Source organism: Nonomuraea mesophila (assembly GCF_004352805.1).
Classification (GTDB): Bacteria; Actinomycetota; Actinomycetes; order Streptosporangiales; family Streptosporangiaceae; genus Nonomuraea; species Nonomuraea longispora.
Genome location: NZ_SMLD01000001.1, coordinates 1 through 54,861 on the forward strand (window position 1 = coordinate 1; position 54,861 = coordinate 54,861).

Annotated in this window: 60 protein-coding genes and 2 pseudogenes (1 of these 62 only partly in view); 31 read left to right on the top strand and 31 right to left on the bottom strand. The window is 70.2% G+C overall.

Features of this window, described 5'->3' with window-relative positions; genetic code table 11:
- Positions 1 to 942: 942 nt before the first annotated feature.
- A complete protein-coding gene (locus E1295_RS00005) occupies positions 943 to 1,299 on the top strand; it encodes a hypothetical protein (RefSeq protein ID WP_132627538.1) in 357 nt (118 codons plus the stop codon).
- Positions 1,300 to 1,931: 632 nt separating this feature from the next.
- Here the strand turns inward: E1295_RS00005 and E1295_RS00010 are convergent.
- Complete coding sequence (locus E1295_RS00010) at positions 1,932 to 2,264, bottom strand: hypothetical protein (protein ID WP_132627539.1); 333 nt, start codon at positions 2,262 to 2,264, stop codon at positions 1,932 to 1,934.
- Between the two features lie 101 nt (positions 2,265 to 2,365).
- Here E1295_RS00010 and E1295_RS00015 point away from each other — a divergent pair, with 101 nt between their 5' ends.
- Positions 2,366 to 3,667 (top strand): hypothetical protein, encoded by a 1,302-nt coding sequence (locus tag E1295_RS00015; protein ID WP_132627540.1) that lies wholly within the window; start codon positions 2,366 to 2,368, stop codon positions 3,665 to 3,667.
- A 5-nt stretch (positions 3,668 to 3,672) separates the two neighbouring features.
- Here the strand turns inward: E1295_RS00015 and E1295_RS52320 are convergent.
- Positions 3,673 to 3,966: pseudogene (locus tag E1295_RS52320) on the bottom strand (IS1634 family transposase); the annotation flags it as partial.
- 99 nt (positions 3,967 to 4,065) lie between these two features.
- On the opposite strand from E1295_RS52320, the gene E1295_RS00025 reads away from it, so the two are divergent.
- Genes E1295_RS00025 through E1295_RS00035 form a run of 3 tightly spaced genes read left to right on the top strand, consistent with a single transcriptional unit; the run spans position 4,066 to position 7,377 of the window.
- Complete coding sequence (locus tag E1295_RS00025; protein ID WP_132627541.1) at positions 4,066 to 5,160, top strand: tyrosine-type recombinase/integrase; 1,095 nt, start codon at positions 4,066 to 4,068, stop codon at positions 5,158 to 5,160.
- Entirely contained in the window at positions 5,129 to 7,069 is a 1,941-nt protein-coding gene (locus E1295_RS00030; RefSeq protein ID WP_132627542.1) for a tyrosine-type recombinase/integrase, read from the top strand. The genes E1295_RS00025 and E1295_RS00030 overlap by 32 nt, the downstream gene beginning before the upstream one ends.
- Entirely contained in the window at positions 7,066 to 7,377 is a 312-nt protein-coding gene (locus E1295_RS00035; RefSeq protein WP_132627543.1) for a DUF6262 family protein, read from the top strand. The genes E1295_RS00030 and E1295_RS00035 overlap by 4 nt, the downstream gene beginning before the upstream one ends.
- A gap of 51 nt (positions 7,378 to 7,428) precedes the next feature.
- Here E1295_RS00035 and E1295_RS52325 read toward each other — a convergent pair.
- Positions 7,429 to 8,075 (bottom strand): annotated as a pseudogene (locus tag E1295_RS52325) (IS1634 family transposase); the annotation flags it as partial.
- A gap of 454 nt (positions 8,076 to 8,529) precedes the next feature.
- Between E1295_RS52325 and E1295_RS00045 the strand changes: the two are divergent.
- The 5 genes from E1295_RS00045 to E1295_RS00065 all read left to right on the top strand — a co-directional run bounded on the left by E1295_RS00045 (position 8,530) and on the right by E1295_RS00065 (position 12,233).
- Positions 8,530 to 8,865, top strand: a complete 336-nt coding sequence (locus tag E1295_RS00045) for an ArsR/SmtB family transcription factor (protein WP_132627544.1) — start codon at positions 8,530 to 8,532, stop codon at positions 8,863 to 8,865.
- A gap of 9 nt (positions 8,866 to 8,874) precedes the next feature.
- Positions 8,875 to 10,104, top strand: a complete 1,230-nt coding sequence (locus E1295_RS00050) for a GNAT family N-acetyltransferase (RefSeq protein ID WP_132627545.1) — start codon at positions 8,875 to 8,877, stop codon at positions 10,102 to 10,104.
- A 290-nt stretch (positions 10,105 to 10,394) separates the two neighbouring features.
- Positions 10,395 to 10,754, top strand: a complete 360-nt coding sequence (locus tag E1295_RS00055) for an ArsR/SmtB family transcription factor (RefSeq protein WP_132627546.1) — start codon at positions 10,395 to 10,397, stop codon at positions 10,752 to 10,754.
- Positions 10,754 to 11,845, top strand: coding sequence for an ACR3 family arsenite efflux transporter (gene arsB, locus E1295_RS00060; RefSeq protein WP_132627547.1), 1,092 nt, complete (start codon positions 10,754 to 10,756; stop codon positions 11,843 to 11,845). Before E1295_RS00055 ends, arsB begins: the two co-directional genes overlap by 1 nt.
- Positions 11,838 to 12,233 (top strand): arsenate reductase ArsC, encoded by a 396-nt coding sequence (locus E1295_RS00065; protein ID WP_132627548.1) that lies wholly within the window; start codon positions 11,838 to 11,840, stop codon positions 12,231 to 12,233. Before arsB ends, E1295_RS00065 begins: the two co-directional genes overlap by 8 nt.
- Before the next feature lie 128 nt (positions 12,234 to 12,361).
- Here the strand turns inward: E1295_RS00065 and E1295_RS00070 are convergent, their stop codons facing one another.
- The 4 genes from E1295_RS00070 to E1295_RS00085 all read right to left on the bottom strand — a co-directional run bounded on the left by E1295_RS00070 (position 12,362) and on the right by E1295_RS00085 (position 16,611).
- On the bottom strand, positions 12,362 to 13,420 hold the full coding sequence (locus tag E1295_RS00070; RefSeq protein WP_132627549.1) for an ArsO family NAD(P)H-dependent flavin-containing monooxygenase: 1,059 nt from the start codon (positions 13,418 to 13,420) through the stop codon (positions 12,362 to 12,364).
- Complete coding sequence (locus tag E1295_RS00075) at positions 13,417 to 13,800, bottom strand: ArsR/SmtB family transcription factor (RefSeq protein WP_090773864.1); 384 nt, start codon at positions 13,798 to 13,800, stop codon at positions 13,417 to 13,419. Before E1295_RS00075 ends, E1295_RS00070 begins: the two co-directional genes overlap by 4 nt.
- Positions 13,797 to 15,065 carry an MFS transporter gene (locus E1295_RS00080; protein ID WP_246079741.1) on the bottom strand — a complete coding sequence of 423 codons (1,269 nt, stop codon included), beginning with the start codon at positions 15,063 to 15,065 and terminating at the stop codon, positions 13,797 to 13,799. The genes E1295_RS00075 and E1295_RS00080 overlap by 4 nt, the downstream gene beginning before the upstream one ends.
- 154 nt (positions 15,066 to 15,219) lie before the next feature.
- Entirely contained in the window at positions 15,220 to 16,611 is a 1,392-nt protein-coding gene (locus tag E1295_RS00085) for an NAD(P)-binding domain-containing protein (RefSeq protein ID WP_132627551.1), read from the bottom strand.
- 524 nt (positions 16,612 to 17,135) lie between these two features.
- Here E1295_RS00085 and E1295_RS00090 point away from each other — a divergent pair.
- Positions 17,136 to 17,444, top strand: a complete 309-nt coding sequence (locus tag E1295_RS00090) for a sigma factor-like helix-turn-helix DNA-binding protein (RefSeq protein ID WP_220448470.1) — start codon at positions 17,136 to 17,138, stop codon at positions 17,442 to 17,444.
- A 7-nt stretch (positions 17,445 to 17,451) separates the two neighbouring features.
- Here E1295_RS00090 and E1295_RS00095 read toward each other — a convergent pair whose 3' ends face one another.
- Positions 17,452 to 17,787, bottom strand: coding sequence for an ArsR/SmtB family transcription factor (locus E1295_RS00095; RefSeq protein ID WP_246079742.1), 336 nt, complete (start codon positions 17,785 to 17,787; stop codon positions 17,452 to 17,454).
- Positions 17,788 to 17,852: 65 nt separating this feature from the next.
- Between E1295_RS00095 and E1295_RS00100 the strand changes: the two genes are divergently transcribed.
- Positions 17,853 to 18,920, top strand: a complete 1,068-nt coding sequence (locus tag E1295_RS00100) for a flavin-containing monooxygenase (RefSeq protein ID WP_132627554.1) — start codon at positions 17,853 to 17,855, stop codon at positions 18,918 to 18,920.
- Between the two features lie 844 nt (positions 18,921 to 19,764).
- Here the strand turns inward: E1295_RS00100 and E1295_RS00105 are convergent.
- From E1295_RS00105 to E1295_RS00120, 5 genes are all read right to left on the bottom strand, one after another.
- Complete coding sequence (locus E1295_RS00105) at positions 19,765 to 20,307, bottom strand: DinB family protein (RefSeq protein ID WP_132627555.1); 543 nt, start codon at positions 20,305 to 20,307, stop codon at positions 19,765 to 19,767.
- Positions 20,304 to 20,570: a hypothetical protein gene (locus E1295_RS49885; protein ID WP_220448471.1), complete on the bottom strand. Its 267-nt coding sequence runs from the start codon at positions 20,568 to 20,570 to the stop codon at positions 20,304 to 20,306. The genes E1295_RS00105 and E1295_RS49885 overlap by 4 nt, the downstream gene beginning before the upstream one ends.
- On the bottom strand, positions 20,571 to 20,807 hold the full coding sequence (locus E1295_RS49890) for a nitroreductase/quinone reductase family protein (protein ID WP_220448472.1): 237 nt from the start codon (positions 20,805 to 20,807) through the stop codon (positions 20,571 to 20,573).
- 79 nt (positions 20,808 to 20,886) lie between these two features.
- A complete protein-coding gene (locus E1295_RS00115) occupies positions 20,887 to 21,714 on the bottom strand; it encodes an NmrA family NAD(P)-binding protein (RefSeq protein WP_132627556.1) in 828 nt (275 codons plus the stop codon).
- Between the two features lie 15 nt (positions 21,715 to 21,729).
- A complete protein-coding gene (locus E1295_RS00120; RefSeq protein ID WP_132627557.1) occupies positions 21,730 to 22,383 on the bottom strand; it encodes a hypothetical protein in 654 nt (217 codons plus the stop codon).
- A gap of 66 nt (positions 22,384 to 22,449) precedes the next feature.
- Here E1295_RS00120 and E1295_RS00125 point away from each other — a divergent pair, with 66 nt between their 5' ends.
- Positions 22,450 to 23,091 (top strand): TetR/AcrR family transcriptional regulator, encoded by a 642-nt coding sequence (locus E1295_RS00125; RefSeq protein ID WP_132627558.1) that lies wholly within the window; start codon positions 22,450 to 22,452, stop codon positions 23,089 to 23,091.
- 47 nt (positions 23,092 to 23,138) lie between these two features.
- Here the strand turns inward: E1295_RS00125 and E1295_RS00130 are convergent, their stop codons facing one another.
- Both E1295_RS00130 and E1295_RS00135 read right to left on the bottom strand, forming a co-directional pair.
- Positions 23,139 to 23,393, bottom strand: a complete 255-nt coding sequence (locus E1295_RS00130; RefSeq protein WP_132627559.1) for a hypothetical protein — start codon at positions 23,391 to 23,393, stop codon at positions 23,139 to 23,141.
- A gap of 446 nt (positions 23,394 to 23,839) precedes the next feature.
- Positions 23,840 to 25,042, bottom strand: coding sequence for a M20/M25/M40 family metallo-hydrolase (locus tag E1295_RS00135; RefSeq protein WP_220448473.1), 1,203 nt, complete (start codon positions 25,040 to 25,042; stop codon positions 23,840 to 23,842).
- Between the two features lie 248 nt (positions 25,043 to 25,290).
- Here E1295_RS00135 and E1295_RS00140 point away from each other — a divergent pair, with 248 nt between their 5' ends.
- From E1295_RS00140 to E1295_RS00180, 9 genes are all read left to right on the top strand, one after another.
- Positions 25,291 to 26,037, top strand: coding sequence for a GNAT family N-acetyltransferase (locus E1295_RS00140; protein ID WP_132627560.1), 747 nt, complete (start codon positions 25,291 to 25,293; stop codon positions 26,035 to 26,037).
- On the top strand, positions 26,034 to 26,702 hold the full coding sequence (locus E1295_RS00145) for a MurR/RpiR family transcriptional regulator (RefSeq protein ID WP_132332880.1): 669 nt from the start codon (positions 26,034 to 26,036) through the stop codon (positions 26,700 to 26,702). The genes E1295_RS00140 and E1295_RS00145 overlap by 4 nt, the downstream gene beginning before the upstream one ends.
- 3 nt (positions 26,703 to 26,705) lie before the next feature.
- Entirely contained in the window at positions 26,706 to 27,887 is a 1,182-nt protein-coding gene (menC, locus tag E1295_RS00150) for an o-succinylbenzoate synthase (protein ID WP_132627561.1), read from the top strand.
- Positions 27,888 to 27,909: 22 nt separating this feature from the next.
- Positions 27,910 to 29,352, top strand: a complete 1,443-nt coding sequence (locus E1295_RS00155) for a Na+/H+ antiporter NhaC family protein (RefSeq protein ID WP_132627562.1) — start codon at positions 27,910 to 27,912, stop codon at positions 29,350 to 29,352.
- 40 nt (positions 29,353 to 29,392) lie between these two features.
- Entirely contained in the window at positions 29,393 to 31,012 is a 1,620-nt protein-coding gene (locus E1295_RS00160; protein ID WP_132627563.1) for an N-acyl-D-amino-acid deacylase family protein, read from the top strand.
- Positions 31,013 to 31,202: 190 nt separating this feature from the next.
- Positions 31,203 to 31,523 carry a GYD domain-containing protein gene (locus E1295_RS00165; protein ID WP_132627564.1) on the top strand — a complete coding sequence of 107 codons (321 nt, stop codon included), beginning with the start codon at positions 31,203 to 31,205 and terminating at the stop codon, positions 31,521 to 31,523.
- A gap of 89 nt (positions 31,524 to 31,612) precedes the next feature.
- Positions 31,613 to 31,900, top strand: a complete 288-nt coding sequence (locus tag E1295_RS00170; RefSeq protein WP_132627565.1) for a hypothetical protein — start codon at positions 31,613 to 31,615, stop codon at positions 31,898 to 31,900.
- 199 nt (positions 31,901 to 32,099) lie between these two features.
- A complete protein-coding gene (locus E1295_RS00175; protein WP_132627566.1) occupies positions 32,100 to 32,474 on the top strand; it encodes a hypothetical protein in 375 nt (124 codons plus the stop codon).
- A complete protein-coding gene (locus E1295_RS00180; protein WP_132627567.1) occupies positions 32,468 to 32,932 on the top strand; it encodes a hypothetical protein in 465 nt (154 codons plus the stop codon). The genes E1295_RS00175 and E1295_RS00180 overlap by 7 nt, the downstream gene beginning before the upstream one ends.
- Before the next feature lie 75 nt (positions 32,933 to 33,007).
- On the opposite strand, the gene E1295_RS00185 is transcribed toward E1295_RS00180, so the two are convergent.
- A complete protein-coding gene (locus tag E1295_RS00185) occupies positions 33,008 to 33,607 on the bottom strand; it encodes a TetR/AcrR family transcriptional regulator (protein WP_132627568.1) in 600 nt (199 codons plus the stop codon).
- A 150-nt stretch (positions 33,608 to 33,757) separates the two neighbouring features.
- Here E1295_RS00185 and E1295_RS00190 point away from each other — a divergent pair, with 150 nt between their 5' ends.
- Complete coding sequence (locus E1295_RS00190; RefSeq protein ID WP_132627569.1) at positions 33,758 to 35,305, top strand: carboxylesterase/lipase family protein; 1,548 nt, start codon at positions 33,758 to 33,760, stop codon at positions 35,303 to 35,305.
- Between the two features lie 111 nt (positions 35,306 to 35,416).
- Here the strand turns inward: E1295_RS00190 and E1295_RS00195 are convergent, their stop codons facing one another.
- Entirely contained in the window at positions 35,417 to 36,205 is a 789-nt protein-coding gene (locus E1295_RS00195; protein ID WP_132627570.1) for an oxidoreductase, read from the bottom strand.
- Positions 36,206 to 36,314: 109 nt separating this feature from the next.
- Between E1295_RS00195 and E1295_RS00200 the strand changes: the two genes are divergently transcribed.
- On the top strand, positions 36,315 to 36,911 hold the full coding sequence (locus tag E1295_RS00200; RefSeq protein WP_220448474.1) for a TetR/AcrR family transcriptional regulator: 597 nt from the start codon (positions 36,315 to 36,317) through the stop codon (positions 36,909 to 36,911).
- 24 nt (positions 36,912 to 36,935) lie between these two features.
- On the opposite strand, the gene E1295_RS52330 is transcribed toward E1295_RS00200, so the two are convergent.
- From E1295_RS52330 to E1295_RS00210, 3 genes are read right to left on the bottom strand one after another with little or no spacing between them, the layout of a single operon-like run.
- Positions 36,936 to 37,049 (bottom strand): hypothetical protein, encoded by a 114-nt coding sequence (locus E1295_RS52330; protein ID WP_220448486.1) that lies wholly within the window; start codon positions 37,047 to 37,049, stop codon positions 36,936 to 36,938.
- Positions 37,010 to 37,384, bottom strand: coding sequence for a TetR/AcrR family transcriptional regulator (locus tag E1295_RS00205; protein ID WP_220448475.1), 375 nt, complete (start codon positions 37,382 to 37,384; stop codon positions 37,010 to 37,012). The genes E1295_RS52330 and E1295_RS00205 overlap by 40 nt, the downstream gene beginning before the upstream one ends.
- Before the next feature lie 41 nt (positions 37,385 to 37,425).
- Positions 37,426 to 37,749 carry a protein phosphatase 2C domain-containing protein gene (locus E1295_RS00210; protein ID WP_132627571.1) on the bottom strand — a complete coding sequence of 108 codons (324 nt, stop codon included), beginning with the start codon at positions 37,747 to 37,749 and terminating at the stop codon, positions 37,426 to 37,428.
- Between the two features lie 395 nt (positions 37,750 to 38,144).
- Here E1295_RS00210 and E1295_RS00215 point away from each other — a divergent pair, with 395 nt between their 5' ends.
- On the top strand, positions 38,145 to 39,104 hold the full coding sequence (locus E1295_RS00215; protein WP_220448476.1) for a sulfotransferase family protein: 960 nt from the start codon (positions 38,145 to 38,147) through the stop codon (positions 39,102 to 39,104).
- A gap of 29 nt (positions 39,105 to 39,133) precedes the next feature.
- Here the strand turns inward: E1295_RS00215 and E1295_RS00220 are convergent, their stop codons facing one another.
- The 5 genes from E1295_RS00220 to E1295_RS00240 form a co-directional block, all read right to left on the bottom strand.
- Positions 39,134 to 39,622, bottom strand: a complete 489-nt coding sequence (locus E1295_RS00220; protein ID WP_132627572.1) for a tetratricopeptide repeat protein — start codon at positions 39,620 to 39,622, stop codon at positions 39,134 to 39,136.
- Positions 39,623 to 39,790: 168 nt separating this feature from the next.
- A complete protein-coding gene (locus E1295_RS00225) occupies positions 39,791 to 41,029 on the bottom strand; it encodes a hypothetical protein (protein WP_132627573.1) in 1,239 nt (412 codons plus the stop codon).
- The gene (locus E1295_RS00230; RefSeq protein ID WP_132627574.1) at positions 41,026 to 42,114 is read right to left on the bottom strand and encodes a ThiF family adenylyltransferase; all 1,089 of its coding nucleotides are present in this window, start codon (positions 42,112 to 42,114) and stop codon (positions 41,026 to 41,028) included. The genes E1295_RS00225 and E1295_RS00230 overlap by 4 nt, the downstream gene beginning before the upstream one ends.
- 249 nt (positions 42,115 to 42,363) lie before the next feature.
- Positions 42,364 to 43,482 carry a HesA/MoeB/ThiF family protein gene (locus E1295_RS00235; RefSeq protein WP_132627575.1) on the bottom strand — a complete coding sequence of 373 codons (1,119 nt, stop codon included), beginning with the start codon at positions 43,480 to 43,482 and terminating at the stop codon, positions 42,364 to 42,366.
- 72 nt (positions 43,483 to 43,554) lie between these two features.
- Entirely contained in the window at positions 43,555 to 44,133 is a 579-nt protein-coding gene (locus tag E1295_RS00240) for a hypothetical protein (protein ID WP_132627576.1), read from the bottom strand.
- 17 nt (positions 44,134 to 44,150) lie between these two features.
- On the opposite strand from E1295_RS00240, the gene E1295_RS00245 reads away from it, so the two are divergent.
- The 3 genes from E1295_RS00245 to E1295_RS00255 all read left to right on the top strand — a co-directional run bounded on the left by E1295_RS00245 (position 44,151) and on the right by E1295_RS00255 (position 45,402).
- A complete protein-coding gene (locus tag E1295_RS00245; protein WP_132627577.1) occupies positions 44,151 to 44,357 on the top strand; it encodes a hypothetical protein in 207 nt (68 codons plus the stop codon).
- Between the two features lie 93 nt (positions 44,358 to 44,450).
- Positions 44,451 to 44,918 (top strand): hypothetical protein, encoded by a 468-nt coding sequence (locus E1295_RS00250; protein WP_132627578.1) that lies wholly within the window; start codon positions 44,451 to 44,453, stop codon positions 44,916 to 44,918.
- Between the two features lie 97 nt (positions 44,919 to 45,015).
- The gene (locus tag E1295_RS00255) at positions 45,016 to 45,402 is read left to right on the top strand and encodes a hypothetical protein (protein ID WP_132627579.1); all 387 of its coding nucleotides are present in this window, start codon (positions 45,016 to 45,018) and stop codon (positions 45,400 to 45,402) included.
- Here E1295_RS00255 and E1295_RS00260 read toward each other — a convergent pair.
- A complete protein-coding gene (locus E1295_RS00260; protein ID WP_132627580.1) occupies positions 45,386 to 46,576 on the bottom strand; it encodes a cytochrome P450 in 1,191 nt (396 codons plus the stop codon). The genes E1295_RS00255 and E1295_RS00260 overlap by 17 nt on opposite strands.
- Positions 46,577 to 46,698: 122 nt before the next feature.
- On the opposite strand from E1295_RS00260, the gene E1295_RS00265 reads away from it, so the two are divergent.
- A complete protein-coding gene (locus tag E1295_RS00265; protein ID WP_132627581.1) occupies positions 46,699 to 49,845 on the top strand; it encodes an AfsR/SARP family transcriptional regulator in 3,147 nt (1,048 codons plus the stop codon).
- Between the two features lie 120 nt (positions 49,846 to 49,965).
- Here E1295_RS00265 and E1295_RS00270 read toward each other — a convergent pair whose 3' ends face one another.
- Together E1295_RS00270 and E1295_RS00275 are read right to left on the bottom strand one after the other, a co-directional pair.
- The gene (locus E1295_RS00270; protein ID WP_132627582.1) at positions 49,966 to 50,535 is read right to left on the bottom strand and encodes a hypothetical protein; all 570 of its coding nucleotides are present in this window, start codon (positions 50,533 to 50,535) and stop codon (positions 49,966 to 49,968) included.
- A 133-nt stretch (positions 50,536 to 50,668) separates the two neighbouring features.
- Complete coding sequence (locus tag E1295_RS00275; protein ID WP_132627583.1) at positions 50,669 to 51,124, bottom strand: hypothetical protein; 456 nt, start codon at positions 51,122 to 51,124, stop codon at positions 50,669 to 50,671.
- Between the two features lie 145 nt (positions 51,125 to 51,269).
- Here E1295_RS00275 and E1295_RS00280 point away from each other — a divergent pair, with 145 nt between their 5' ends.
- A complete protein-coding gene (locus E1295_RS00280; protein WP_132627584.1) occupies positions 51,270 to 52,073 on the top strand; it encodes a class I SAM-dependent methyltransferase in 804 nt (267 codons plus the stop codon).
- A gap of 4 nt (positions 52,074 to 52,077) precedes the next feature.
- Here E1295_RS00280 and E1295_RS00285 read toward each other — a convergent pair whose 3' ends face one another.
- Positions 52,078 to 53,016, bottom strand: coding sequence for an aldo/keto reductase (locus tag E1295_RS00285; protein WP_132627585.1), 939 nt, complete (start codon positions 53,014 to 53,016; stop codon positions 52,078 to 52,080).
- Positions 53,017 to 53,102: 86 nt separating this feature from the next.
- Between E1295_RS00285 and E1295_RS00290 the strand changes: the two genes are divergently transcribed.
- Entirely contained in the window at positions 53,103 to 53,726 is a 624-nt protein-coding gene (locus tag E1295_RS00290) for a TetR/AcrR family transcriptional regulator (protein WP_132627586.1), read from the top strand.
- Positions 53,727 to 53,787: 61 nt separating this feature from the next.
- Here E1295_RS00290 and E1295_RS00295 read toward each other — a convergent pair whose 3' ends face one another.
- Entirely contained in the window at positions 53,788 to 54,315 is a 528-nt protein-coding gene (locus tag E1295_RS00295; protein WP_220448478.1) for a nuclear transport factor 2 family protein, read from the bottom strand.
- Positions 54,316 to 54,469: 154 nt separating this feature from the next.
- Positions 54,470 to 54,861 carry the 3' portion of a TetR/AcrR family transcriptional regulator gene (locus tag E1295_RS00300; RefSeq protein WP_246079743.1) on the bottom strand. 373 nt of this gene lie beyond the right edge of the window, so only the last 392 of its 765 coding nucleotides appear in the window; its start codon lies off the right edge, out of view; its stop codon occupies positions 54,470 to 54,472.

Here is a 54,861-nt window from a genome sequence, read left to right on the forward strand (position 1 = left end):
CTGGGCTACCGTGGACCACACGGCCATCGTCCGATCACCTTGGAGCGTCACAACCCCATGGTCTCGGCGATGGCCGTCTCACGTTCGGGACTTCGACCAGCCCGAACCTCGAAGTGCGGCTGGAGTACTAAGTGCCGCGCACCGATCGAGGCCGGCGAGGAGATCGAGACCTACAGCGTCGGTCGGATCAATCGATACGAGCACGTCCTATGCCCGAAGACCGCCGATGTGACGTGCAGCATCTGCGGTGATAGGTGGATCGAGTGCGACTGCCCCTGAGATGGTGGGATAAGTTGTCCGATCCGATCTGCTGTCGGATCGCTTTTCTCGTTGGCTATCTCTTCCTTACGGGAGATCACCGCCGAACTGATCGAAGAAGACACAAACGATGCCTCCGGCGGGGCGCTCCGACTCCGGGATGATTGCCGTCCTGCCGCTGGAGGCATTTGATGGCTGAGGTGGAAGCCTGATCATCCCGCCCGCCATCGACCCGGGACAAGCCGAGCAGACCAGGGCCACGGGGCCAAGGTCGTTCGTCCGGTTGGGCGCTCCACCTTGTCCCCGTGGCCCTGGCCCGCTTCCCCTTCGGGCGGGTCGGGGCAGACGGGACGATCAGGTGGGAGGCGTGTCCGTCCACACACGGATGTGGCCGGGTATATTGCCGCAGCAGATGGAGAAAACCGCTGTGGCGAGGGCACTCGACCTCGTCGGATGTTGGGCAGAAGTAGATGTCCGGGCGGCCGCAGTCGTAGAAGTGTGGCAGCGGGTCGGGGAGTTGCGGCGTGGACACGCGTTCCAGGATGCATGATCGGGAACGCCGTCGTACGGACACGGACTTGGCTCTGACTGGTCATCGAGGTTCAGCAGAGCGGTTACCAGATATCGACCCGTCCGCCCCGGATCCGCGACAATCAGGCTGTGCGTCTCCTATTGAGGTCGGCCTTGGCCGGGTCCGCAGTGGCGGTCTTATTGCTGCTCCTCCTCGCCTGGCCGACCACCGACTCGGATTCCGAGCTCAAGCTGGCAATGGCGTTTGCCCTGGCGCCCTTCCCGCTCAGCATGATGGCTGCGTGGGTGGCCCGCCTGCCCCACTGGCCGGCCGTCGGTCTGGTGGCTCCCTTCGTCATGCTGGCGGTCGTCGTCATCCAGCCGGACTATGACTCCTGGGTGTCCAACGAGACCCTTGCATTCGGCATGCTGATAGGGGTCCCCGTGGTGGTCGGCTTCGTGCTCACGGCCCTGCTCTGTACCCTGCTCACCGAAAAGACCGCACGCCCGGCAGGAGGAGGTACAGCGTAGGGCGCAGGTGAAGCCCGATCACCGTGTTCAGTCCTCCGGCTGTTCCGGTCCCAGCGGTAACTGTGCAATATGCGTGCAATGATCATGAGCCTCATGGCCGCGCTACAAGGCCCTGTTGCAGGTAGAAGGCTATTTCTCCACCGCAACGGTCACGAGCTGTAAAACCGTCGGCTCAGCCTACGCAAGTTCGAACCTTGCACCTGCCACACCAGCGGGAAGAGGCCCGTCACCAGCGGAAACGCGGTGACGGGCCTCTCGCTTCATGTCCGGCAATCTACGGTGATCGCCGGTGTTCTACGGCGTCTAACGGCAAATACGCGGCCAAGTTCGAGAGTCCGTCGCGTCGAGCGGACGCCGTACGTGGATGATCTTGACTGCTGATTGTCCTACGCATCGGACCAAGTCGCAGGCCGGTTAGCGTCCACGGGAGTGGGTTCTGGCCCGGATCCTTACTGTGGTTCCCGATCGGAAGACTTGCTCAACGCACACGCCAACCAGATGAGGGAACAGGACAGCGACCAACTCCTTGATCAACACGCTGCACCGGGTGCGGCGCCCGGCGAGGGCGGCGAACATACGGCCGATGTCCCGGGCGGTCAGCTGGGCCAGCTCGATCCGGCCCAGATACGGGATCAGATGCAGGCGTACATGATCGGCGTAGCCTTCGCGGGTGCCGGCCGCGGTCCCTGCTGCGTCTGCGACCAGCAGCGCAGCCACCGCGCCACCGTTTGCCCTGTACCCGGCCCGCTGTCCTGATCGGCGACGAGCGCGTCGCCGCCCGCGTGGTGGGCCTGCTCGGCGGCGGCGAACCCGCCCCGCCGGGACCGCTCGCGGCGTCCGGCCGGGCCGCGCACCTGCACCGCGAAGTACCAGCTGCCGTGCTCGTCCTCCTCCAGCGACACGCAGCGCCAGCCGAGTTGCCTGCCGACCTCCACCCGCGCGACCAGCCGCCCCGAACTCGACAAGGCCGTCGCCCTGGCCCACAGTGTATGAACGCGTCACGACCAGCCCTCACCCAACGACGTCGGAATTGCCCCGGTCGTTCCCCGGATGGGAGGCTGACGGCGTGACCGATCAGCGTCCGCGCCTCCCGATCTCGCGGCCAGACTTCTGGGCGGCCTGTTTTCTCGACGAATATGCTTACGACGTTCCCGGCGGGGACGTCGATGTGAGCGATGACGAGTACGCGCCCGACCTGGTGGTCGAGTACGGGGGCGGCGGCGGGTACGCCCTGCTGGTGTCCTGCACGTCCTACGGAGTCACGCTGAAGCTGTGCCACCCAGGCGCGGCGAAGCCGGTGGAGCTTGGCTGGGACGACCTCGCGCATTGGCATCCTCACGCGTTGCGCTGGTCAGAGGTCGACCTCGTGTGCCGTGCGACCGCCCTCGCCGATCCCGATGCCGGCTACCCCGGGCCGCACCTTGCGCTGCTCGGCCGTTTCGGCCCGGCGTGCACCGAGGCCGACGCCGCGGTCGCCGTGCCGCTACTGCGCGAGGCATTCACCACGCTGCCCGGTCTTGACCGCTACCAGCGCCACACCTACGCCTCACGCGGCGACATCCGCGCCTTCGGCGTGCGCTGGAAGAAGGATCCCACCGGGTGGTGGTACCCATGCCAGGGCGGGGACACCAGCGAAGAGTCGCACGACCCCTACCGCGACGATCCGGACGCCGAAGACTACCTCGACGGCGGACTGTACTCGACGCGCGAACCGGGCGACTCCGACTTCCCGTTCGCAGCGCTGGCCGCAACGGTGGACCGGGCGCGCGCCCGCTGCGCGGCCCTGCGCGAACAGCCCTGGGCGGTCGCGGCGCCTGTCCAGGCAGCGGCCGATACGTTCGGCGGCCATCCCTCGGCCGCACACCGGGCGGGCCTGATCGAGGCCCTGCAGGCCGTAGGCTGCGTGGACCGGGCCGTGCTGGGCGCACTGGCGCCTGACGCGGGCGAGCTACGGGCACTAGTGATGGCCGAACTACTCCTGGGAGTGGAGCCCGGCAGTCTGGTTCGGGCCCGGTCGGGCCTTGAGGCGCCGCGCCCCCTGCGCCATTACTACGCCAACGCCTACCTGCCCGTAGCCCAGGACGCCCCGCGCAAGGGCCTGGCGTCGCAACTCAAGCCGCGGCTCAACACGGCCCTGCGGGCGGCCGGGCTGGGAACCACAGACTCGGGTCCCGTCCGGCTGGGCCGGCATGACGGCAGCTCAGTCGACGACCTCCCCCTGAGGTTGATCGACGACTGGCGCGCAGGGTTGGAGCTGGTACGCGAGGTGCTGCGGACGGCGGGGGCGCCGGAGGGCAGCACTGTCGAGGTCCGCCGACGTGGCGAGACCGTCACCGCGAACCTGGAGCAACCGCTGCCCCGCGACTGACCGGATACCTTGGACAGGGTCCAGTCCCGCATGTCGTCCTTGACTTGGCGGATCAAGCGCTGGTCGGAGGCGTTACCGGGCCAGCACCAGCAGCGGACCGGGATCCCGTCCCTGGTGACGGCCATCCCGATCACGATCTGCGGGAGGTCGTCGCGTGAATCCTTCGATTTGCCGTAGGCGCGGAAACCAGTCGTTTGGGCCTGTTGTTCGGCTTGCTCGCCGGTCAGGCGGTCGCCCCGCTCGTCGCGGGCGAGCGCCTCATCGGGCTCCTGGAGTTCGAAGTAGGTGCTGGTGGTGTCTCCCTTAACCGGCTGATCAGTGATGGCTGATGGCGAGAGACACGCCGTTGACCTGGGGATACTTGCCGGAGGTGGCGGTCGGCTGTGTTACATGTCTTCATGACCGACAGTGATCTCCGGGTCGAGGAGCGTGGCGGTGGGTGGGTGCTGTCAGGGCCTGCTGCCGTCGGGTTTGAGCTGGTGAACGACTATCTCGGCTATCTGGCCGATCGGCGGTACTCGCCACGGACGGTGCGCGCGTACGCGTTCGACCTGCTGGCGTTCTGCCGTTGGCTGCTGGCCGAGGACGTCGCGCTCGGCGCAGTGAGGACCGAGATGCTACTGCGCTATCTGGCGCACTGCAGGACGGCGACGTTCCGCGGGCGGCCGGGCGGGAATGTGTACTCGATCCGGGACGGCCGCAACACCGGCTATGCGGCCGCGACGGTCAACCGGCGCATGGTGGCGATCTCGGGCCTGTTCGAGTTCCGGTCGATGCGGGATCCGGACGCGGTCAACCCGGTGCCCAGGGGAGCCGAGCGCCGTCGGACGGTCCGCGGCGAACGCGGCGGGCTGCTGGGGCATCTGGCCACCGCCAAGCCGACGTCCCGACTGCGGGTGCGCCAACCACGTCGCCTGCCGCGGGCACTGGACGCGGCCGAGGCGAGCGCGCTGCTGGGCAGCTTCCACTCCTGGCGAGACCAGGCCATGGGCGGGCTGATGTTGTTGTCCGGGCTGCGTTCGGCCGAGGTCCTCGCCCTGAAGGTCGCCGATGTCGACATCCCCCGCGGCTGGGTCCGCGTGGTCGGCAAGGGCGACAAGGAACGCCGCGTCCCGGTCGACGCCGAGGTCGCCGGGCTGATCCAGACCTATCTGCTGGCCGAGCGGCCCGAGGGTGCACGTGATGGCGCCACCACGGACCGGCTGTTCGTGGTGGCCAAGGGCCCGAACCGGGGCCGACCGCTGACACCCGAAGGACTGCGGGCGATCTTCCGCTATCACCGCGCCCGCTCAGGCGTCAGCAGCGGTCATCCGCACGCGCTGCGGCACTCGTTCGGGACCGCGCTGGCCGAGGCCGGCGTCGACCTAGCCGTGATCCAGACACTGATGGGCCACGACCACATCGACTCATCAGCCCGGTATGTGCATCTGGCCCCAGCCCACGTCCGCGCCGCATACGACGATGCCCGCACTCGCCAGCGCCGCTCCGGCTGAGCCCGGCCGCCCGCCCGCCGCCGATCTGCTGAGCGAATACGCGGCCTGGTCGGCACGGCGGGGCCGCGGGAACCGATGCTTTGCCGACGGCGCCGCCAACTTCCTGCAGCGCTGGCCGACCCCGCAGGCGTTCGCCGCCGAACCGCTGGAGGTGATGCTGGGCGCCGACCAGCACACCCGGCCGTTCATCACCTTCCTGTTGCTGCACGATCTGCTGCGGCCCGGCTATGACTACCTGGTGGACCGCAAGTTCGCCGCGCTGCTGGAGTTGGCCCGCGGCACCCGCATCGAGCGCGATCTGGATGGGTTCGTCCAGGCCGCCACCGAGCTCGGCTTCTCCCAGCACGTGCGGTCCCGGGCAGCCGAACGAGTGATGGCCCGGCTGCTGCTCCAGACCGGCCACCGCCTGCACGAGGTAACCGTGAGTGATTTGGGCGAGTTGGAGACGGCGTTCCGGGCCCGGGCCGAGCGCCGCGGCACGAACTGGGGTAATGACCGGGGTTTCTTGCACGCCGCCTGGACCGTGCTGTTCCACCTGGGCGTGGTGTCGGTGACGCCGCCCAACCGGCGCCGCCACGACCACACCGGCCATACCCACCACCTCGGCGGCGTCCCGGCCTGGCTGGCCACCCGGCTGCAGGACTACCTCACCGCGTTGACCGGCACGCACGCCCCCTCGACGATGGACGGGATCGCGATCCGGCTGGCTCACTTCGGGCGGCACCTGGCCGCTATCGACCCTGGCTTGGGCTCGCTCGCCGGCCTGGACCGTCAGCGCCATATCGAGACCTACCTCGCTGCGGTGGCCACCGCTCGGGCCATGTGGGGCGGGCAGCCGATCTCGGCCGGTGAACAACGCAACCGGATCATCACCCTCGGCCGATTCTTGACCGACATCACCGAGTGGGGCTGGCCCGACGCCCCGCCACGGCGGCTGGTATTCTCCCGCGACATCCCCAAGCTGCCGAGGGCACTGCCCCGCTACCTGCCCGTCGACGCCGACCGGCGCATCGCCCAAACCCTGCACCAATCGCCCAACCGGTTGTTCGCAGATGCGCTGCTACTGGCCCGCGCCACCGGGCTGCGTGTCGGCGAACTCTGCGCTCTGGAACTGGACTGCGTCCACGAGATCCCCGGCACCGGAGCATGGCTGAAGGTCCCCCTCGGCAAGCTCGACACCGAACGCATGGTGCCCCTCGACGAGGACACCGTCGCCCTGATCGACCGCATCGCCCAGACCCGCTCCCCCGTGCGACCGCTGCCACACCCCAAGATCGGACGGCCGACCGAATTCCTGCTCACCCGCCTCGGCAAGCGCATCTCGACCGCCGCGCTGCGCGACGAACTGGCCCGCGCCGCCGAAACAGCAGGGCTGCCCAAAGCCACCCCGCACCAGCTCAGACACACCTGGGCCACCGCTTTGATCAACTCAGGCTGCTCCCTGCAGGCGCTCATGGTCATGCTCGGTCACACCTCGGCGGCGATGAGCCTGCGTTATGCCCGGCTGTTCGACCACACCGTCCGAGCCGACTACGAGCGCGCCCTGGCCCAAGCCAAGACCCAACTCGGCACCAGTCCCGGCGCCGACGGGCCGACGATGCTGCCCATCACCGACATCACCAGCAGCGCCGACGGCTGGAAAGACACGCCACTGATCAAGTCCCGGCTTGCCGGCGGCTACTGCCTGCGCACCGCCGCCCAAGGCAGCTGCGCCTATGCCAACATCTGCGAGCACTGCCCCAACTTTCGCACCGACGCCGCGTTCCTGCCCGTACTGGCCGCGCAACACGCCGACACCGCCGCGCTCCTGGCCGATGCCGAAGCTCGCGGCTGGGGCGAGGAAGCCGCCCGCCATCGGCGGTTGCTGGAGCGGCTCGATCAGCGCATGGGCCAAACTGAAGCGTCATGACCGACCAGCCCGATGACCTGCCCTCCACCGTCCGCGACGCCTGCGCCGACCTCATCCGCGCGGGCGAACACGTGACCTTCACCGCGATCGCCGCGCGTATCGGCCTCAGCCGCACCACGCTCTACCGGCGACGCGACCTGCGCCAGATCATCGAGCAACACCGGGACTCCGACGGGGAGACGCTCACTCTCACCGGAGTGGCCACCCAGATCGACCAGCTTCGGCAAGCATTGGAAGCCATCGCGGCCAACGTCCGCCGACACGAAGAACATCTACGCACGCTCAGAAGAACCGAACGCGCTCGCTGACGCCTCGTGCTACGCCACCAGCACGAAGTCTGAAGATCGATTAGCCGGATAATCGAAGAACAGCAGGTCGACCTCAAGGTTCAGCAGGTTGGCAACCTCGTCGAACACCTGCTTCTCCAGGTCGTCTTTGACCTCGTGCAGCCAGTCCATCGCCCGGTAGCACGTCTGCTCGCCGACCTCGGCCAGCCCGTCGAGGTGAACGTCGTTGGTGATCCAGTCCGCGGCGGCCAGCTTGGACGACGGCGCCAGGGCGGCCGGCCGTCGCGCGCCGGGCCTCGGTGCCAGCCAAGTGGCGGCCGGCCGGTAGGTTGGCGGCCAGGCCGAACAGCACCCGCTCGGTGACGGTCATGTCCCGTCGGCGGCCTCGCTTGGGCTGCCCGACCCTGCCGACGATCTGGTCGATCTTCAACCGCCGCCACAGATGATCGAGTACGTAGGTGCCGCCGAACGGGACCGAGGACACGAACTCCAGGTCCGAGGTCGCCGTCGCTGCCAGAGCATCGCCCGGCGCCAGTAGGCGGGATAGAGATGTGACCAGCCGCTTGACCGCTTCGCGGTCCAGTTCGTCCTCGCGGCCGAAGGTGAACAAGACCTTTGGCACTGCCCTGCCCTTCACTGGATCCCACTCGTTGTGGGCCAGATGCAGGTACCGGACCGTCCCGGACTTGTTTCTCCCGCTTTGTCGTCTTCACGTACACGACTCCAGACCACAGAGCTAAAGCCAGGCCAGCACAGGCGAATCGCCAAAATCGCGTCTCTAGGCAGTTTCGGCCCGGAAGGTCCGCCCACAGCCGCTGACCTGCATGTTCAGGCCACAGTCCCCTCTAGAAGCTCCGAATTACGTCGAACCCGGGGCTGACGGCGAGTGCACGTGCAACCCAGGCCGGGCCGTACCCGTACCTCGGGTCGGACGGTGACCGGCGCAGGAACGCGGACGGCGGAAGGTTGTTCATGGTCGCCCCCAGAGTCGTCGAAGTGCTTGCCCGACGCCTGGGTCCGACTCCGCCGGTGCGGCGCCCGTTGTCGCCTTGACCGACGCATGGCCGACAGATTCTCGGTGGTTGTCTTTGGACCAGAGCTGGTCACTCATCGACAGCGTGGACCGGGGACGGCCTTCCCTCAGCTCCTTTCATCGTCTATCGTCGATTGTCGATGAATGAAGAGGCGGGGCCGCTGCCGCGGGCGGAGGCCGAGGAGTATGCGAGCTGGTTCAAGGCGCTGGCCGACGCGACACGGATTCAGATCGTGTCGTTGCTGGCGCGGCGGCGTGAGCCGATGAGCGTGGGCGAGATCGTGGCCGCCTCCGGGGTGGGGCAGTCCACGGTGTCGCATCACCTGAAGATCCTGTCCGAGGTGCGGTTCGTGCTGGTGGAGCGGCAGGGGACGTCCAGCCTTTACCGGATCAACGAGAACTGCGTGAGCTGTTTCCCCACCGCCGCCGACGTGGTGATGGGCAAGCCGGTGCCGGCTGCGCCGGCCTGTGAATGAGGAGATCTCATGGCGTCCGACGAGATCATCGACCACTACTCCGCCCTGGCCCGCAGCGCGCTTCATGGGCAGCGCATCGCCGACTGCGATCCTGTCGCCTTCACCGGTGGCGGTTTTGGGCCGGCCGGCTACGACGACATCGCCGCGCTCCCCGACGGGGCGCTTCGCGCCAGCCTGGGGTGTGGCAACCCGGTCGCCGTCGCGGAGATACGTGCCGGTGAGACGGTGCTCGACCTCGGCTCCGGCGGTGGCATCGACGTGCTGCTGTCGTCGCGCCGTGTCGGCCCGTACGGCACCGTCTTCGGCCTGGACGCCAGCCCCGCCATGGTGGAGCTGGCGCGGCGCAACGCCGAACAGGCGGGCGTCACCAACGTGCAGTTCCTGCAGGGCACGATCGAGGCGATCCCGCTGCCCGGCCACGCGGTGGACGTGGTCATCTCCAACTGTGTCATCAACCTGTCCGGCGACAAGGCGGCGGTGCTGGCCGAGGCTTTCCGGGTGCTGCGGCCGGGCGGCCGGTTCGGCGTCAGCGACGTCGTCACCACGCAGGTGCTCGACGAGCAGGCGCGGCAGCGGGCCGAGGAGCGCATCGGGTGTGTCGCCGGATCGCTCACGGTGCAGGAGTATCGGGAACTGCTCGTCACGGCCGGCTTCGTCGCCGTCACGGTCACGTTGGCCGCCGATCACGGGGACGGGGTGCACTCGGCGATCGTCCAGGCCGAAAAGCCCGCGATCGGGCCCGGCCTGGAGATCCGGCCGATGCGCGAGAGTGACGCTGCGGAGGTGCTGGCGATCTACCAGGCCGGGCTGGACACCGGCCAGGCCGGCTTCGAGACCGTCGCGCCCAGTTGGGAAGGGTTCACCGCGAGCAGGTTGCCGCGTCTTCGGTACGTGGCCGTGGACACCGACTCCGGCGAGGTGCTCGGCTGGGCGGCGGCCTCGGCGGTCTCGGCTCGGAGTGTCTATGCCGGGGTGGTCGAGCACAGCGTTTACGTCCACCCCGGCTGCCAGGCTCACGGCATCGGCCGCGCCCTGCTGAGGGCGTTCATCGCCGCGTGCGAGGACGCCGGCGTGTGGACGATCCAGTCCGGCATCTTCCCCGAGAACGTCGCCAGCCTGGCTCTCCATCAGGCGGTCGGTTTCCGCGTCGTCGGGACCCGCGAGCGCGTCGGCTGTCACCACGGGGTGTGGCGGGACGTGGTGATGGTGGAGCGGCGCAGCCCGGTGGTCGGAACCTGACCCACGCGGGAACATCGCGCGGCCTGCGGTGGTTACATTCATCGTGGCCGGTGTGCCCAGTGTCCCCGGGCCTCACCTATTGCCTTCGCGGACTACCGTTCGGCTGGAGCCGCGTTGAGCCTTTCGCCGAGAGGCGACACGCACACCGGTACGCAGACATCAGCAGGCCCCGCCGTCCGGCGGGGCCTTCGCCGTTTCCGGTTCCCTTCTTTCTGCCTCGGCTGCTCACTTGGATTCGATATATGTCAATATAGATAGTAGTCGATTTCATTGTTCTATATGGAGGGCGTGTGGAAGTACTGCAGATCTTGGAGTGCAGCCCGCCGCTGACCCGCGAGCCGCTCGACGTCGAGCAGGCCGCGGCGGTAGCCCGGGTGTTCAGGGCGCTGGGTGATCCAGTGCGGCTGCGCATCCTGTCGATCGTGGCCAGCCGGGCCGGTGGCGAGGTCTGCGTGTGCGACATCACCGACGCCTTCGACCTGTCCCAGCCGACCATCAGTCACCACCTGAAGGTGCTCAAGGAGGTGGGGCTGCTGACCTCCGAGCGGCGCGCCTCCTGGGTGTACTACCGGCTGGTGCCCGAGACGCTGGGCGAGCTGTCGGCCCTGCTGACCCTGCCGGCTGCCGCGGCGGCGGCGGCGCCGCGGTGATGTCGGCACAACCCGCACAGGCCACCGCGCCCCCGGCCGGCGTGATCGGTGCTCTGTCGGTACTGGATCGGTTCCTGCCGGTGTGGATCATCGCCGCCATGGGCGCAGGGCTGCTGCTCGGGCGATTGGTGCCCGGCCTGGACGCCGCGCTGGACGCGGTCAAGGTCGGTGAGATCTCACTGCCGATCGCGCTCGGCCTGCTGCTGATGATGTACCCGGTGCTGGCCAAGGTCCGCTACGACCGGCTCGGCAGCGTCACCGGCGACCGACGCCTGCTGATCTCCTCGCTGCTGCTCAACTGGGTGCTCGGCCCGGCGCTGATGTTCGCCCTGGCCTGGATCTTCCTGCCCGACCTGCCCGAGTATCGCACTGGCCTGATCATCGTCGGGCTAGCCCGCTGCATCGCCATGGTGCTCATCTGGAACGACCTGGCCTGCGGGAACCGGGAGGCCGCCGCCGTCCTGGTCGCGCTCAATTCCATCTTCCAGGTGATCGCCTTCGGCGCGCTGGGCTGGTTCTACCTCCAGGTGCTGCCCGGCCGGCTCGGCCTGTCCCAGGCCACACTCGACGTCTCGGCCTGGGACATCGCCTTCTACGTGCTCGTCTTCCTCGGCATCCCGCTCGCCGCCGGCTACACCTCCCGCAAGCTCGGCGAGCGCGCCCGCGGCCGCGACTGGTACGAGCAGCGCTTTCTGCCGCGTATCGGCCCGATCGCCTTGTACGGGCTGCTGTTCACCATCGTGATCCTGTTCGCCCTGCAAGGCCACACCATCACCTCCCAGCCTGCGGACGTGGCCCGCATCGCCCTGCCGCTGCTGGCCTACTTCGCCCTCATGTGGGGCGGCGGCTTCCTGACCGGCAAGGCGATCGGCCTGGCATACGACAAGACGACCACGCTCGCCTTCACCGCCGCCGGCAACAACTTCGAGCTGGCCATCGCGGTCGCGGTCGGCGTCTTCGGCGTCACCTCCGGCCAAGCCCTGGCCGGCGTGGTCGGCCCGCTCATCGAAGTTCCCGTCCTGGTCGCCCTGGTGTACGTGAGCCTGTGGGGCCGCCGCCTGTTCACCGCCGAGGAGCCCGCCCGTGCCTGACAAGCCGTCCGTCCTGTTCGTCTGCATCCACAACGCGGGCCGCTCGCAGATGGCCACCGGCTGGCTGACCCACCTGGCCGGCGACCGGATCGAGGTCCGCTCGGCCGGGTCGGAACCGGCCGAGCGGGTCAACCCGGTCGCGGTGGAAGCCATGCGCGAGGTCGGTATCGACATCACCGCCGCCCACCCCAAGGTCCTCACAGCCGACGCGGTTGAGGTCTCCGACGTGGTCATCACCATGGGCTGCGGCGACGCCTGCCCGATCTTCCCCGGCAAACGCTACGAGGACTGGAAGCTCGACGACCCGGCCGGGCAGGACATCGAAGCCGTCCGAGCCATTCGTGACGACATCCGAGCCAGAGTCGAGAAACTCATCACGCGGCTGTAGACAGGCGACTTCACGCGTCCGGCGTCCGGATTCTCGCCTGGTCTCACACGTGCCGGTCCGTTGCGGTGGCCAGGAGCCATACGCAAGCGACCAGCAGGCGGGCCGCTGTCAGCAGCGGGTCCGCGCGTCTACACCTGGGCGGCGATCTCGGTGGCGAGCCGGCGGGCGGTGCGGCCGGCGCCGATGAGGGTGGCCGAGGCGGGGCCGGTCCAGTCGCCGTAACCGAGCAGGTGCAGGCGGGGTTCGGCCAGAGCTCGGGTGCCGTCAGTGGGGATGCGGCCGTCTGAGTCGCGAAGACGCAGCGGAGCCAGATGGCTGAGGGCGGGACGGAAGCCGGTGCACCACAGAATCACGTCGCAGGGTGCCGTGCTGCCGTCGGCCCACGCCACACCGTCAGGAGTGATGCGCGAGAACATCGGCTCGGCTTTGAGCACGCCACGGTCGCGGGCCTCTCGTACGGGAGCGACGGCGACGATGTCGCCCAGATCGCCGATGCCCGGGGCATCCTGCCCGGCCAGGGCGGCCCGGTGGCGGCGGGTGGCGAGATCGAACAGGGCACGGCCGTCCAGTTCGTCGGGCAGCAGCCGGGGCGGGCGCAGCGTCACCCAGGTGGTCTGGGCGACCTGCGAGAGCTCGGCGAGGATCTGTGCCGCGGAGTTGCCGCCGCCGACGATCACCACCCGGCGGTCGTGGAAGGGCTCGGGTCCGTGGTAGCCGGCGGTGTGCAGCTGCTCGCCGCGGAAGTCGCGCATGCCGGGATAGTGCGGCACGTACGGACGCCGCCAGGTGCCGGTGGCGCTGACGACGAAGCGGGCATGCCAGGAGCCCGCGTCGCTGTCCACGGCGAGGCGGTCACCGTGGCGCCGCACGGCCCGTACTGCGGCCGGGCGGATGACGGGCAGGCGATAGCGCTGCTCGTAGTCGGTGAGGTAGGCGACGACATGGGCGGCGTCCGGATAGCCGCCATCGGCGGGGATCGGCATCATGCGGCCGGGCAGGGAGCTGTACTGCGCGGGCGAGAACATGCGCAACGACGGCCAGGCGTGCTGCCACGCTCCGCCGGGGGCCTCTTGTGCGTCCAGGATGACGAAGTCGACGCCTGCGCGGCGCAGGTAGTAGCCGGCCGCCAGTCCGGCCTGTCCTCCGCCGATGACGACGACATCGGCGGGGCGGGCGGGTGAGGTCATGCCGTGACGAGTTCCGCCGACGCTGAGCCTCCGGCAGCGGGGACGGCTTCGGCCAGCGGCGTGAACAGGGCGCCGAGCTTGGCCACGGTCTCGGGGATGATGCGGTAGTAGACCCAGGTGCCCCGGCGTTCGCCGTCGATCAGCCCGGCGGTGCGCAGCACTTTGAGGTGGTGGGAGATGGTGGGTGCGGTCAGGTCGAAGGCGTCGGTCAGGTCGCACACGCATGCCTCGCCGCCGGCGTGGGAGCCGATCATCGACAGCAGGCGCAGACGGACCGGGTCGGCGACCGCCTTGAGCAGCGCGGCCAGCTCGGTGGCGTCGTTCTCGCTGAGCGGCTCCCTGGCGATCGGAGCGCAGCACACGGTGGGAGCGGCGGTCACGACGACACCTCCTGATTCGACGGCTGTCTAAATGATAGGCGATGGTAGGCGACCAGCGCGAAAGCCGCCGCAGCGCAGGCCGCGGTGACGGCTCCCATCACCCAGCCGTATCCCACGCTGTGGGCCAGGGTCACCGCGCCCAGCGGGGCCAGCGCCTTGTCAGCCACGGAGAACATGGCGATACGGCCCGACAGGCTGGCATAGGCCACCGTGCCGTATCGCTCGGCCAGCAGGTGCGGCAGCGTTATGGTGCCCACGCCGAACCCGATCCCGAACAGCAGCACGCAGCAGACGGCGCCGGCGGTGGTGGCGCCGACGAAGGGCAGCAGGAGCGTTCCCACGCCTTGGAGAGCGAAGATCGTGGCCGCGACCGGAGCCGCGGACCAGCGACGGCGCAGCCCGGTCGTGACCAGGCGGCCGGTGACCGACAGGACGCCGAGGAGCCCGGCGATGGTGGCGGCGAAGACGGGTTGGTGCCCGAGGTGGATGAGGTAGGTGATGAGCAGTACGGAAATGGTGGCGGCTGCCCCGCCGTGCGCTGTGAAGGCCGCGGCCAGCAGCCAGAACGGCCGGGCCCGTACCGCCCCCTTGACCAAGTCGGCGCGGGCGCCGGCTGGGGTGCGGGCCTTGACGGTGGCGTGGTGTGCGGGGCGGCGCACCACCAGGGCGTGCAGCGGGATCGCGAGCGAGCCGTAGCCGATGGCCAGGATGAGCAGGGCCTGGCGCCAGCCGTACGCCTGGACCAGCAGGCCGGTGAGAGGCAGGAAGATGGAGGAGGCGAACCCGGCCACGATCGTGAGTGCGAGCAGCGCGCCGGCCCGTCCGCGCTCGTCGAACCAGGTGACGATGACGGCGAAGGCGGGCTCGTACAGCACCATGGCCGAGGCGATGCCGATGGCCAGGAAGACGCCGTAGAGCTGCGGCAGGGTGGTGACGTGGGACCAGGCCAGCACGGCGAGCGTTCCGAGCACCGAGCCGGTGGCCATCAGAGCCCGCCCGCCGTGGGCGTCCAGCCAGCGGCCGGCGAGAGGCGCGCACAGAGCAGTGGTCAGCACGGCGAGGGTGAGCGCGGCGGCCACCTGGGTACCGCTCGCGTCCAGATCGCGCTGCATGGGGATGAGGAACACGGAGAAGGCGTAGTAGAGCACGCCGTAGCCGATGGTCTGGGTGACGGCCAGGGCGGCGACGATGCGCCGGCCGCGGGCGGTGAGGTAACGACCGCCGCCCCCGGTTCCAGGAGCGGCGGTCTCGATGGCGGAGCTCACGAACTCCCACCTGGGCAGCCGACAGCGAGCAGGCATTCGCCGAGCCGGTCGGTCGGTAGCGGCTGGTGGCCACAGATCGCCTGCAGGGCTTCCTTCTGCGCCGCGGCGGGATATCCATCGGGCATGATCGGAGCCTTTCGTGTTCGGCTGGCGGTCAGCCGCAGCATCCTCCGCTGGCGGACACGTCGGCCAGGGGGAGCGGGGTGGACAGCAGGCCGCCGCTGATGCCGGTGGCCAGGCCGACCCGCTGCTCCTGCGCCTCGGCCAGGTTGGAGGAGCACACGCCGGTCTCGGGCAGTTCGAGCTGGACGTCGCGGGCGGCCTCCCAGTCACCGGCCAGGGCGGCGACGACAGAGCGGGCCTGCTCGTAGCCGGTGGCCAGCAGGAAGGTGGGGGCACGGCCGTAGCTCTTGACGCCGATGGCGTAGTAGCCGGGCTCGGGGTGCGCCAGCTCGTCCACGCCGTGCGCCGGGACGGTGCCGCAGGAGTGCTGGTTGGGGTCGATGAGCGGCGCCAGGGCGCGGGTGGAGCCGAGGATCGGGTCCAGGTCGAGCCGCAGTTCTGAGGCGATGGCGTGATCAGGGCGGTAACCCGTGGCGCTGACGATCCGGTCCACGATGACCGCCTGTTCGCGTCCGGACGGGTCGCGGCTGATCACCTCGACGCCATCGCCGGTGGCGCGGACGCGATGCGTGAAGAAGCCGGTCAGGAGCTGGATGCGGCCGGAGGTCACCAGGGCGTGCAGGCGGGTGCCGAGCGCGCCGCGGGCCGGGAGCGCGTCGGCGTCGCCGCCCCCGTACGTGCGGCCGGCGTCGGCGGCGCGGATGGCCCAGGTGATCGGGGTGTCGTCGAGTTCGGCCAGGGCGAGCAGGGTGGTGGCGGCCGAGTGGCCGGCGCCGACGACCAGAACGCGCGTGCCCTCGTAACGGTGGCGGTCGGCGCCGAGGACGTCGGGCAGGGCGTGGTCGATCAGGTCGGCCGCCGTCTGCTCGCCGTGGGCGGGCAGGCCGCTGGCGCCCAGGACGTTCGGGCTGAGGTAGGTGCCGGAGGCGTCGACGACGGCGCGGGCCTGCAGTTCGGTGCCGTCGTTCAGGCGAAGGAGGAAGGGGGCGTGCTCGCGGCCGCCCGTGCGGACGCGGTCGTAGCCGAGACGGCTGATCGCCGTCACTTTCACCTCGGTACGGACCCGGTCGCCGAACAGCTTGGCCAGTGGGGCCAGGTAGTCGTCGATCAATTCGGCGCCGGTGGGCAGCCAGTCGGGGTCCGGCGAGGTCCAGCCGTCGGCCCCAAGCAAGCGGCGGGCGGCGGCGTCGATGTTGTACTTCCACGGGCTGAACACCCGCACGTGACCCCATAGAGCCACCGACGCGGCGACGCGGTCGCCGGATTCCAGGATCACGAAGTCGATACCGCGCTCGGCCAGGTGCGCGCCGGCCGCCAGCCCGACCGGGCCTGCGCCGATCACGACGACGGGCAGGGACACATTGCGATCGGACTCGGCAGGCTCCACGGTGGTCGCGGTGGTGCCGCAGCAACTGTCACTCATGACTGCTCCAGGTGGGTGTGATCTAGCGGAACGACAAGGCGTAACTACGGGCGCGATCGATGGCTGCGTCAGCGCGGCAGCCTCGGTCGCACACCTCCGACGTGGCTTCGTCGAAGGGGAAGCCCGAGACGTCGGGGGAGCGGCGAAGGCGAGCGAGCAGGGTGCGCATCGCACACCTCCTGGATAGATGCTTATCGAAGCAGTGTCGAGTCTGCCTCGCAGATTCGATGTTTGTCAAATTAGAGCTATGTCTAAACAATCGGCGCAGGGTGCGTCCTCAGCCGGCGGTCAGCGTCTCTCTCATGACACATTCACCACCTGAAAGGAACGATCATGACAACCTGCTGCACCCAGGAGCAGCTTGCTTCCTGCTGCCCTCCTGAGGCCAAGCCCGCCTGCTGCGACACGGCAGGCGACCGGTGCGGCGGCCGAGGTCGCCACGACGGTCGCGCCGGATGCCTGCGGCTGCTGACCGGACCGGAGGGGCTTCGGCCCCTCCGGTACATACGAAGGAGTTCGGGCTGGTGACGGCACAGACTGATGACCTGACAGAGGTGTGGCTGGCCATGCGCGAGCGGCTGCACGGCCGCGCCCTGGCTCGCGCCGGGAATCTGCGTGCTCGGCTCGCGGTCGAGCGGGAGTACGAGGGGCTGACGCAGAGCGAGGCCGCGCGCCGCCTGGGCATCTCGGTGTCGGGGATGAAGTCGCGCGTGCAGCGAGCGCGCGGGCGGCTGCGTGAGCTGCTCACCGGCTGCTGCGCGGTGGCCATGGACGCTCGCGGCGCTGTGCGTCACGTACGGGCGGAGGGGTCATGTTCCTGCGGCGGCGACTGAGAACCGGTCAGTCGCACCCGCAACCGGGCGCCTCCTCCTCCGGCGGGCAGCAGGCGTTGAGACTGGCGTGCAGGTCCAGGAGTGCCTTGCGGATCCGTGTCCCGTCGGCTCGGTAGTAGACCGTCTTCCATTCCCGCCGGGAGGCCAGCACCCCGCCCTCACGCAGGGTCGCCAGATGGGTGGACGTGGCCGACTGGGCCAACGACATGCGCTCGGCCACCTCGTTGACGGTCAGCTCGACGCCGCCGGCGAACAGCTCCATGATCTGCTGGCGAGTCTCGCTGGCCAGCGCCTTGAGAAAGCCGCGAGCTTCAGTGCTCAGCTCGATCGCATTCGTCGCCATGGTCATAGCATCACCCCCACCACATCATATTGTGATTTCTGGATATGAGGATATGATGCGGCGGCATGAACACCATCGTCATCGGTGCCGGTCAGTCCGGCCTGGCCGCTGCCCATGCCCTTCTCCAGCGTGGCCTCACGCCCGTGATCCTGGAAGCAGGCGAAGAGCCGACCGGTTCCTGGGCGAACTACTACGACAGCCTCACGCTGTTCTCGCCCGCCGCCTACAGCGCCTTGTCCGGTCACGAGTTCCCCGGCGATCCCGATCACTACCCCACCCGGGACGAGGTCGTCGCCTACCTGCGGCATTACGCCGACAGCCTCGGCGTGGAGATCCGCACCGGCACACGCGTCAGTGCGGTCCAGTCCGACGGCGCCGGCGGCTTCCTGGTGCATCCCGCGAACGGCGACACCTTGCAGGCCAGAGGCGTCGTAGCCGCCAGCGGCTCCTTCGGTAACCCGTACACGCCGGCGCTCTCCGGCCAGGAGGGATTCGCCGGCCAGGCCCTGCACGTGGCTGACTACCGCAACCCCAAGCCTTACGTCGGACAGCGCATCGTGGTGGTGGGTGGCGGCAACTCCGCCGTCCAGGTCGCCTACGAACTCGCCGAGGTGGCCGACGTCACCATCGCCTCCCGCCAGCCGCTGCAGTTCTTTCCGCAGGTGGTCGGTGGCAAGGACGCGCACTACTGGCACACCACCACCGGCTTCGACTCCCTGCCGCCGCACTGGCTGGCCCGCATCGCGACCGGCACTCTCGTCATGGACACCGGCGACTACGCCGCCGCACTCACGGACGGCCGGATGGACCGGCGACCCCTGCTCTCCGCCTTCGAAGGCCGCGACGTCGTGTGGGCGGACGGCACCCGCGAACCCGTTGACGTCGTGATCTACGCGACCGGCTACCTGCCGAATCTGAACTATCTGGCCTCGCTCGGCGCCCTGGACGCCAACGGGCTGCCGCTGCACGCCGACGGTATCTCCACCACTCACCCAGGGCTCGCCTACGTGGGACTGGAGTTCCAGCGCTCGTTCGCCTCGAACACGCTGCGGGGGGTGCACCGCGACGCCGAGCACATCGCCGCTCCGCTGGCCGCCTACGCAGGCGGAGCCCTCGCCGCCTATGGCCTGTGACTCTCGCTCAGTGACCTCGGACGCTGCCCGCGTCGCTCTACCGGCCATCCGACTCGCGAAGGACTTCCTCTGATGTCTGCCACCCTGCCCGTCGCCATCCTCTGCGTCTGTCAGCTCTTCTGAGGCGCCGCAGGTCACGGGCACATCAATGCCTCAACTCAACGGGCAGGCGACACCGGAACCTGTGTACGGCGACCCCGGGCGGTACGCCCCCTGTACTCCGACAGGGCTACAGGCATCCACGCCGAGCGGACGCCGACGACGTGTGGCCGACCGCCGAGGATGGGCCGTGACGGACGGCTGCCGGCGAATGAGCCGTCTGCCACGCTCGCTGTGATTCTCCACCGCCTTGAGGAAACGGCGAGCCTGGCTGATGTTGATGACGACGCGCGGGTCCACCGTCGTAAGGGTGCGCTGCTTGGCCCACTTCACGGCCTTGAGGGGGTTGGACGACAGTTCGCCGACCTCCGGGCGTACCCCATGGCGTTGTTCAGGACCATGTGCTTGCGGTTGGAGGTGTTCGCGGCGGCGGAGTTTCCTTTCTTGGTCTGGTTGATGCGGGCCGGCACGCGTCGCGTCAGCACGGCTCCTGATCCGTGATCGATCAAGGCGACGAGCGGTTTGGTGTGGCTCTCCAGCCAGCGCACTACGTCTACGAATTCAGGTGGCGGTTGGGCGATGTCCCTGACGCGGATGCTGTACGGCCAGCGAAGGGCGGTGCGTAGGGCCTATCGCGAGAACGGGTGCACATCGGTGAGCCCGGCCAAGGCGTTGTGGTGGGACGCTCGATGTGCTCCGGGGCCTTCTACCTCCATGTCTGAAGTCATATGCGGCGCGGTAGTGCTCAGTCCTGCCAGCGGTAGAGGTCGCGCAGCAGGGAAACCTCGGCGCCGTGATGGATCAGCTCCCTGTTGACGTGCAGGACCCTGTTCTCCATGGAAAACCGCTCGGGACCCACCGTGGGCGGATTGTCCAGGTCGGCGTCCGAGAGTTCACGGACTCCCGTGTTCCATCTCCCGTACATCTCATCAAGCTGTTTCAGCGCCTCGTCAGCGGTCCCCGCGTAGGCGAATGTCTGGAAGTCGACGTCCTGGCCGCCGAAGTGCCATCCGACCCGATAGCCCAGGCACGAGACGATGATGTGCGCCAGCCGCCAGGCGATCGTGGTCACCGGCGCCGGCAGCGGGTCAGGGGACGCGTAGTCCATCGTCCACTCTCCCGAACCTGCCGACATAGGTGCGGCCGATCTGCCACGTGGGCGGATGCTCCAGCAGCCGCGCACCGGCTCCCAGAAGTACTCCTCATCGGTAAGACCGTCCAGCCGCGGCCGCAGGTTCTTGCGCCAGTGCCAGTCCAACTGCTCCGCGAGCCGCTCGCTTCTTGTCATTTCGGCACTCTACAGACCACGGAGACGGGGTCGCCGTCGAGCGGGGTGAGCTCGAACACCGGGTGGCGGCCGGCCTCGGCGATAAAGTCCTCCACCGGAGAGTCCCTGGTGGCCTGGAAATACGGTCGGGCGGGGGCCGAGAAGCCCACATAGCGCTTCAGGACGGGTCCGGCCTCCATGGGCGCGAGTTCCCGGATGGTGTAGGCACGTGTGGTGAACCGGCGGCGCAAGATCACCTTTCCGGCGGCGCGAGCGTTGAGCACTTAGGAAACCGCCCCATAGGGGGCGACCAACCAGCGCCTGCCCTCATGTTCGACGAGTGCCACCGGCTGGGTGCGCAGGCGGCCGCTCTTGCGGCCCCGGGTGGTCAGGAGATAGCCACGGGGGATCAGGCCGGCGCGGATGAGCACACCGACGATCGTGTTGCCCGCCCGGACGATCCGGCCCGCAGGGTACGGTTTTGTCGGCCCGGCGGCCCTGCCGGAGTGGCTGGCGGCCATGTCATGCACCTTTCATCGGTCGTGTCATGGGGGCGGCTTACAGAGCGGCCATCGGCATCGTCGTCCGCTCGCTTCGGCTTCACCGGAAGCGATCAGCGTGTCTGCCGGCCCACTCGGCATACGTGTTCGGCGGGCCGCCGGTGGCCTGGTGTACCCCCGGGAGGATCGGGGCGGTCGTGCCGGAGGCGGCGGCCAGAACGCCGATCATGGCATCCGCGACCGCGGGTGGATGGTGGGCGACGAGGGCTGTACGGAGTTCCTGCGGAGACAGCTCGGTGAAGCGGAGGGGCCGCCCGAGAACCTCGCCGAGGATCTCAACCCGTTCGACGGTGGTCAGGGGTTCCGGCCCGGACAGTTCGTACGTGTGGCCCGCGCGGTCGTCGTCCAGCAACGCGGCGGCGACAACCGCGGCGATGTCGTGTTCGTCGACCGGTGCCAGCGAGGCGTCAGGGAAGGCGTTGTACACCGTGTCCCCGGCACGGATCGAGGGCGCCCATGACAGGTCGTTGGCCATGAACGCGGTCGGCCGGACGAACGTGCAGAGCATGCCGGAGGCGCGTACGGCGTCCTCATTGGCTCGATGCTGCTGCTCGATCAGGCTGGGCCCGCCGGGGAGCGTCGCCGAGGACAGCAGGACGATCCGGCGTACGCCGGCCTTGCGCGCGAGCGCCAGCAGGTCGGCGATGGGCCATCCGGGCACGGGGAACAAATAGGCCACATCCACACCCTCGAACGCCGGCTCGACGGACGCCGCCACCCGGAGATCGCCGGGCATGGCCACGGCGCCGCCGGGCAGCTGAACCTCGTCGGGACGTCTGGTGAGCGCCCGCACGGTGGCGCCTGCCGCGGTCAGTTCGTGAACGACCCGGCCGCCTATCCGGCCGGTGGCCCCGGTTACAAGTATCACGTTCTTGTTCCTTCCTCAGATGTTCAGCAGAGCGATGCTGTAGGCGACGATCCAGGAGGCCCAGCCGAGCCAGCCGAGCAGGCCTGTCACCGCGATACGGTTGGTGCCGTCGGCGTTGTACGGGGCGGCCATCGAGGAGATGAACAGCAGGGCCGCGCTGATCCAGCCCAGCCACGCGTGCCAGGCGGGGATGAACGCGAGGCCCACTCCGGCGGCGGTGAAGCCGAGCACCGCGATGGCCAGGAAGACCTGGTTGAACCCGAACAGGACGTTGCCGAACGCCCACAGTCCTGCCACCGAGCCGCGGTGATGCCGGGCGGCCGCGGCCGCCCCGAACCGCAGCGATTCGACCACCATGAAGGTGGCGTTCTGCATGAGGACGCCCGCGAAGCCGACCAGGGCCCAGGCGTTGCCGGCGGTCTGGTCGCCTCGCCAGAGCGCGGCGAGCAGCCCGGCAGCGAACACGGTGGTGAACAGCCAGGAGGCCGGGACGAAGACCGAGGGCGCGTTGATCCGCTTGCCGACGCCGGCCAGCGCGTCGGTGACCGCGTCCAAGGATTGGCCGGAGGTGGGCTGCGGGAGTCCGGCGCGGACGTAGATGACGTTGATGATGATCGCGAGCAGGACGAATCCGATGCCTGCGACACCCGCCAGACTGGTGGTGGTCACGGCGACCACCAGTTGAGTTGACGAAGCATATATTGAATATAAGTCACGGAAAGACGGGGTGCAATCATGGAGCACGAGACAGGGCGGCGCCGCTACAACTCGCTGCGCCGCGTGGCGCAGGCGAAGCAGACGCGGGCGGAGATCGCCGATGCCGCGCGCCGGCTGTTCCTGTCCCAGGGATGGGCGGCGACCACCGTGCGCGACGTCGCCCGGGAGGCGGGGGTCGCCGTTCCGACCGTGTACGCGGCGTACGAGAACAAGGCGGGACTGGTCTGGGCGCTGGCCGACGCCGCGAACCTGGCCGCGGACGTGCCCCAGATGATCGACGAACTGGAGGCCACCACCGATCCCCGGCGGCACCTGGCCGCGATGGCGGGCTATGACCGGCGCCTTTTCGAGCGCGCGGGTGATCTCATCGTGCTGATCCGTGACGCGGGCCGTACCGAACCCGACTTCGAGGACTTCTACCTGCGGAGCCGTCGCCAGGCCGGCGAGCACCGCACTCAGGTGTTCACCTCCTGGCCGGACGGCACGCTCCGCCCCGGACTGGACGTCCCCACCGCCATCGACATCTATGCCGCCCTGTGTAACGTCGACGTCTACACCACGCTCCGCATCGAACGCTCGTGGTCGCCCGACCGGATCGAGTGCTGGTGGGGTGAGGCGTTGGCCCGCGAACTGCTGAGCCGTTCTACCGGCACCGCATGAGATCAGATGCTCAGCAGGGCGATGCTGTAGGAGAGGATCCAGGCCCCCTACCCGAACGCGGCGATCAAGCCGGCCAGCGCGAAGCGGCTGGCGCCGCCGATGGTGTACGGAGTCGGCGAGGAGAAGACGATCATCAGTCCGGAGGTCAGATATCCCAGCCAGGTGTGCCAGGCGGGGATGATCCCGAGGCTCGTTCCGGCGACGGTGAAGCCCACTATCGCAGTGGCCAGGAAGATCTGGTTGAAGCAGATCAGCGCATCGGTCAGCCTCCGCTCGTGGCCGCCAAGGTAAGTGATGGCCATCGCCACCTCCTATTGATTTTTCGTCTCTTATATTGAATATTACATGGGTAAGGTACCCAGGCGACCATAACGGACGTCGGTGGATGGTTTCGCGCAGGCGGTCGTGGATGGAGCGCAGGATCCAGGCGGATTGTGATCCAGCGGTCGTCGTGCGTCCGCGTCGAGCCGATGCGTCCGCGTCGAGCCGAAAAGCATGGTCCGCCGGCCGCGCTTGGTCGAGGTGGTTGTGATCGCCGGCCAACCACGCCGTTTCCGAACCCGGTGGAACGCCCCGATGGCCACCGGCGACAGTCGGCTGCCTTGAGCAGTTCCAGTTGTGCCGCGTGGTCCTGGGCGCGGTTGGCGCTTCGATGTGTACGGAGCCTTGGCCGACCTGTTCCTAACCTGTGGCCGTGAGTTGACGCGGCTCAGCGTGGATGCTCACCGCGCGCGTGCCGGGGAGGTGGTCAGAGCTCGGCGAGGATTCCGGCGACCAGGGCCGCGCGCTCGGGCAGGGTGGACAGCACGATCCGCTCGTGCAGCGCGTGCGCTCCCGCCCCGAGGGGACCGAATCCGTCGAGTGTGGGCAGGCCCAGCGAGCCGGCCGTGTTCGTGTCGGCGGCCCCCGCGGCGGGTTCGGCGGCGATGTCCTGGCCCAGCCGCTGCCCCGCCGTACGTACGGCGGCGCTGAAGGGGTCGTCGTGGCCGTCGGAGGTCCAGGTGGGCCTGCTGGACAGGATCTCCGCCCGGACCCCCGCCCCCTCGCGCACCGGCGCGAGGGCGGTCAGCTCGGCGAGCACCGCGCTTTCCACGGCGGCGTCGGCGAAGCGCAGCCCGATGTCGGCCGAGGCGCGTTCGGGCACCACGTTGGTCTTGCCGCCGCCCGACAGCGCGCCGACGTTGCACAGGACTCCTTGGGAATGCCTGCCGACGACCTCGCGCACCCTGACGAGTTGGTCGACCAGCTCGTCGATCGCCGAAATCCCCTTCTCGGGGTCGAGCGCGGCGTGTGCCGCGCGCCCGTGCACGCTCAGCCGCAGCCGGGTACTGCCGCGCCGCCCGCGCTTGAGCGCGCCGCCGGGGTGCGGGGACTCGAAGCCGAGTGCGGCGAACGCGCCCTCCGCGCGTTCCCTGACCAGGGTGCTGGACGTGGGGGAGCCGATCTCCTCGTCGGCCACCACGACCACGCGCACCGGCCGGTGCCGGACGCCGGTGCGCGCGGCCACTTCCAGGGCCGTCTCCAGGACCACCAGGCCGCTCTTCATGTCGAAGACGCCGGGCCCGTGGGCGAGGATGCCGTGCTCGGCCGACTCCGTCACCTGCCACGGCATCGGCCCTGCCAGGCGGCCTTTCGGCCACACGGTGTCGTGGTGGCCGATGAACAGCAGCGGAGCCTCGTCCGCTCGTCCGGGGGAGCCGGGGAAGTCGGCCGTGACGTGGTCGCCGGTGGGCTCGGCGACCCGGCGGGCGACGCCGCCGAGTTCGGTGTAGCGGGCCACCAGCAGGTCGGCGAGCGCGTTGAGCGCCTCGGCGTCGCCGGTGGGGGTCTCGTGCTCCACGTAGCGGCGCACCCGTTCCGTCATCTCCGCCGCGCGCGCCCGGGCTGCCTCACGAAGCCCGGTGACCGGGGTGCCCGCCGCACCGTCGTGGGGGGATCCGACGCTGATCATCTGCTGTCCTCGGGGGTTGGAGGGCAGGCGACCCGGCGCGGGCCGCCCCTGCGTTGCAGAGCATGATACGTGACGTATATCCGTCGCTATGGCCCGGCTGGCGCGTGGCTTCAGCGTCTATTTCGCGATTATTCGCAGCTCAGCCAGCATTGACAGTATTGACGGCATCTTGATACCTACTCTAGATGCGACTTTAAGGTACGAATCCCCGACATCACCCTCGTTCGCTGCAGGAGCACCCCGTCCTCATGACGTCAACCACAACGCCCGTGGCCAGGACCCTCACCACCCCGGACGAGCTCGGTCAGGCGACCACGCTCTACCGGGACGTGTTCGGCTACACCGACCTGCGCCAGGGCGCCAGCCCGCGACTGCTCACCGCCCTGCGCGACAACGGCGGCTCCGTCGTCGGCGCGCGTGACGGCGACCGCGTCATCGCCTTCGCCTTCGGCTTCCAGGCCACCGACGGGACCAGCTCCTACCACTACTCCCAGGCGGCCGTGGTCCACCCCAGCCACCAGGGCTGCGGGCTGGGCCGGGCGCTCAAGTCGGCCCAGCGCGAGGTCGCGCTGGGCTGGGGCGTCACCCGGATGCGCTGGACCTACGACCCCCTGATCGCACGTAACGCGCACTTCAACCTGGATGTGCTGGGCGCGGTCGCACGCTGGTTCCACGGCGGCTTCTACGACGACGGCTCCGACCGCCTCCTCGTCGACTGGGATCTCGGCATCGCTCCGGGACCCCGCGTACCCGCCCAGGATCCCCCCGCTGACCTGGGCGACTGGGCCCGCCCGGTTCCCGACGGCGACCGGATCTGGTTGCCGATCCCGTCCGACTTCACCGCCCTCGCCAAGCGAGACCCGCTCCACGGTGCACGGGTGCGCACCGATCTGGCAGCCGTACTCGGACCGCTGATGGATGACGGGTGGGCGGCCGTGTCCTGCGTGCCGCACACCCCCCAGACCGCCCTTTACCGCTTGGAGCGTGCCCTGTGACGACAGGCGACCTCGAACTCGCCCATGCCGAGAACCGGAGGCTGAGCAGCCCCGGCGAGCGCTTCGGCGCCCGGTTGCAACGCCGCTCGTCGGCCGAGGCGTTACAGCAGAAGGTCATCGAGCAGGAGACCCGCAATCTCGGCGAGGCCCTGGAGCGGATCACCGCCGACGGGTCCGCGACCCGGGCCGCCGCCGCCGTGGTGGCCGCGCGGCGGCGCTTCGTCACCGGGTACGGCAAGTCGTTCGCCTACGCCTCGCTGCTGGCCACCGACCTGTCCGCCGGACTCTCCCACGTCACCCTCGTCGACGGCGCCGTGGTGCGGGTCCTCGACGTGCTCAGCGAGGTGAGCCAGAACGACGTGCTGGTCGCGGTGTCGCTGCGCCGATACCGCCGCGAGACGGTCGTCGTCGCCCGGCACTTCGCCGAGGCCGGCGGCGCGGTGGTGGCCATCACCGACGACGCGCGGGCGCCCCTGGCCTCCATCGCGGCCGAAACCATCGTCGTACGGACCGACAGTGCCTCCTACGCCGACTCTCCCACGGCGGTCGCCGCGGTCGTGCACCTGCTGACCACCCTGGCCACCGCCAGTTCGAAGGGCGCCCGGCGCAGGCTCGCGGAGCGCGACCGGCTCAGCCACGCCCTCGGCAACTATCTGGAGGACTGAACCATGCGCATCGTCGAAGCGTCACTGCACCTCGTGCGGCTGCCGCTGGTGCACGCGTTCCAGACCAGTTCCCATCGTAAGACCCACCTGGATCACATCCTGGTACGGCTGGTGGAGGAGTCGGGAGCCGAGGGGTGGGGTGAGATCGCGTCTCCGTCCGACCCCTTCTACTGCCCGGAGACCACCGAGACCTGCTGGCACATCGCAGAACGTTACCTGCTGCCCTCCGTCGTCGACGCCGTCTGGGAACACCCGGCGGAGTTGGCCCGGCTGTGGCGCAAGGTACGCGGCAACCGCTTCGCGATCGCGGGCGTCGACGCCGCCGGCTGGGCCCTGTGGTCGGAGATCCGCGGTGTCCCTCTGGCCAAGGCGCTGGGCGGGACCCGCAGCGAGGTCGTGGCGGGGGTGTCGCTGGGCATCGAACCCACCTACGACGCACTCCTCGACCAGGTACGCCGCCAGATCGACGCCGGTTACCCGAGGGTCAAGCTGAAGATCGCCCCCGGCTGGGACACCGAGCCGGTACGGCTGGTCCGCGAGGCCTTCCCGGACCTGGCGATCCACGTCGACGCCAACGGCGCCTATGGCGAGACGGCGGAGGAACTCGCCGTGCTCCGCGGTCTGGACGACTTCGGGCTGCTGATGATCGAGCAGCCGTTCGCGCCGCGCAACCTGGTCGCCCACGCCGCCCTGCAGCGCGGCGTGCGGACGCCGGTGTGCCTCGACGAGTCCGTCGACACCCTCGACGACCTGCGCACGGCGCTCGCGCTGGGAGCCGGCCGGGTGCTCAACATCAAGGTGTCGCGGATGGGCGGGCTCACGGCCGCCGTGGCGGCCCACGATCTCGCCCGGGAGCACGGCGTGGACGTGTGGTGCGGCGGCATGCACGAATTCGGCATCGGCCGCGCCGCCAACGTGGCCCTCTCCAGCCTCCCGGGATTCACCCTTCCCTCCGACGTGTCGGCCTCGGCCAAGTACTACGCCCGCGACGTCGTCCAGCCGGAGGTCGTCGCCGACCAGGGCGTCGTCCGGGTACCGGACGGGCCTGGACTGGGTCACACCGTCGACGCCGCCTTCATCGGCGAGAACCGGCTGAAGGAAACCACGATCACCGCCCCGGCCACGTCCGCCCGTCGCGGCTCCCCACCCGCAGCGGACCCTGCCACGGCGGGATCAGCTGCCTGAACCCCGCGCAGAGAGAAAGCACATGAGCACCTCCTCCGGCACCTCCCCCAAGAACGACGCCAACGCCTATGCCGTCGAAACCTCCCCCGGGCGCCGCAGGCTGACCAACATCATCGCCCTGATCGGCCTGGTCGCCTCGGTCTGCGCCGGTTTCCTCGCCAACGGCCCGACCCTCTGGGGCCTGCTGCCGATCGCGCTGTACGCACTGCTGTCCCTGCTCGGCATGGACATCGTGATCGCCACGGTCGTCGCCCTGCTGTCGGGGGTACTGGTCGCCCAGATGCCGCCGCTCGACGTCGGCGCGCTGCTCGGAGACTCCCTGGCCGACCAGGTGACGATGATCGGACTGATCATCATGCTGGGGTCCGGCGTCGGCGAGATCCTGAAGGTCACCGGCGTGGCCGCGACCATCGTGCGCGGGGTCATGCGCGTCGTGGGCGAGAGGAGCCGCTCCGCCGTGATCCTGGGCGTCATGGTGGCCTCGTTGCTGCTGGTGGCCAGCCTCGGCACGCTGGCAGGCGCGCTCGCCATCGCGGCTCCCATCCTGCTGCCGATCACCGCGCGAATGGGCTTCACCCGGTCGGCGACCGCGTCGATGATGTTCATCGGCGGCTGCGCCGGGTTGACCGTCGCGCCTTTCGCGGGGTCCAACGTGGCGATCATGGATGCGGCCGGGATCGGCTACCTCGGTTACCTGGGCTACGGAGCCGCACCGCTCGCGGTGCTCTCGCTGATCATGGGGCTCATCGTGGTCCCGTGGATGCAGCGCAGGACCGAGCGCGCCGACGACTTCTACAGCGAGGCCGAGGTCGGCGCGGCGACCGACGCGGACGAGCCGGCCGCGGGCACGGGCCGGGCCACGGCCGCCTTCCTGATCGTGCTGCTCGCCAGCGTCGTCTACGCGACCGTCACCATGGCGGGGACGGCGTTCCCGCTGCTCGCCCTGCCGGTGCTCGGCGTCGTCACCGGCCTGGCGAGCGGCCTCGGCCCCAAGGAGATCATTGAACATCTCTACCGGGGCGCATCCCGGCTGATCAGCATCTTCCTGCTCTTCTGGCTGCTGGCGGGGCTGTTCATCACGATCGACAAGCTCGCGCCCTTCAAGGTGATCCTGGACATGTACGGCGAGAGCCTGGCGGGCAGTTCCCCCTTCGTGTTCACGATCCTCATCGCGCTGCTCGGCTGGGTCGGCGTGCCGGGGGCGACGGCGGCCCAGGTGGTGCTGCTCGACAAAGTCTTCGGCGACCTGGCCGCCCACATCGGCGTCGGCGTCGGCGCGTGGACGGTCGTGCTGCTGTTCGCCTCCAAGGCCGACACCTACGGCCCCTTCCCCAACGGCAACATGGTCGGCGCGATGGGCCTGGCCCGCTCCTCGAACCTGCCGAACATGATGATCACGGGGTGGCTGCTGCTGGTCCCGGCCTGCCTGATGTACACGGTCATCCTGCTCCTCCTGTCCCCATGAGACCGGGATACGGCCTGCTGGACGTCGCGACACCTGGAGGATGAGCACAGTGACGGAGCACGACACCGTAGTCCGTGGCGGCACCCTGATCGACGGCACCGGCGCCCCCGGCTACCGGGCGGACCTCGGCCTCGACGGCGGGCGGATCACCCGGATCGCCCGCCCCGCCGGCGGCGACCCGCCGAAGGGCCGCACCACCGTCGACGCCTCGGGTCTGGCGGTCACGCCCGGCTTCATCGACCTGCACTCGCACGCCGACTTCAGCATCGAAGGCTGGCCCCAGGCCACCACCCAGCTCCACCAAGGAGTGACGACCCTGGTGACGGGGAACTGCGGGTGGTCGCCGTTCCCGCAGGATCCGGCGGGCCTGCTGCGCGAGTGGAGCGACTTCCTCGCTCCCGAGACCGGGTGGGACTTCACCGACACCGAAGGATTCGCGGCCACGGTGTCCGGCGCGCGGCCCGCCGTCAACCTGGCGTTGCAGGTCGGGCACGCGGCGCTGCGGGTCGCCGTCATGGAGGGAGCCGAACGGCCTCCCGAGCCCGCCGAGCTCGGCGCGATGCGCGCGCTGCTCCGCGCGGCGGCGGCCCAGGGCGCCTACGGCTTCTCCACCGGCCTGATCTACGTTCCGGGTTCCTTCGCCGCCGAGGAGGAGGTACGCGCGCTGGTGGCCGAAGCGGCGGCGGCGGGCCTGCTGTACTCGACGCACATGCGCAACGAGTCGGGGGCGCTGCTGCCCGCCGTACGCGAGGCGCTGGGCGCGGCGGAGGCCGCCGGCGGCCGGCTGGAGATCTCCCACCTCAAGGCGATGGGACCGGAGAACCACGGCTCCGTCGTCACCGCGCTCGCCGAACTGGACCGGGCGCGGGAGCGCGGCGTGGACGCCGCCGCCGACGTGTACCCGTACACCGCCTCCAGCACCACCCTGACCTCGCGGCTCCCTCTGTGGAGCATGGACGGCGGGCCTCCCGCCCTGCTGCACAGGCTGGCCGACCCCGCCGATCGCGAACGGGTGGCCGAGGGCCTGAGAGCCCGCTTCGGCCGCGACGTCGACCCCGAGGGCGTCATCCTCGCCGAGCTGGCGGACGGACCCTACAGCGGTGCCGTCGGCGACAGCATCGCCGAGATCGGGCGGCGCGAGGGCACCGATCCGGCGGAGGCCGCGCTGCGGGTCCTCGCTGCACACCGCGCCTCGGTGAAGATCGTCAACCACGCGATGAGCGAGGAGGACGTCGTCACGGTGCTGCGCCACCCGATGGTGTCGGTCGCCAGCGACGGCTGGGTGCTGCGGCCGCAGGGCGCGGGGCTGCCGCACCCGCGCAGCTTCGGCACCTACCCGCGGGTGCTGGGACGGTACGTTCGCGAACTCGGCGTGCTCGACCTGCCCGCGGCCGTACGCAAGATGACCGGGCTACCGGCCCGGCGGCTGGGAATGGCCGACCGCGGCCGCCTCGCCGAGGGAGCGGTGGCCGACATCGCCGTCTTCGACCCCGGGACCGTCGCCGACCGTTCGACCTACACGGATCCCTGGCAGCTGTCCACCGGCTTCGCCGCCGTCCTGGTGGCCGGCGTCGCCGTACTCGCCGACGGCTCGCCCACCGGCGCGCGGCCGGGCACGGTGCTGCGCCGGCCTCGCCCTCGCCGCCCGGCCACCCGGTGACCTCGCCACCGATGACAACCCGGGTGCCTTGCCCGCGTCTCGGCGGCGCGGGCACCTTCGCAGCGTACGAGTGTGGCAGGGGAAAAGCAGTACAGCGGGTGGGATTACCGTCACCCTAAGCCGAGAACGTCGACCCCGTGAATGTCATGGCCGCCCCGGCGCAGGGCGGCCCGAGAAGAGGGGCTCGACCATGCCCAAGTATCTGATTCAGGCGACCTACACCGCAGACGGCCTCAAAGGCGTACTGCATGATGGCGGCACCGGACGCCGGCAAGCGGTGGAGCGCATGGCGGAAAGCGTCAGCGGCCGGGTCGAGCAGATGTATTTCGCATTCGGCGAGACAGACACGTATGTGATTCTCGACCTGCCGAACAACGCGGCTTCGGCCGCTGTGGGACTCACGATATCGGCGTCCGGGGCCGTACGAACGAAGACGGCCGTCCTGCTGACGCCAGAGGAGATCGACGAGGCCGCGCGGATGGAGGTGTCATACCGGGTTCCTGGCACGTGACCGGCCGAGGGGCGCGACGCGAACCGCATCACGACCTGCTCGCCGAACGGGTAGGGCCGGGAAGCGGTAGGTGCAAGACGATGAGCAGTATGGAAGGTGTCGAGTTCGGCAGCGACTACGTCAACTCGTGGCTGGCGGCGTGGCAGCACAATCTGGTCTACGCGCAGGATCGTGGCCAGGGGGAGGCGCGGCGGATCTGGGCGAGGGTCGCCTTGTCGGCCCTCGACGGCGCCGAGCGGGCCGGCTATCTCACGCGGAACGCGAACGTGAGCCGGTTCAACCTTCGAGCGCTGTTGATCGCTGATCTCGGTCCCGCTGATGACCCGCTGTGGGATCCGGATGGCCTGGCTTCGGAGGTCCTGGCGGTTGATCGCTGATCAGCTGGCGGAGGGGCCGGTGAAAGCGCTCATCGATCGCTGGCTGCACCTCTGGCCGCAGCTTCCGTGACGCGCAACATACGTGGAATGCGTTGTGTCCGGCCGCTAACGGCCGTCACCGGCCCGGAGATCCACCGGTACGTATCCCGCCGGCTCGGTCCGCACGCCGCCGACGCGCCTGATCACCGACTATCCGGGCGTGCGGCAGCTGGGCGCCGTCACAGATCCGCTCGGCCGGTCGGCGGTCGGCCTCGCGGTCACGTTCGACAGCGCCGATGGCCGTGGAAAGATCCAGCGGGCCCTGCTCTTCGACCAGAAGACCGGCAAGGTCCTGGGCAGCCGTGACATCCAGCTCGAACCAGGCCCCAAGAGCCAGAAGTGGCAGGCGCCCGGCAGGATGCTGAGCTACCGGGCGGTCCTGGACGCGGGCTGGAGCAACACCAAGCCCGCCCCTCCCGTTGAGCAGGGACATTTGCGACGGCCGCTAAGCTGGGCGCCTCCCTCTACGATCACGTGGTGGCGATCTTGCTTCCGTTATCGGAGATTCCCCCGCGCTGGGGAGTGCCCTTGCTGACTTCGGCGGCTCTGGCGGCCCCCGCCTTGCGTACTTTCTCGTGGTACTTCCCCGAAGGGCCGACCTACTCAATGGAAGCTCTCACCTGCCCGTTGAGTGCCGAGCCGCTTGTTCTCACGGATGTCGGCCTGCTGGTAGAGGTCAACTGGCGCACGATCTCTGCGGAGTTGAACGGCTGGCCCACCGCGGTGATGGCGCTTGGTCTGTGTGCGGTTCTCGCTCTTCGGGGCAGGTGGGGCGTAGCCGCCGCGCGGCTGACGGCGGCGTTGTTCGTGGTGATCGCCGGGGTGTTCACCATTCCCTACGCCGTTCAGATCATCTCGGACGGCTGTACGGACACCATGCGATTCGGTGGTTGGGACATCATCCTGTACGGCCCGATCCTGCACTATGTGGCCGGCGCGGTGCTGGTCACGTTCTTGGCGTTGATTCTGCGTGAGGAAAGGGCAGGTGCCTGAGTCACGCGCGGTCTGCGCTCGTGGTGGTGAGGCCGGCGAGGGCCGCCGTTCAGGCTGACGTTGCCGGTGCGGGCTTCACGTGGTCTCGTCGGGCTGGGGGCCCACGAGCTCGCCCAGGGCTCGTAGCCCCTCCAGGACCTCGTCCGCGGTGGGGGCGTTCGCCGGGTCGCTGAGGCTCTGGATCATCACGCCCGCCATGAGCGCCGTCTGGACCATCCCGAGCGTGCGGGCGGAACGTTCGGAGACGTCGTTCTCCGGCATGCTCTGCAGAATTCCTGCCATGCCGCGCCAGCCCTCCGCCACGCCCTCCGCCAGGCGGGTGCGGAGGTCGGGTTGCCGTTGGGCCTGCAGAAACAGCTCGACCGTGGCCAACCAGAGGTCCGGGTGGGCGGCGAACTGCTCGACGAGGCCGTCCCACATGTGATGGTAGGCGCGGGACGTGTCGTCGCCGGAGGCCGGGCTTGGGGTGAGCGTACGGCCGAGGTTGTCCGCCCACTCGTCCAGCAGCTCGAACAGGGCCTGCGTGAGCAGGGCCTCCCTGGATCGGTAGTGATAGCCGATCGCGGCGGTGCTGACGCCGGCCGCCGTGGCGATGTCGCGCACGCTGGTGCGGTCGTAGCCCTTCTCGCGCAGGCATTGCTTGGCGCTCGCGAGCAGGTCCTCACGGTTTCCCATGCGGAAGACCCTACCAAGGTTCTAGTACGTACGTTTCATGCATCCGTTTTGCGCGATCGTTTGACTCGATCGTGCAAATCGGGCTACGGTCCTCGCACCGCTTGATCGACGCCGTTCGAGCGTCATCGCTCGCAGGACTGGGAGACGGACATGAAGAACACGATCGCCTCGGCCGGCCTCGGCCTCGCGCTGCTCACCGCATGCGCGCCGGCCGCCCACGCGGCCACCGGTGACCCCTCGCGCGTGGTCACCGCGCAGGGTGAGGTGCGTGGGACGGTGGGGCCGAAGGTGCGCTCCTTCCAGGGCATCCCCTATGCCACCGCCGCCCGGTTCGCGGCGCCGCGCCCCGGGCCCTCATGGAAGGGCGTCCGCGACGCCACCGAGCCAGGCAACGTGTGCGCCCAGCCCGCCGGATACCCCATCGGAAAGCCCAGCACCGACGAGGACTGCCTGAACCTCAACGTGACCACGCCCGTGAACGGGCGGAGCAAGCTGCCGGTGATCGTGTGGATCCACGGCGGCAGCATGATGTTCGGCATGGGCGACCTGTACGGCGCCGACCGCCTCGCGGCCGATGGCGCGATCGTGGTCTCGCTGAACTACCGCCTGGGCGTCGCCGGTTTCCTCACCCATCCTTCCCTGAGGGAGTCGGGCGGGCTCGCGCTGGACGACCAGCGTGCGGCGATGCGCTGGGTGCGCAGGAACATCGCGGCGTTCGGCGGTGACCCGGGCAATGTGACGATCATGGGCGAGTCGGGCGGCGGCTTCTCCGTCTGCGGCCACCTCGCCTCCCCGGCCTCGGCGGGGCTGTTCCAGCGGGCGATCGTCCAGAGCGCGCCCTGCGGCACGCCGGGCAGCGCCTCCCGGACGAGGGCGCGGGCCCAGGCCGAGAGCGACGAGGTGATCGGGAAGGTGGGCTGCGCCGATGCGTTCGACGTGGCGGACTGCTTGCGCGAGGTGCCGATGAGCACGTTGCTGAAGGCGTACGGCACGGAACGGGAGCCGCGTCCGATCAGCGGCACGCCCGCGCTGCCGCTGCCGGTCGACGAGGCACTGCGTAGGGGACGGTTCAACCGCGTCCCCGTCCTGTACGGCGTCAACCACGACGAGGAGAACGGCATGATCCTCGGGCTGGAGCTGGCCACCGGCAAGCCCATGCGGGCCGAGGAGTACGAACCCGCGATCCGGCAGGCGTACGGCGACAGGGCCCGCGCGGTGCTGAGGCGTTACCCGCTGCGTGGTGGCTCGGCGGGCAAGCAACTGGCGAAGGTGAGGACCGACTCGAACTGGTCGGTCCCGACCCTCGACACCGCGCGCGCGATGTCGCGCCATACGTCCGTGCGCATGTTCGAGTTCGCCGAGCAGCGGACTCCCTGGTTCGCGGGTTACCCGAAGCCGAGCTTCCCGGCCGCCGCGCAGCACATGTCCGAACTGCCGTACCTGTTCGACCTGGACCTGTTCACCAAGCTGACGCCCCGGCAGGCCGCCCTCGCCGGGCGGCTCACCCGAACCTGGGTGCGCTTCGCCGCCACCGGCGACCCCGGCAACGGTGGCGGCAGGGCGGTCTGGCCCCGTCTGCGCGACGACCGGGGGCAGGCCGGATGGTACGTGCACTCCCTGACCTCCGGTCCCTGGAAGCGTGCCGGCTTCGTCAAGGACCACGGCTACCGCTTCTGGAGCGGCGCCTCCCGCAACTGAGGCGCGGGTGGAGGCTCGCGGGGTGTCAGGTCGCCGGGATCTCGGCGGTGGCGATGAGGGTGGCGCGGGCGCGTGCTCCTCCTCGCCCACGTGGTCCGGGGTGTCGGGGCTTCATGCCGTCTTGATGGCGCCGCCGTCGATGATGTGGTCGGCTCCCGTGACGCTGGCGGCGTGGGGTGAGGCCAGCCAGGTGACGAGCGTGGCGATCTCCTCGGGTTCGATGAATCGGCCGGTCGTCACGCCGGTGGCGGCCGGCAGCCCCGCCAGGAACTGCTCCAGCTCCATGCCGTTCAAGCCGGCGAGCAGCGCACCGTACCCGTCCGGAGCCTCCCACATGGGGGTGCGGACGCCACCGGGGGAGATCGTGTTGACCCGCACGCCCCGCGGGCCGACCTCCTCGGCCAGCGCCTTGCCGAACGCGGTGAGCGCCGCCTTGGCCGTCGAGTACGGCATCGGCCCGGCGCTCGGCATCCTCGCGGACACGGAGGAGATGTTGATCACGCTGCCGCGCCGCCGCAGCAGGCTGGGCAGGGCGGCGCGGGTGGCGCGTACGGCGCTGAAGAGGTTCAGGTCGTACGTGTGCTGCCAGAGGTCGTCGCCCATGGCCGCGAGCCCGCCGGCGAGGTCGGGGGTCGGCTCTCCGCCCCCGACGTTGTTGACCAGCAGGTCGATCTCGCCCAGTTCGGCGAGCGCCTGCGCGATCACCTCGCCGGGCCCGTGCGCGGTGGACAGGTCGGCCGCCACGGCGGTGGCGCCGCTCTCCTTGAGTTCGGGGGTGATCGTGCGTGCCGCCCCGACGACCCGCATGCCCTCGTTCGTCAGCGCCCGCACGATCGCCAGGCCGAGGCCCTTGCTCGCGCCGGTCACGACGGCCGTCTTGCCGGTGAGCTGCATGTCCATGCCATCTCCCACTGCTACCCGCATCACTGATGTCGCTAGAAACTATATGACTTGCACAAAATTGTTGCAAGTTCATGGTTAACCGAAGCGATGCCGTATCCTTGCGGGCGTGAGTGAGAGGACCAGGGGGCTGCGCTCCGACGCCGAACGCACGGTGCGGACGATCCTGGAGGCCGCGGAGCGGGTGTTCGCCGAGGATCCGGCGGCGAGCATGGAGCAGATCGCCGAGGCCGCGGGGGTGGCGCGCACGACCGTGCACCGGCGCTTCGCCTCCCGCGAGGCGCTGCTGGAAGCGCTGTCCGCGGTGGCGGCCCGCGAGTTCGACGCTGCTGTGGACGCCGCCCATCCCGAGACCACCCCGCCGCTGGTCGCGCTCTACCAGATCACGGTCAACGTGCTGCGGGTCAAGCGGCAGTGGCCGTACGCGCTCGACCTGATCGGGCCGGACGGTGGCGGGCCGGCATATGCGCATGCCGACGTCGAGCGACGCTGCGACCATCTGCTCCGAAGGGCCCAGGAGAGCGGCGTGCTGCGCGCCGACGCCGATCTCGCCTGGGCCAAGTGGATCTTCTATGCGCTCATCGGGGTGGCCGCGCGGATGCGCGAGTGCGAGCCCGACGCCGCCGCCACCCGCGTGGTCGACATGCTGCTGTGCGGCGTCGGCACCGGCCAGGGACTGACCCGTACGGGGCCGGAGATCAGCTGAAGCGGTGGCCGTGTCCCGCGCCTGTCAGGGGTCGGTGAAGAGCCGGGCCAGGTGTTCGTCCAGGACGGCGAGCGCCTCGTCCGGATCGGTGCGCCCGATCAGCACCTGTGTGCCGAGCCCGTCGGCCAGCGCGAACAGCGCCGCCGCCTCCCGCGCGCGGTGAACGCGGTCGAGATGCGTAGTTCGGTGCGGCGCCGCTCGTCGGTGGGCACCAGCTCGGCCAGGATGTCGCGCAGCACCGTGCGGGACGGCTGCTCGCCCTGGCCGAGGCTCTGGTGTACGCGGTCGGTGCCGCGCTCGCTGATGTAGTTCAGGGCGAACAGCAGCATCTCATCCTTGGTGCGGAAATAGTGCTGTACGGCGCCCAGTGACACCTGTGCGCCGGCGGCCACGTCGCGCAGGCTCACCCCGTCGAGGCCGCGGCTGTCGATGATGGCCAGCACCGCCTCGGCGATCATCCAGGGCTTCGGCAACGTCGCGGCCCGAGCGATGGGCCTGCCACGATGGCGGCCGTTCACGCCGGACGGCGCAGCCAGCTGCGCAACGCGGGGGAGTTGCGCAGGTCGTTGCCGAGACCATCGGTGCCGAGCACCACGATCCGCGCGAGTCCCAGGTCGGCCGTCTCCACCTGTTCGGGCCGCTCACCCGGCAGGGTCGCGCTCACCACGTTCATGAATCCGGACTCGACCGGGAACACCTCGGCGAACTCCCCGCCGGACAGCGTGAAGTCGGTGACGTCGCCGATCCGCGCGAGCTCGCACCCACGGTCGGAGAACACCGCGACCGCGCCCACGCAGGCCGCCTCCCTGGTCTCGATCCGGTACCCCTCGGCCAGCACCCGAGCCGTCCGGGCGCTCGCCTGCGCGCCGCGGTGACGGGGGAGCCGTCCTCGGACTCCGCCTCGGCGGCCGCCATCAGCACCGACACAGCGTGTTGACCAGCGATTCCCCCGTTGCTGAGGTCGAGTGTGCACGCCCGTACGCGGCAAGTAAAGGAACGGTCCAACGGGATTGGGCCGAAAAACAGCGCTGTCGCGACCGGAACGCCGGAGGCGGCTGCCCGCCCGGGGGGAGCCCGCGTACGCGCCCATCACGAAGGCGGGCCGGCACCGGATTTCGGTCGCCGCCTACACTGTGAACGGAGAATTTCCTGGCCGGACGAGTAAGGGCATGCGCCGGGAGCCGGGGATTATTCGTTTGACATGCGCGTGGGCCGCGACTTGGCTGGGTCGTCGTGAAAGGCCCGTCACCCATTTTCGTCGCAGGCACCGGCCGGTCGGGAACATCGCAGCTCGCGGACATCCTCGGCGAGCACCCGCAGATCCACAGGGTCCCGATCGAGACCAGGTTCCTCGTCGATCCCGGCGGTTTCCGGGACCTGGCGGACGCGCTCACGATCCGGTACGACCCCTACGCCGGGGACGACGCCCTGCGCAGGTTGAGCGACCTGCTCACGGTGCGGCTGGTCCGCGGGAAAGACCACGATCGTGGCCATACCGTTCCTGAGGCCATCGGCGAACGGCACTACTGGGACGCGGTGGGACGGCTGTGGACGGAACTCGTCGCGGGCACGTTCGACGAGTTCGTGCCGGGGGCGGGGTTCGGGCATGCCGACCGGGCTGCCGGGCCGTTCGAGCAGCAGAGCCGCCGGCGGGTGATGGCGAGGCACTTCAGCGACCGCGGCGAGCTGGTCGCGATCCTGCGTCGCGCGCTCGACACCATGTTCGGCGGGGCGGCCGCCGACGCGGGGAAACTGACGTGGTGCGAGAAGACACCGTTCAACCTGCTGTGCATGGACTTCCTCTGGGAACTCGTCCCCGAGGCGACCATCGTGCACATCAAGCGCCATCCGGTCGCGGTGGTCGCCTCGCACGTCGACCAGCCGTGGGCGCCGTCCACGGTCGACGGCGTGCTCGCCTGGCTCAAGCCCGTCTATGACCGATGGCTCGCCTGGAAGGCGACCGCCGGGCTCGGCGCCAGGCGATACGTCGAGCTCAGAGCCGAGGACCTCGCCGCTGACTGGCCGGCGCAGCGGAAGGCGCTGTTCGCGGGCGTCGGCGTCGACGACTTCGCGACCACGTCGACGTTCCGGGCGCGCAGCCTCGACCACCGCGACGGCCAGTTCGACAGCGGCACCCGCGCGCTCATCGAACGAACCCTCGGAGACGTCATCCCCCGCATGGGATACACGTAGGTCCGTCTACGCGCCCAGGAAATAGGCTGTCACTCGGAGGGGCCGCTCTGGGGCAGCGGCTCACCCTGCAGTTGCTCGGCCAGGCGCTCCAGGCCACCTCTGATGAGCCGCGCGTACTCGTCGTCGCCGAGCGCGCCGATCGTGTCGCGCGCCTGCTGGAGGTGCTCGCGGGCGCGGTCGAGGTCGCCCAGCCTGCGGTAGCACTCGCCCACGTTGAGGTGCAGTGACGGGTACAGGCCGGTCACCGAGAACGGCACCCCGGCCTGCGCCACCCGCTCGTCGGTGACCTGGCTGACGGCGGCGAGCGCCCGCAGGTCCCAGAGCAGTTCCTCCTGTACGTCGTCCTGCACATCCGCCATCGAGTGGGCGAGAACGCAAACGTGCAACGGGTCGCCCTGTTCGCCGCCGATGTCATCCCAGATCTGCGCGAACAGGTCACGGGCGGCTTCGCGCCGGCCTTGGTGGTGGTGCAGCTCCACCCCCTGGCCGATCCGGCTCATGGTCGGGTCGTCGATCATCGGTGGCTCCCCTCGGTGGCGGCTCGCTGTCGCAAGGGTGCCAGTATCGCCGCTCGGCCGTGCGTCCGGCGTCCCTTGGCGGCGATGCTCGACGGTCACAGGCGGATGGCCGACTTGGCGCCCATGTACGAGCCGGCGCCGGGCCAGCCGGCCCGCGCCATCGCACCATCACGGAGGCAACGTACCCGGTGGCCGGGCCGCTTCGCGCGACCGCGCTCCGGAGTCCAGCCGCCGGAGCAGCGCGCGCACGCGCTCCCCGTGCCGTCGCCACCAGGCGCGGAACCAGACTGACTGGAAGAACACCACCGCGGTGATGATCAACAGCGCGTCCGCGAGGTCGGCGGCCGAGCCGGCGTCCGTCAGGTTGCCGTACGTCTGGCCCACCATGCGCACGGTGATCGGGAACGACACGAACAGGAACGAGGCGAGGCAGATCAGCGTGCTCGGCACCAGGAAGAGCACGTACGAGAGCACGGCGCGGCGTTCCCTGGGAGGCAGGGTGCGCGACGGGTCCTGGCCCGGGTTCCGGCGCGTGGCGCGGCGCAGGAGGTGGCGCAGGTAGGCGGAGGCGTCGCCGTACAGGTTGCGGCAGCGGGCCAGGTCCTGCACGACGAAGTAGACGTCGGTACGCATGAAGAACATGAACTGGGTGGCGAGCATGATCGGCTGCAGGACGAACAGCACCGCGGCGGCGTTGTGCAGGCCGCCCGGAGGCGTGGCGTTGTAGAGGACCAGCGCGACGAGGGCCAGGAGGCCGTTCACCGCCATCCCCGACAGGTAGACGGTCATCCGGATGCGGCGTGGCGCCGACCAGATGCCGCTGACATCGGTCTGGGCGACGAGGAACTGCAGGCGGGTGCTGATCGACATCTTGCCCGGCACTCCCGCGGCCCGGGCGGTGAACAGGTGGGCGAGCTCGTGGAGGAAGATCACGGACCAGGCCGTGACGATCTGGCTCAGCAGAACCAGGCTGCTCCACGGTGACCACACGGCCGCCTCGGCTCCCGGGATCTCGATGGGCGCGACCACCGCGATCACCACGGCGGCGGCCAGCATCGCCAGCGTGGCGACCGTGACGGCCGGATGCAGCAGCCACCGTACGTGCTCGGTCCTGACCCAGGGGAGCGACGACGTGCGGGTGGCCTGCTCCGGCGTACCGTCGTGGAGGAATCCGAGCTGTTCGAGGCTCGCCACGAAGCCGGTCACGTCCAGGGACTGGTCGCCGCCGAGTTCGGCGGCGACCTCGGGGACGGTCCGGCCCCGAGCGAGCAGGTCGATGACCTGCACCCCGATCTCGGGGAGCGCGACGAAGACCCCGGTCTCGACCCGTCCGACGATCCACTCCTCGCCTTCTTGGCGGATAGCCAGCGGATGCAGGAGCACCGTGCCGCTGCCGGACGTGCTCATCCGGCACCCGCGCAGGCGAGGCAGTCCGTACGCGGCCCGTCGGCCGTGACGGTGAAGGCGTGGTCGGGCGCGGCCAGGTTGAGCGCGGAGATGGCGTTTCCCGGCAGGCGAGGAGCGCCGGTGATGAGGCTCATGGCGGCGTGCGCCAGCATCGTGCCCGACATCATCGCCGAGACCGCGTTGGCGGCGTGCGTCTGCGGCCCGTGCGCGGGCAGGTAGGCCGTGCGCTCCTGGCGCTGCTCGTCCGTCACCCGGACGCACTCGTAGCAGGGGCCCGTGCCCGGACGGAACGTGCCGATCGTGACCTGGGGGCCGTAGTAGACGGCGTGCACCCAGGGGACGCCCGACATGAGGCAGGCGGCGTTCGCCCAGCTCCTGATCTCGGCGGGTCGGTCGCCGGCGAGCACGAGCAGGTTGCGTCCCGCGCAGACCCGGGCGAAGTCCTCCGGCCCGCGGATCTCCGCGCGCTCGCCGGTGACCTCGACGCCGGAGTTCAGGTCCCTGAGGTGCTCGACGGCGGCCTCCACCTTGGGGCGGCCGACGTCGCGCTCGCCGTAGAGGATCTGCCGGTTGAGGTTCGACACCTCGACCACGTCGGGTTCCACGCAGTGCAGGCGCCCCACGCCGGAGGCGACCAGCGCGAGGGCCGCGCTGCCGCCGGTGCCGCCCACCCCCACGAGGACGACGTTCGCCCTGCGCAGCGCCACCTGCGGGTCCCAGCGGGTCGAACCCGGCCGTAGGTCCATCCATTCGTACAGGGCCGCGCTGCGGCTGTAGCGGTCGAGCTCGGATGCGGTGAGCTCCGCGGGAGGCGGTTTCGCGGCGTCTTCCAGATAGCCGGTGGACATCAGTTGCTCAAGCCCGTCGCGCAGTTCTTCCCGGGTGAACTCGGGAAAACGCTCGGACATTTTCGCCACGATCTCAGGAATCGTTCTGGTGCCGTCGAGCAGTTCCAGCATCGCCCATATCCAGCCCTGCGGATCCGCTGTTTCCGAGGCGATCGTGTAAATCCACCCGCCGAGGCGGATGTTTCCCGAGGCCGTGCGCGCCGGGGTGTGCGGTGTCTTGACGCGGGGCAGTTCCATGGGTCCTCCTCCTCTGCCTGCTTGCGACGGCCGTGGGCCGGGCGGCGCACCGCCCGGCCCACGGGACGGACGTACCTGCGACGTCAGCCGCCGCCGGTTCCGTTCGGGGCGCCACACCCCGGGCACGCCGCCGTGGTCTCGACTCGGTCGAGCACGCGGATCTCGATGGCCTTCATCTCGTCACCTCCTCTCGTGGGGTCGAAGGGCACGTACGGACGCTCGCGGCCTGGGCCGGCCGGGCGCCGGTCATCAGGCCGAGGCGAGGAGGGGACGCTCGGCGAATCCACACGCGGGACAACCGGGACGCGGGGCTCCCGGATCCACGACGAAGCTGTTGTCCAGGGAGAAGATGCTGGTGGCGTAGGCGCGGTTGGCGGCCAGGCCAGGCACCCCGGTGATGAGGCTGATCGCGAGATGGGCCACCAGCAGACCGCTCATCCCCGCCGAGACGGCGTTGACCGCGGCGGGACGCGCGCCGAACGGCAGTTCTTCGACGGCCGCGCCGCGGGCCTCCCACGAGTTCTTCTCCGCGGCCTGGAAACACTCGAAGCAGGGCCCGGTCCCCGGTACGAAGACGCAGGCGCTCGCCTGCGGTCCCTGGTAGCCGCCGGAAACCCACGCAGTGTCCGTCTCGATCGCTGACCTGTTCGCCCAGACGCGCAGCTCGGCAGGCTGGTCGGCGGTGAGGACGAGCAGGTCGTACGGCTCGATCAGGGTGGTGAGCACGCCGGTGCGCGTGATTCGCAGGTGCTCGCCGGTGACCGTGATGTCGCTGTTGACCGCACGCAGCCGGGACACGGCGGCCTCCACCTTGGGGCGGCCGACGTCCGACTCGGCGTAGAGGACCTGGCGGTTCAGGTTGGACAACTCCACCTCGTCGAAGTCCACGCAGTGCAGGTGGCCGACGCCGGAGCCGGCCAGCGCCAGCGCCGCGCTCGTGCCGCTGCCCCCGAGACCCACGACGACGACCTTCGCCCTGCTCAGCCTGAGCTGGGCGTCCCAGGTGGTCTCGCGCGGCGTCAGATCCATCCACGCGTACAGGCCGCGCGCTCTGCCGTAGCGCTCCTTCGCGCGTTCCGGCAGCTCACCGGGGTCGCGTTGGGCGGCGTCCTCGACGTATCCGGAGGCGATCAGCCGTTCCAGCGCCTGGCGCGCGTCGTCCCGCGGGACTCCCGGATGGCGGACGACCAGTTCGGCCGTGATCGCGTCGGTCGTGCGGGTGCCGTCCATCAGGGTGAGCAGCGTCCAGATCCGACCGCCGGGATCGGCCAGTTCGGCCGCGATGCCGTAGACGCCGCCGCCGATGCGGATCCGGCCGTCGCCGATACGGTACGGCCGGTGCTCGTACTTGATCCGAGGGCGCAGCATGCTCTTCCTCCTGTCGCGCTCGGGGCCGGGGACGCCGGGAATTCCCGGCGTCCCCGTTACCCGGAGAATCAGTTACAGGTAGGACCCTGCGGGTTCGCGCACGCTGCGGTGGTCTCGACGCGGTCGAGAACGCGAATCTCGATGCTCATGTATCTGTTCCTTTCGCTCGATGGCACATCCGGGCTCCGAGTCGGATTTCCGGGCCGGACGAAAAGAACAGTAGGTGGCGCTGTTTTCGATCCTATTTATGCCGCCCTGTAGCGAATCGAAATCGGCGTCCGTGATGGTTGCGCGGTCATCCCTGCCGTCCTTGCGTGAGCGCGACGGCCTCTGGAGTGCGTCCACAGCGTCGAAGGCGTCGTCGCCGGTCCGGAACACCTGGCCGGGCCGCCATCCGTCATGGGGCTGCCCCTTGCTCGCCGCCTGCGCCCAGAACGGCACCTGCGGCAGGGGTATGGCCCACACGGTGTGCAGGAACACCAGGGACGCCCGGCCGGAGCCGGAGGCGTGCCCGGCGATCCAGTCGAAGATCCGTACCGGATGCCCGTCCACGGCGCCTTCGAGGACGTGCAGGATGCGCGAGCCGGCCTGCAGGCGCGTCGGCCCCGCCCCGACCAGCTTGCTCCTCGCCGGACGCGGCCTGACGCTCATTCTGCTGGGGCGCGCCGGTGACCCTGGCCAACGTCGAACTCGACCCGGTCCTCGTCTATCCCCTGGACCCGCCGCGGCACTGGATGCAGCCGCCCGACCGCGGCGACGGCACCGACCGGCACCTCGCGGCGGGCGGGAAGCTGACCGGGAGTGGATCGGGCGTCAAAGAACTGTGCATTCTCGGCCAACGACATCCCGCCCGGGTCGCGGCATGCTGGTCCTGAGCCGGCGGGGGATTCGGCCCACGTGGTCCAGGCGGCGATCAGCGCCTCCCCGCCGTCGGGGAGCGGATCTGGCCGTACTCGGAAGGACCTGTCATGTCTCGCTTATTAGTACGCATCGGTTTGGGTCTTGGCCTGGTGCTCGCCTCGATGGCGTTCGTGGCCTCGCCCGCCTCGGCCCACACCATTGCCCAGGCCGTCGTGTCCGATCAGGGATGCGGCTGGGCGAACGGGAGCTACACGCAGCTCAAGAGGGAGGACATCTGGGACGACAAGAACAACATGCCCCTGGGTGAGGTCTACGTGTTGTGGAACGGCACCTACCAGGAGAACTGCGTCGTCACCCTGAGGGTCGGCCGGGCGGACGGCGTCGCCGGCTACACGGAGGCCGTGCTGGAACGTCAGGGCAAGGCGATCGTCAAGGACGTAGGAAACTACGCCCACTTCGCGGCGGCCAGCGCCAAGGCCGCCGGCACCTGCATCAGGTGGACGGGCTACATCAAGAGGCTCTACGGCGGAGGCATCACCGGCATCACCACCACCCGGTGGCAGTTCTGCGACTGAGCGACCCCGCCCGGGTCACCGCGCCTAATCGAAGTGCCGGTGAGCGCGCGAGCGACTGGGGGCCCAGTGAACGGATGGGGCGAGACGGGACGCGAGTGTGCGCTTCCCCCAGTCGCGTCTGCACCAGCGGTACGACCTCGTCCGCCGCGTCGTGTGGGAGGTCGCGGCCGACGAAGAAGCCGCGGCCTGGCGGGAAGCGGACCTGATCTTCGCGCTGCGCCCGCCGTACAACGCCGATCCCGGCCTGCGCGTGGTCGATCCGGTCGGGAAGGACGCGCGGGTTCCCTACATCGTGGTGGGCGACCGGTCCGGGATGGCGTGCTTCACGCTGGAACCCGATGTTCCCTCCGCCGGACGGGCCTACGGGTGTTTTCCGCACCTCGGTAAGGGCGCCGCCTCCCACCGGCCGGAGTTCATGCGGCCGGCGCTGCGCCGTCGGCGACCTGGATCCGTGATCACGGCCGCGGTCAGGCGTCCCAGGTGACCGGGAGGTGTTTGACGCCGTGGATGTCGGCGCTCTCCGGGCGCAGGGCGACCTCTTCCGCCGGTACGGCCAGCCGCAGCGTGGGGAAACGGCCGAGCAGCGCCGTCAGGGCGACCCGCATCTCGACGCGGGCCAGCTGCTGGCCCAGGCACTGGTGGATGCCGTGGCCGAAGGCGAGGTGCCCGCCGTCCTGCCGGCGCACGTCGAGGACGTGGGGGTCGGGGAAACGTCCGGGGTCGCGGTTGGCGGTGACGTACGACAGGATGACCGTCGCACCGGCCTCGATGGTCTGCCCGCCCACCTCGACGTCCTCCAGCGCGACCCGCAGGAACTGCTTGGCGACGCTCAGATACCGCAGCAGCTCTTCCACGGCCCGGTCGGCGAGCGCGGGATCGGAGCGCAGCTCCGCCAGTTGCGCGGGGTTGCGCAGCAGCGCGAAGGTGCCCAGCGCGAGCATGTTCGCGGTGGTGTCCAGCCCGGCCGCCAGCAGGATCAGGGCGACCCCTCGCAGCTCCTCGTCGGTCAGGTCGGTGTCGGTGAGGTCGCTGAGCACGTCGTCGGTGGGGGCGGCGCGTTTGGCGGCCACCAGTTCGGCGAGGTAGCGCTGGGTGGCGGTGTAGGCCGCGATCAGCTCCTCGTCGCTGGTCTCGCCGCCGAGGAACTTGTCGATGTGCTCCTGGAAAAGGCCGCGGTCGTCGTACGGCACCCCCAGCAGCTCGCAGATCACGACGGCGGGGATGGGCTTGGCGAACGCGGTCACCAGGTCGGCCGGCGGCCCTGCCTGCTCCATGGCGTCGAGGTGTTCGGCGGTGATCTGCTCGACGCGCTCGGTGAGCAGGCGCATCCTGCGTACGGTGAACTTGCCCACCAGCGGCTTGCGGTAGCGGCTGTGCTGGGGGTCGTCCATGAGGAGGAACTCGCCGGGCGGCGCCGGGGGCACCTCGATGTCGCCGTAGTCGATGGTCGGGTGGTGGCGCATGAGCTCCTTGCGCGAGCTGAACCGCGGGTCGGCCAGAATGGCCCGCACCTGGTCATAACCGGTGGCCAGCCAGCCCTGATGCCCGCCGGGGAAGGTGTAGGGGGTGAGGGGCCCGAGCCGGGTCAGCTCCTTGGGCGGGTCGAAGGGGCAGCCAGGCTGACGGGCGGCCGGCATCGTGGTGATGGTGTGCTGCATGGTCGTTCCTTCCGTGGGCCGGGTACGAACCGATCGTCGCGAACGCCTCTGATACGGGACCGTCACCGTGCTGACACGACCGCCCGGCCGGGATGTCGTGCCCGTTCGGCACAATGACTGGTGTGCGAGTCGAACTGCTGGGACCGTTCACGGTGCGCGACCACGACGGCGCCGTGCTGGAGGTCCCGGGGGACCGGCTGCGCGCGCTGCTCGCCGCGCTCGCCCTGCAACCGGGCCGGATCGTCACCCGCGCCAGGCTGGTGGACCGGATCTGGGGGGACCGTCCGCCCTCCGACGAGGTGAACGCCCTGCAGGCGCTGGTGTCCAGGTTGCGCAGGGTGCTGCCGGACGGCGTGATCGAGGCGGATTCCGGCGGATACCGGCTGGCCGTGGCGCCCGACGCCGTGGACGTGTGCCGGTTCGAGCAGCTCGTGGGCCGGGCCCGTGCCGCCGAGCCCGCCGCGCGGGCGGAGCTGCTGCGCTCGGCCCTGGCGTTGTGGCGCGGCACGCCCATGACGGGCATCGCGCCGCGGGACGGCGACGTGTTCGACGCCACGGTCGCCCGCCTGGAGGAGCTCCACCTCACCGCGCTCGGCGATCGGGTCGACGCCGACCTCCGCCTCGGCCGCGGCCCGGAGCTGGTCTCCGAGCTGACCGGGCTGGTGGCCGCGCATCCGCTGCGGGAGGGGTTCGTGGCGGCCCTGATGCGGGCGCTCGCCGAGGCGGGACGCGGCAGCGAGGCGCTGACGGTGTACGAACGGACGCGCGTGCGGCTGGCCGACGAACTGGGCGCCGACCCGTCGGCCGAGTTGTCCGCGCTGCACACCGCGGTGTTGCGGGGCGAGCTGGGCGCGCGGGCTGAGCATCCCAGGACCAACCTGCGCGCCGAGCTGACGAGCTTCGTCGGCAGGGACGGCGACCTGTCCGCGGTCGCCGGGCTGGCGGCCGGGCACCGGCTGGTCACGTTGACGGGCGCCGGCGGCTCCGGCAAGACCAGGTTGGCCAGGGAGACCGCCAGGGCGGTGATCGCCGAGCTGCCGGACGGAGCGTGGCTGGTGGAGCTGGCCTCGCTGCGTGCGGGCGAGGGGCTGGCGCAGGCCGCACTCACCGCGATCGGCCTGCGTGACCAGCCCCTGCTCGGCGGCGCGCGGGCCGGCGAACCGATGGACCGGCTCGTCGCCGCGGTCCGCGAGCGGGCGATGCTGCTGATCCTGGACAACTGCGAGCACGTGATCGAGGAGGCCGCGGCCTTCGCGGATCGCCTGCTGGGAGAGTCCCGCCGGTTGCGGATCCTCGCCACGAGCAGGGAACCGCTCGGCATCACCGGGGAGGTGCTGTGGCAGGTCGAGCCGCTCGGGCTGCCCTCGGCGGGAGCGGACCCGTCCGAGGTGGAATCGTCGCCCGCGGTGCGGCTGCTGCGGGACCGCGCGCATCTGGTGCGCAAGGACGTCGGCACCGACGCCGGGACCCTGGCCGCCATGGCGCGGATCTGCCGGGCGCTCGACGGGGTGCCGCTGGCGATCGAACTGGCCGCGGCGCGGCTGCGTACGATGTCCGTCGACCAGCTCGCACGCCGGCTCGACGACCGGTTCCGCCTGCTGACGGGCGGCAGCCGTACGGCGCTGGCCCGGCACAGGACGCTGCGCGCGGTCGTCGACTGGAGCTGGGACCTGCTGTCCGAGGCCGAACGCGGCGTGCTGCGCCGGTTGTCGGTGTTCGCCGGCGGGGCGAGCCTCGAAGCGGCCGAACGCGTGTGCGCCGGCGCGACGGTCGCGGAGGATCAGGTGCTCGACCTGCTGACCGCGTTGATGGAGAAGTCGCTGCTGCTCGCCGACGGGGACGGCGCGCCGCGCTACCGGATGCTCGACACGATCAGGGAATACGCGGCGCACCGGCTGGACGAGGCGGGGGAGGGCGAGGCGGCGCGCTCGGCGCACCTCGCCCACTTCACCGAGCTGGCCGAGACGGCCGATCCGCATCTGCGCGGCCCCGAGCAACTGGAGTGGCTGTCCGTGCTCCAGGCCGAGCACGACAACCTCACCGCGGCTCTGCGCGGCGCCATCGCCGAAGGACAGGCCGAGGAGGCGATGCGGCTGGCCGCCGCCGCGGGCTGGTACTACTTCCTCAGCGGGCACAGGGCCGAGGGCGCCGAGCTGAGCGTCGCGGCGGCCTCGCTGGACGGTGAGGCGTCCGACGAGGTGCGGGCGCAGGCGTACGCGACCGTGGCCAACTTCGTCACCTCCGCCCCAGGCCGCGACCAGTACCAAGCGGAGAAGTGGATCCACGAGGCGCACCGGCTGACCCCGCGCGGCGGCCGGCGCCGCCACCCCATACTCGGGTTCGTCGCGCCGCTGGAGCGCATGTTGCAGGAGCCGACGGCGTTCCTGCCCGCGTTCGAGCCGCTCATCACCGACGACGATCCATGGGTGCGCGCGCAGGCCAGGCTCTCCCGCGGCCGGTTGCGGCTGACGATCGGCGGCGACGAGACCGGCGTGGACACCGACGGCGAGACCGCCCTGGCCGAGTTCCGCGCACTCGGCGACCGGTGGGGGATCTCGCTGGCGCTGACGTTCCTGGCCGAGCGGCTCGCGACGCGCGGCGAGCTCGCACGCGCGTGCGAGCTGTACGAAGAGGCGGCCGCGGCGCTGGCCGAGGTGAGCGCGACCGAGGACGTGGTCGGGTTGCGGGCGCGGCAGGCCCAGCTGTACTGGCTGCTCGGCGACGAACGCTCCAGCGCCGCCGCGGTGGCGGAGGCGCAGCGCTACGCCGACCGGATCGCCTGGCCCGACACGCTGGCCGAACTCGCGCTCGCGAAGGCGCAACTGGCACGCTGGCGCGGCGATCGCGACGAGGCGCACCGCCAGGTGGCCACGGCGTGGACCGTGCAGTCCGGCTCGGAGCTGATCAGCTCGCTCCGCGCCGCGGTCCAGCACCTGTACGGCTACCTCACCGACGACCTGGGCAAGGCCCGCGCGCACCGGGCCGAGGCGCTGCGCGCGGCCGTGGAGGCGGCGTATCCGCCGCTGATCGCCGAGGTGCTGGTCGGCCTCGCGGACCTGGCGCTGCGCGAAGGACAGGACGAACAGGCCGTACGCCTGCTCGCGGCGAGCGACGGCGTACGCGGCACGCCGGATCTTTCGCTGCCGGACGCCGCGCGGATCGCCGCCGACGCGCGGGGCCGCCTCGGCGAGACGGTGTTCGCGCAGGCGTCCCGTGACGGCCGGCGGCGGGACTGGCGTGAGCTGGCCGAGATCACCCTCGCCTCGTGAACCACACACGCGCCCGCAGGTGACCTGTGAGGCCTGCGCGCCGGGCGACATGGCGTCCATCGTCGGCGAGCGTCCTGACAGGGGGCTGTCGCCGCGCTGACATGGCGCGGCCCCCGGACGTCAGTCGATCCAGTGGAACCAGGCGTCGAACACGGTGTAGGGCGGATCGCCCAGGATCGTGTCCACGACGAGCCCGGCCTCCAGGCGCCGGCCGAGGGTCCGGGAGTCGAGCAGGGTGATGTCGTGCCGGTCGAGCACCTGGCGGATCTGCCGGTATTCCTGCTCCCAGCCCGGCGGAGCCTCGTCCGTGACCAGCGACAGAACCGGCAGACCGCTGCTGCCGGCGCCGCCGGGGCCCGCCGAATGCACGCGGGGCCGGCAGAGCGCTGCCAGGGGAGCGAGCCTGCACAGGTTCAGTGGCAAGCCCTCGACATGCGTCCAGCCGCCCTCCGAACGACGCGTCGACCCGTCGCGCTTGGTGATGAGGACGTCGACGTACGACGCGTACCCGGAGCCGTAATGCCCGAATTCGGCGTGGTGGACGCTCAGCTGCGGCATGCGGTCGAGATCGGCGACGACCCACCGGAGGAACCCCTCGACGGAGGCTCGTCCACCTGCCCAGACCCCTTCCGCGCCGGCCGGTTGATCGTTCACGGCGTTGCGGAGGGCTACCGGATCGGTGGCGATCATGTCAGGCTCACCCCTCGGCATGCGTGGCCGGTGACCGGACCAGTCTGCACCGGCCTTGTCCGGCTCGTCCACGCGGAAGGGGCAGGAAGGCCGGACGCCACGGGGCCGGCGCGGGCCCCGTGGCGTCAGGACGTCATACCTTCCAGGTGCCGGTGCACTGGGCGGGGCTGCCACCGAGGCCGGGCTGCTTCGTGCAGGCCTTGTACAGCCAGCCGGCCTTGGCCCGATGTGCCTTGCTGTAGGTCGTGTTCTTGATCGACAGCGGGTGCGGCGAGCTCTGCCACTTCTTCGTGGACGGGTTGTAGACCGACAACCAGAGGTGGTTGCCGTTCGCGCCGGAGTTCTTCGGGACGCGCGCCCAGATGTAGGTGTACGTCCCCGCCTTGCCCGCGCGAAGCTGGAGCGTGTAGGTCTTCTTGGCGACGGTGACCTTCTTCGTCAACAGGTTGCCGACGTTCTTGGCGGCTGTCGGCGCGCTGGACGACCAGTAGTCCGCCGCCTGAGCGCTGGAGGCGCCCATGACGAGCGCGGCCGACGCTGCCAGCGCGACAGTGCCCACGGACGCGATACGCCCCACGATGTTCCGCATATGTGCGATCTTCTCCTTCTCGCGGTGGGACCGCGTGAATTGACTTCGGTCGGTCCGACGCTAGGGAACGGCGGTATGTCCGCGGTATGCCGCCGCCATGTGGAGCTTGTGACGAGCCCACCGGCGTCGTGTCAGGATGCTCGGCATGTCGAGTCGCGCGTTGAGCTTCGGGGCGATGGCGGAAGCGTACGAACGGTTCCGGCCGGGGTATCCCGCGGAGCTGGTCGACCTCGTGACGGCGTACGCGGGCCGGCCGGCGCGGACCGCCCTCGAGATCGGCGCCGGCACGGGCAAGGCGACCCGCCTGTTCGCCCGGCGAGGAATCACCGTCACCGCGACGGAACCCGACGCGGCCATGCTCGCCGAGCTGCGCGAACACGTGCCCGCGAACGTCCGCACCGTACGGGCCGCCTTCGAGGACCTGCGACCCGGCGAACGGTACGACCTGGTCTATGCGGCGGCGGCCCTGCACTGGACGGACCCGGAGAACCGGTGGCCCCGCATGGCCGCGCTCCTGGAGCCGGGCGGCGTGTTCGCCTCGTGCGGCGGGCCCGTCCGCCTGACCGACCTGGCCGTGGAGGAGGCGGTTCGCGAGGCGCGCTCACCCTTCCTCGCCACCGACGAGGTGCCGTCGCCGGACGGCACGCCTCCGGAGCAGCCCATGCAGTGGCCGGGCACGGAGCTCCAGCGGTCCGCGTGGTTCGAGGACGTACGGCAGTCCGTGGTGGAACGGCGGCTGACGATGAGCGCCCGCGACTACGTCGGCTATCTCTCGACCGTCTCGGCCTACCTCGTACTGCCGGCCCCGGAGCAGCGTGAGGTGTTCGGCCGCATCGAACGCGCCCTGCCCGCGACCGTCGAGATCATGGCCGACATCACCGTGCACCTCGCGCGCCGGCGCCCGGCACCGTTTCCCGTTCCGGCCGCCGGTGAGCGCGGTCAGCCGTAGCCGGTCAGAGCCGTAGGTCGACGGAGCGCGACGGTACGGCGTCCAGCGTGGCCAGGGTCGCGTCGTCCAGCGTGATGGCGCCCGCGGCGACGTTCGCCTCGAGGTGGGAGGGGTCGGCCGTGCCGGGGATGAGCAGCACGTTCGGAGCGTGCCGGAGCAGCCAGGCGAGGCCGAGCTGCGACGGGGTGCAGCCGAGGGACGTGGCCGCGTCGTGCACCGCCGGCTCCTCGGTCACCTTCGGCAGCTGCGGGAACGAGCCGCCGAGCGGGAAGAACGGCACCCAGGCGATCCCCTCCTCCGCACAGAGCTTGACGAGGTCCTGGTCGTCGCGGGTCACGAGGCTGTACGCGTTCTGCACGCAGACGATGCCCGCAGGGATCGCCCTGCGCAGCCCGTCGGCGGTCACGCTGCTCAGACCGATCGCGCCGATCTTGCCTTCGTCGCGCATCGCGGTCATCACCGCGAGCTGGTCGTCGAGGTCGACCACCTGGTCGCCTTCGGCCTCAAGCCCCGGGCCGATGTCGAGCCGCCGGAGGTTCACGACGGGAAGCTGGTCGAGGCCGAGGCTCCTGAGGTTGTCCTCGACGCCGGCCCGGAGCTCTTCGGGTCGCTGTGCGGCGCGGAGCGGGAGGGGGCCGTCGGGGTCGGGGGCAGCGCCGACCTTGGTCACGACGACGACGCCGTCCTCGGGGCGGATCGCGTCGCGGATGAGCTGGTTGACGAAGCCGTCGCCGTAGAACTGGGCGGTGTCGATGTGGTCGACGCCCAGCTCGATGGCGCGGCGGAGCAGCGCGACGGCCGCGCCGCGGTCACCGTGCAGGCGTTCGAGCTGCATCGCGCCGTATCCGACGCGGGAGACGGTGTGTCCGGCGATCCGGCCGGAGCCGCCGGGACGCGCGACGCCGGTGGCGGTGACGTCGGATGACGGGGTGGCGGTGGGCATGATGGAAGTCCGTTCTCGTGTAGATGGCGAGAAAGCGGAGGTGCCTCCGCTAACTTGACTGTAGCACTATCGGAGGTGCCTCCGCTTTGACCTCTCCCGAACCCACACCGCCCGCGACCCGACCGAACCCCGACCACACCGACAGGCCTGTGCGGGCCCACGCGCGGCGTAACCGCGAGAAGTTGCTCGCCGTCGCGCGGGCCGCCTTCTCGGCCACCGAGGGCACCGTGTCGCTCGAAGGCATCGCCCGGGACGCCGGCGTCGGCATCGGTACGCTCTACCGCCACTTCCCCACCCGCGAGGCGCTCGTCGAGGCCGTCTACTCCGCCGAGCTCGACGACGTCACCGCGAGCGCCGCGACCCTGCTCGACGAGTTCCCGCCCGAGGTCGCGCTCCGCGAATGGATGAACCGCTACGCGGCGTTCGTCGCGACGAAGCGCGGGATGGTTGACACGCTGCGCGCCGGTTGGGCCTCCGGGCGGATCGCGACGCCGACCACCAGGGAGCGCATCACCGCCGCCATCGGGACGATCCTCGCCTCCGGCGTCCAGGCGGGCACACTCCGCGCGGACGTCGATCCCGACGACGTCACCGCGATGCTCCTCGGGGTGTTCCTGTCCACGGCCGCGAGCGACAGGTGGGAGCAGACGGGCCGCCTGCTCGACCTGGTCATGGACGCGCTCACCACACCCCGCCGCGGCGAGCCCTAGATCGTTGATGTGGAATTCGCTGATCGTCTACGATCACCAACCCGAATCTCACATCCGCGATCTAGCGGCGCCGTGCCAGCAGGTTGGGGGCCACGGTGCCGTCGAGCAGGCCCTGGGGGTCCGTGATGACGGGCAGCCGCCGCGCCGTCTCCTCGTCGAGCAGGCCCACCTGGGCGAGCACGGACGCCTGGTCCCAGTAGATGCGCTCGCTGGCGACGGCCGTCCCCTCGAAGCCCACGACCGCGATCCCGGGGACGCGCACCCGCCTGCCCGTCGCCGGCACGCCGGGCAGGATCCACGGGATCTCGACGTCATGGGTGAAGCTGATCATCATCTCGTCGACGATGCTCGCCTCCCCGACCGTGCGGCTGAGCGACTCGATGGTCGTGTCGGCCGCGTTCCGCCCCACGAACCACCGCCGGTAGAAGTCGCGCACGCCGTCGTACCCGACGCCTCCCATGCCGGTCGGCACGTGCATGACGCTCGGGTTGCCGGTCATCGTGCGCATCGTGGCGTCCACGTCGCGGGTGACGAACTCGGCCGAGGTGTGCTGGTCCCACGTGCGCGCCATCGCCTCGCGATCAGACATCTGCCTCATCCTCCCGATCAGGCGGTCGGCCGCCGGAGCGTCCAGGGCAGCCGTCTCCGCCCTCTCCGGTGGCTCCTGGCCGTGGGACGCGTGGGATTTCGCCGCACCGCGTCCACCTGCGGTTCTCATGGACGACGACGTGACGGGAACGCGGTCATCCCGTCCCCGCCTTCGCGATGAGCAGCTCGATGCCGTCGAGTATCAGCTCCATCCCGAACGGGAAGCCCGCGCTCGCCCCGTCGGGCGGGGGCGACGTGAAGGCGTCGGAGGCGAAGAGCTGGGCCGCCTCGGGAAAGCGGTCGGCGTCCACGAGCGCGGCCATGGCCCCGCTGTAGGCCCGCTCGGTCTGCGCCAGGTCGAGCCCGGTCTGCCGGCGGCCCTGCGCGAGCTGCTGCTCCTGCGCGCCGACCGTGCGGACGAATCCGCCGACGAGGTTGAGCACGCCCACCTTCACCCGCCAGTCGAGGCCCGTCCCGCGCAGGGCGCGCAGCATGGCGTCCATCCAGCCGATCGCGTGCGGCCCGCGGGGCGGGCCGGTGATCGGGA

Excerpts from the sequence above, each read along its gene's own strand:
- E1295_RS00025 (WP_132627541.1), top strand. The coding sequence starts at position 4,066 with ATGACCGACAGTGATCTCCGGGTCGAGGAGCGTGGCGGTGGGTGGGTG.
- E1295_RS00030 (WP_132627542.1), top strand. The coding sequence starts at position 5,129 with ATGCCCGCACTCGCCAGCGCCGCTCCGGCTGAGCCCGGCCGCCCGCCC.
- E1295_RS00035 (WP_132627543.1), top strand. The coding sequence starts at position 7,066 with ATGACCGACCAGCCCGATGACCTGCCCTCCACCGTCCGCGACGCCTGC.
- E1295_RS00045 (WP_132627544.1), top strand. The coding sequence starts at position 8,530 with ATGAATGAAGAGGCGGGGCCGCTGCCGCGGGCGGAGGCCGAGGAGTAT.
- E1295_RS00050 (WP_132627545.1), top strand. The coding sequence starts at position 8,875 with ATGGCGTCCGACGAGATCATCGACCACTACTCCGCCCTGGCCCGCAGC.
- arsB (WP_132627547.1), top strand. The coding sequence starts at position 10,754 with ATGTCGGCACAACCCGCACAGGCCACCGCGCCCCCGGCCGGCGTGATC.
- E1295_RS00070 (WP_132627549.1), bottom strand. The coding sequence starts at position 13,420 with ATGACCTCACCCGCCCGCCCCGCCGATGTCGTCGTCATCGGCGGAGGA.
- E1295_RS00085 (WP_132627551.1), bottom strand. The coding sequence starts at position 16,611 with ATGAGTGACAGTTGCTGCGGCACCACCGCGACCACCGTGGAGCCTGCC.
- E1295_RS00095 (WP_246079742.1), bottom strand. The coding sequence starts at position 17,787 with ATGGCGACGAATGCGATCGAGCTGAGCACTGAAGCTCGCGGCTTTCTC.
- E1295_RS00100 (WP_132627554.1), top strand. The coding sequence starts at position 17,853 with ATGAACACCATCGTCATCGGTGCCGGTCAGTCCGGCCTGGCCGCTGCC.
- E1295_RS00105 (WP_132627555.1), bottom strand. The coding sequence starts at position 20,307 with ATGACAAGAAGCGAGCGGCTCGCGGAGCAGTTGGACTGGCACTGGCGC.
- E1295_RS49890 (WP_220448472.1), bottom strand. The coding sequence starts at position 20,807 with ATGGCCGCCAGCCACTCCGGCAGGGCCGCCGGGCCGACAAAACCGTAC.
- E1295_RS00125 (WP_132627558.1), top strand. The coding sequence starts at position 22,450 with ATGGAGCACGAGACAGGGCGGCGCCGCTACAACTCGCTGCGCCGCGTG.
- E1295_RS00130 (WP_132627559.1), bottom strand. The coding sequence starts at position 23,393 with ATGGCCATCACTTACCTTGGCGGCCACGAGCGGAGGCTGACCGATGCG.
- E1295_RS00135 (WP_220448473.1), bottom strand. The coding sequence starts at position 25,042 with ATGATCAGCGTCGGATCCCCCCACGACGGTGCGGCGGGCACCCCGGTC.
- E1295_RS00140 (WP_132627560.1), top strand. The coding sequence starts at position 25,291 with ATGACGTCAACCACAACGCCCGTGGCCAGGACCCTCACCACCCCGGAC.
- menC (WP_132627561.1), top strand. The coding sequence starts at position 26,706 with ATGCGCATCGTCGAAGCGTCACTGCACCTCGTGCGGCTGCCGCTGGTG.
- E1295_RS00155 (WP_132627562.1), top strand. The coding sequence starts at position 27,910 with ATGAGCACCTCCTCCGGCACCTCCCCCAAGAACGACGCCAACGCCTAT.
- E1295_RS00160 (WP_132627563.1), top strand. The coding sequence starts at position 29,393 with ATGAGCACAGTGACGGAGCACGACACCGTAGTCCGTGGCGGCACCCTG.
- E1295_RS00165 (WP_132627564.1), top strand. The coding sequence starts at position 31,203 with ATGCCCAAGTATCTGATTCAGGCGACCTACACCGCAGACGGCCTCAAA.
- E1295_RS00170 (WP_132627565.1), top strand. The coding sequence starts at position 31,613 with ATGGAAGGTGTCGAGTTCGGCAGCGACTACGTCAACTCGTGGCTGGCG.
- E1295_RS00185 (WP_132627568.1), bottom strand. The coding sequence starts at position 33,607 with ATGGGAAACCGTGAGGACCTGCTCGCGAGCGCCAAGCAATGCCTGCGC.
- E1295_RS00190 (WP_132627569.1), top strand. The coding sequence starts at position 33,758 with ATGAAGAACACGATCGCCTCGGCCGGCCTCGGCCTCGCGCTGCTCACC.
- E1295_RS00195 (WP_132627570.1), bottom strand. The coding sequence starts at position 36,205 with ATGGACATGCAGCTCACCGGCAAGACGGCCGTCGTGACCGGCGCGAGC.
- E1295_RS00220 (WP_132627572.1), bottom strand. The coding sequence starts at position 39,622 with ATGATCGACGACCCGACCATGAGCCGGATCGGCCAGGGGGTGGAGCTG.
- E1295_RS00225 (WP_132627573.1), bottom strand. The coding sequence starts at position 41,029 with ATGAGCACGTCCGGCAGCGGCACGGTGCTCCTGCATCCGCTGGCTATC.
- E1295_RS00230 (WP_132627574.1), bottom strand. The coding sequence starts at position 42,114 with ATGGAACTGCCCCGCGTCAAGACACCGCACACCCCGGCGCGCACGGCC.
- E1295_RS00235 (WP_132627575.1), bottom strand. The coding sequence starts at position 43,482 with ATGCTGCGCCCTCGGATCAAGTACGAGCACCGGCCGTACCGTATCGGC.
- E1295_RS00240 (WP_132627576.1), bottom strand. The coding sequence starts at position 44,133 with ATGAGCGTCAGGCCGCGTCCGGCGAGGAGCAAGCTGGTCGGGGCGGGG.
- E1295_RS00250 (WP_132627578.1), top strand. The coding sequence starts at position 44,451 with ATGTCTCGCTTATTAGTACGCATCGGTTTGGGTCTTGGCCTGGTGCTC.
- E1295_RS00260 (WP_132627580.1), bottom strand. The coding sequence starts at position 46,576 with ATGCAGCACACCATCACCACGATGCCGGCCGCCCGTCAGCCTGGCTGC.
- E1295_RS00270 (WP_132627582.1), bottom strand. The coding sequence starts at position 50,535 with ATGATCGCCACCGATCCGGTAGCCCTCCGCAACGCCGTGAACGATCAA.
- E1295_RS00275 (WP_132627583.1), bottom strand. The coding sequence starts at position 51,124 with ATGCGGAACATCGTGGGGCGTATCGCGTCCGTGGGCACTGTCGCGCTG.
- E1295_RS00280 (WP_132627584.1), top strand. The coding sequence starts at position 51,270 with ATGTCGAGTCGCGCGTTGAGCTTCGGGGCGATGGCGGAAGCGTACGAA.
- E1295_RS00285 (WP_132627585.1), bottom strand. The coding sequence starts at position 53,016 with ATGCCCACCGCCACCCCGTCATCCGACGTCACCGCCACCGGCGTCGCG.
- E1295_RS00295 (WP_220448478.1), bottom strand. The coding sequence starts at position 54,315 with ATGTCTGATCGCGAGGCGATGGCGCGCACGTGGGACCAGCACACCTCG.